The following is a 43,324-nucleotide window of genomic DNA, read 5'->3' as shown; positions in this document are numbered from 1 at the left end:
ACACCGCACCGATCCTCGAAATCCAAGACCCGGCCGCGGCGGGCCTCGATCCGGGCCCGGTCCTCGGTGATCTTGGGGGTGGTCTTGCGCTGGATCGCCTCCACTACGGCCCAGCGCACCAGCTTGCTGCCCTGTTTGGTGACGTGCCCGCGGCGGACGGTGGTGTCGGACTCGTAGTGCCGCGGGGTCAGCCCCGCCCACGAGCACAGCCGGTCCGCGGAGGCGAACCGGTGCACGTCACCGATCTCAGCCACAAGCACCGCCGCCAGGGTGGTGCCGATCCCGGGCAACTGCTGGATGGCCCGGTAGCCGGTGTGGTCACGAAGCCGTTCCGCGATGCGGCCGTTGAACAGGGCTTCCTCGGCATCGAGTCCGTCGATCAGCTTCAGTAACGACGCGACGCGCTGGGCATACGGGCCGGTCAGCGCGGTCTGCCCCAGTCGGGCTCGGCCGTCGATGCCGAACAGGTCGGACGCCGGGATGAGTGCGCGGCCTTGGCCACCACGGCGTGCACCTGGGCTTTCAGCCCGGACCGCAGCGCGACGAGCTTGGCCCCGTAGCGCACGAGTTCGCGCAGCTCACGAACCTCGGTGGCGCGATCCAGGCTTCCGGCAGTCGGCCCATCCGCAGCAGGTCCGCCAAGTCCGCAGCGTCCCGGATGTCGTTCTTCACGCGCCGGTAGGCCAAGCCTTTCATGCCCAGTGGGAGCGAAACAGAACCCGCCTGCACCACGCCTTCACGCACCGTCAGACATCTAGATACCCCACAACGTGACAACACCGCGATGCCGCCTACCACCAGCAGTTCCTCGCCGAGCTGCTCGACGCCACGGCGCGGGTCGGATCCCGATGCCGGACGAGTGGGAGGTCCGCGGACGCCATTGGGCCACCCGAGCCACCAACGATCGGGGCACTTCACCGGCATAGCCATTGCCCCACCAGCCACGAGCGACCTGGACGCCGATCTCGAAGTCGATGTTGTCGGGAGGCAAAGGCAGCAATGAGACCGCGCCGACGGTGTGGCCGATGGCGAGATCAGTGACCTTCCAACGGCCGAGTGGCGGCTCGATGGTTGCGCTGTCTGCGCCCCACCTGGAAACCAGATGCTGCATGGCAGCCATGTCCGGAATGGGGTTCATGGCCGGCGCCAACCATCGAGCAACCTCTCCGTCACCGAAGATGCTCAGGGCCGCTTCAACATCGGACATCGTCCACGGAGCAAGTTGCAGGCGTGCGGTCTGAACTAGCCGTCGATGTCGACCGAATGCGAGCTCTGAGTCATCTCTGTATTCCTCTACGTCGCCGATTGCACAGGTTTCGGTGCGATCCAGACGTTCGTCAGTTGGCGTGTTCGCGCGGTGCGCGGTCGGGTACCGTCGCGCGGCCCGGGAAGCGACTGTCGACGAGTTCCTTGTATTCAGGGTGGTCGGCAATGTAGTCCGCCACGAAGGGGCAGTAGTTGGTGAGCTTCAGATCTTGCGCTCGTAGATCGTCCAGGGCGTGTTTGACAAGCCGGGTTGCGATCCCTCGGCCCCGGTACTCAGGCTCAACGAGTGTGTGGCTGAGCGTCACGCGTTGATTGCCATGCGGTGTGTGGTAGACGATCATGCCGACAACCTGTCCGTCGACCACGGCTTCGTATGATCCGCTGTCGCCGTTCTTCTGCACATTCATCTCGGGGTTCACTGGGTTCCTCTTGATATTTCCTTGAGTAGCGTGGTCTTCGCTGCTTGGGGTGAGGTCGTCGTTTCCGGTGGCGTCTGTGCGAACGTGTTCCAACGCAACGTCGAGAGCGACGGCGATGGGTTCACAGTTGTGCGCGGCACGAGCGAGCGTAAGGCTGCTGCCCGGCCAGGGCTTGATGGGACCACTCGTCTTGATGGACAGCTGAACGGGCATCGCGCCTAACCCAGCTGGTGTCACGGGGTGTGAGGAGGGAGGGCTGCCGGCGCGAGTGACTGAAGGGCGCGGTCAGGTGCCATCTTGAGTCGACGAGTAGTGAGCATGGAACTTCGAACGTCGTGCTCCAAAACTTTGCGGTAGCGCTCCCATCGGAGAAGGTCAGCGTCAGCGTGTACGCTTCGGTGGTCCGCGAGCGACATCGCGCAGGCCGTGACGACCGGCGGCGCCTGCCGCCGGTCTGGCCGTCCGGAGTGTGCCGACATCGAGGACCGAGGTGTCCGAGGCCGACGTACTTCAGCCACGGTCCTTCCCGATGCCGTGGTTGTTTAGAGGAAAGTGAACAGCTCGTCGGATTCGAAGCGCGAAATCGGGTTGCTGTACTGCTTCTTGGGGTCGGGGTAGCCGAGGAGCATCAGCACTGTCGCGGTGTGTCCGGTTTCGCGGATCTTGAACGCCTCGTCGACGCAGGCCGGGTCGAACCCTTCGAGTGGCATGGCCTCGACGCCGAGCTCAGCGGCCGCCATCATGGTCATACCCAGCGCCATGTAGGTCTGCTTTTCCATCCAGTGTTTCATGTTCTTGTCGCCGTACATGCGCGGCAGGCTGAGGAACTTGAGGAAGTCGCGGTTCATTGACTCCCGCAGCTCCTGCTGTGCCAGGTCTGGGAACCGGCCATCGGCCCTCTCCTTCGAGAACACCGTCTCGACGTGGCTCTCGGGCAGATCTGTCCGGGTGGTGAGAATGATGGCGTGCGACGCGTTCAGGATCTTCTCGCCGTTGTCGAATTCGCCCAGGTTGTTGGCAAGCTGCTCTTTGCCTTCGGGTGTGGCGAGGACGTAGAAATGGTTGGGCTGGATGTTCGTCGACGTAGGCGTCGAGCGCAGGAACCTCAGCAGCTGCTGAAGGGTTTCCTCAGGAATGGTCTTGCTGGGGTCGAGATACCTACTGAGGTGCTTGCTCATGAGCTTATCGAGATTCACGTCAATCTGCCTTCTTCTTGTAATCAGCAGGTAAGGAGAGGTGGTTCGTCGAGTTTGGGCTAGTTCTTGCCGCGGGAAAGTAGTTCGCTGATGCGCTCGAAACTGATGCCTGCCGTCGCCGAGGCGAGGTCGCCCCTGGATGAAGTTGTCGGTGCGGCCGGTAACGACGATCCGCCCCTTGGCCGCGTCGACGGCGCTACGTACGCGATTGACTGCCTCGTCGAAGCCGCGGATCGGTTGATCGGGATTGCCCGAGGTGTCCTCGCCCCCGATACCGGCCGGACCAAACTCCACGGCGTCCTCAACGGTCGCGGCGACGTCTTCAGGCGTGTCGCCGTAACCGTCCTCGACGCCATCTCACCTCGCTGCGGGACATGACCTAAGAGTCGCCTAACGCCAATGGGCGCACAATGCGGAATAATTTGAGCCAGCCTATGTGTGAGACGAAGGCACAATGATGGAGACCACCTCAGACACGGCAGTTGTAGTTCCGACCATGGCTGGTCCTGGAGTTCGTGTCGGCGCTGGTGGCAAGCTTGCGCGACTGCCTGATGGTGGCGGCGCCAGGCCATCCAGTGCAGGACGTGTTCTGCCTCCCGGACGGGTGGTGTGAGGACGAACGCCCTCAGGAGTCGGACGAGTTCGGGGCAGGTCAGCGGGACGAGTTGGGTTGTTCGGGCAGGGCGGGCTGTGGTTGTGGCAGCGGCGGTGAGTGTGAGGACGGCGGCGGCGATCAGGGAGAACAAGGACCAGCGCATCCAGGAGTTCCAGCAGGTCACCTGACCTTCGTCCAGGCCGGTGAATGTCTTGCCAAGCTGGAAGGTCTCCTCGATCCGCCATCTGTGGCAGATCACGTCCACGAGCTGGGCGAGGGTGATGTCGCCCGGCGTCCAGCAGCGGAAGAAGGAGAGTTCGCCGGTGTATCGGCGCCGGCGGGCGACCAGGATGCTGGTGCCGTTCTCGTGATGTCCGTCCGGGCTGTCGTCCGCTCGGACGTCGAGCCAGGCACAGTGGTACTCGCGGATGCCCTTCGTGCCGTGTCCGGCCCGCATGCGCATCCACTAGTGGGGCAGCACCTTGTTGATTATCTGGCGGATCTGCCACCTGCGGCCCGCTCCGTCGGTCACCACGTGTGTGTGGGACACGCCGACTGCATAGCCGAGCCCGAACGCCCGTATTTGCGTGCGGAGTTCACGGCCGGAATAGACCTCGTCGTCGGCGAACCAGCGTGCGTCGATGCCCAGCTGGAGCGCGCCTGCGACCATGGCGGCGGCCTGCTGCGGCTGGGTGGCGAGCATGATCTCCTCCGGGACACCGGCCGCGTCGCGGCGTTTCTCGTCCGCGGCCCAGTCCTTCGGGAGATACAGGGCCCGGTCGATCACCACCCTCGCCGTCTCGGTGACGGCGGCGAGGTGGACGGCGACCTGGCACAGGCCGACACCCTTGAGTGCGCCGGAGTACTGGCGTCCGGCTCCCACACAGTCGGTGGAGGACTTGGCGTCGCCGGTCTCATCCGCGACCAGCACCACATCCTGACCTGCGAGTTCACGCATGACGAGACGGGCGATCTCCTCCCTGGCCCGGCCGTGGTCGAACTTCGCGTGTGACAGCAGGTGCTGCAGTCGGTGCGAACCTGGAGGCCCAGCGCCTGGGCCAACGTCCAGCAGTTGCACGTGTCTACCTCTGCCAGCAGTCCGCTGATCATCTCCGCCGCCGTCGCGCGCGTCTCAGGCCGCGCGAAGCAGTCCGCGATCACCTCCAGCGCTGCCCCGAACACTCGGCCCCAGACTGCCTGGGCTATCGTGACCTCCACGGCCACCACTTCTTGAAACGTCGTCACAAACGTTCATGATCTCGGTGGCCGTACCCGTACCCCCATCCGGCCCCGCGAGCTGCTGACCAGCGCAGACGCCGGAACTACAGCTGCCGTGTCTATTGCTGACACACGGCCACTTGCTCGCTCGCGATACTTGGACGATGGACAGCTACCAGGACAGCGCTACGCTGAACGGTCAGGCGATTCCGGGGAGATCAGGAAGCTGCGACAGCGCCGCACAGTTCGTGGAGCAGAGCCCGGGCCGCGAAGCGTTCACCCTCGCCTCTGTGTAGCGAGCATGGGATCTGATGGGTGACCGCCCCGTAGCGGCAGCTCGGCGGCAGCGGCGAATCTCTGCGCTCAGAGCAGTGAAGCGTGCAACCTCTCGAACATGCCGCGAAGTTCCGTAGCGTCGATCGGGTTGATCTCCATCTGCATGTGACACACGTCATCGTCCCCGTTGGGGGTCAGGCGCGCGAAGAAGGCGAAATCGTCCCTTACGGGCTCGGCTCTCAGCGTCAGCGGGTCGTTGCGGCTGGGAGTCACTGCCACGGAGAACCGGCTGCCCGATGGAACGCGGAGGTGGGAGAGCATCGTGGCCGCGAAGTCCGCGACCTCCGCCATGCTGAGACAGGCGGTGAAGTCGGCCCTCAGCGACGAGCACCAGTCGGCCGTGACCCGCCAGTCGTCCCCGCCGCTATGGGCTAGTTCCACCCACGCGTTATCGCCGCCGAGGCGTATCCACGGCCTTTCCATCGTCATGTCCTCGCCCTCCGACGTCCTGGAGCCGTGATCTTATAAAGCAGTGGCGGGACATGAGGGGGCAGTGGCATCTCAGTCGTCGAGGCCACCACCCCGGTCAGCAGCGATCACCTCGACGGCGGTGCCTCGTCGCTGTAGTGCAAACGGAGCCGTTCGACCATCGCTGCGGCCTTGCTGTGCCCACCGCGAGGTGCGTCCGGCCATTCGTCGACTCGTTGCCACCAGTACTCGTGGGGAGTTCCGGGATACCGAGGCAGGAGGTGGACGTGTAGATGCGGCACGTTGTCCCCGATGACGGCGGCGTACACGTGCTCGGCCCCTCCGGCTTCGCGGAGGGCGCCGGCGGCTCGGGTACACCACACACCCACCCGCTGAGCTTCCGCCTCGGTGAGATCAGCAAGGCCAGGAGCATGTCGGCGGGGTTCCACCAGAAGGTGACCGAGATAAACCGCGCCTGCTCCACCGGGAGCTTGCGGTGACAGATGTGAGACCACCACCAGGTCGTCCATCCACACAGCACCTCCGGGCATCAGCGAGTCGTCTCGGTGCTTGCGGCAAACGAAACAGCCTCTTGCCGCGCCGTCATCCGCCACGAGAGCTTCCCCCATCTCCTCCGTAATGGCTGAGGCCCACCATCAGAGCAGTGCGGTTCACGCCTGACAATGGCTGACCCATGAGGGGGATCGGCGGGTGGCCGAGTGCGTACAGCTCCGGACTGCGCGTTGCAGTCGTCCTTCCGTTGCCGGTACTACGCCTGCGCCGCCGACAGGCGGATTCGTCGTCGGTCAGACTTCGTCTTCCATGCGGATGGCCTTGCGAAGGTTGTCCTGCGCCTTGCGTGCCTTGCCCTCGTCCTGCTCCAGCAGTGCCCCGGCGATAGCGTCCAACTTCCGTTGGATCGCATGCTCGGCCCGCCGTTCTGCATTCTTGAGCAGGGCAAGCAGCAGCAGGGTGACGGACGTCATCAGGTCCCCGGCCAGCAACTGCCAGGTGACTTCCAGTCCCGCCGCGTGTGCGGCGATGAACAGGGCGACCAGCACCAGGCAGACCACGTAGAACGCTGGCGAGCTGGTGAAGTTCGACGCGGCTTCGGAGAACCGCTCGAACCGTCCCCTTTTCCCCGCTGCGGGATGTCGAACGAGCATGGGCCTTGACCTTCGGCAGGAGGGGCTCGGGAGTGATCGAGTACCCGCAAGTTCAGGCGCCAACGCGTCCCAAAGCGCCCTGGACAACGGCCCGTCGGTGAAACGCCATGGTGTTACGTGATCGTGGCGGGCGCGCTGAGCGGCCTGGCGGCCGTGTTGACCACCGCGGGTCTGCCCGCCTCGTTCCACTCGACTGCCGCACTTCCGACCAGCATTGCGGCGGCCATATACAAGCGTCTTGCTGGAGCCACCACGGCAGCGTTCAGGCCGCCCTCCCGTGGTTCTGAAAGGAGCCGGAGGCTGCGTCACCAGGCGCTGGCACCGCCGTCGACTGCGTAGTTGGCCCCGGTGATGTAGGAGGCACGGTCTGACGCGAGGAAAGCACCGAGTTCGACGATCTCCTCGGGTCGGGCGAAGCGCCTGAGGAGGGTCTTCCCGGTGATCGCCTCGCGGGCGGCCTGGTCGTCGCCGAGGTCGCGGTCACTGGCCGGGGTCAGCACGGGGCCGGGGCTGATGGCCACCGCGCGGATCCCATGGGGTGCGCCCTCAAGAGCCATCTGCCGTGTCATGCCGATGACGCCGGCGTTGGCCGCGGTGTGCCCGACCATCGGGGGATTTTGTCCGGCGATCATGCCGGCCATGGACGCGATGTTGATGATGACGCCGCCGCCGCGGCGCACCAGGTGGGGCCAGGCGAACTCCGAGACGAAGAAGGGGATGTCGAGCTCGCCGGTGATGGTGGCGTGCCAGTCCTCGACGGAGAAGTCGGGCATCGGGCCGAAGCGCAGCGAGGCGGCATTGTTGTAGATGACGTCGAGACCGCCGTAGGCGGCCACGGCACCGTCGACGAGGCGCCGCGCTTGCTCGGGGTCGGTGAGGTCGACCGGTGCGATGCCGGTCATCTCGCCGCCTGCCTGGCGGACGAGTTCTGCTGTTTCCTCGTTGGCGTCGGGGTGGATGTCGGCTCCGACGACCTTCGCGCCTTCTCTGGCGAAGACCTGGGCCGCGACGCGCCCCATGCCTGCGCCGGTGCCGGTGATCAGCACGATCTTGCCGTCAAGAAGAGATGTCATGGGAATGCTCCTGGTCACAGTGGTGTGCGGGGTAGGTTGGGTGGTGCCGCGGCCCCCCGGGCACACGCTGGAGGTCGCGCGCCCGGGGGCCCGGTGTCCGGGGGTCTGTGCTGCGGCCCGGTGGTGTGGGCCGTTCGAGCGGCTACTTGGTGCTGGGGTGAACGGTGCCGGGAGGCGTCTGACCGCGCAGCTCGTCCAGGAACACCCCGAAGTTGCCTTCCGACCAGTGCTCGACGGACTGACCGCGGATGACGCGGTCGATGGAGATGCCGCTGAGCTGGACGTCGCGGCCGGAGGCGGGGATGCCGAAGACCGTGCCGGTGTGGCGGCCCGCGAAACTCCAGCGCGTGACGACCTTGTCGCCCTCCACGATCTGGTCCAGGACGGTCATCTTGAAGCCGGTGAGCCCGGCCTTGATGTTCAGGTCGCCGTTGATCCAGTCGTCCCGGTTCTCGGGGCCGTTGAAGCCGTGGAGCACCAGGTCCTTGGATATGTAGCGGTCGAAGCCGGCGGCCAGGTCGCCGTTGTAGCTGGCGTAGTACGCCGAGGCGACCTGCAGCGGCGCCAGGTAGTGGTGGTGGGCCGAGTGACCGGACGAGGCGGCGTGCGGTGCCGGGCTCTGAGCCGCGGCAGGGACGGCCACGGCGGTCAGCGCACCGGCGACGGTCAGACCGGCCACGACGCCGAGCACGTTCTTGCGTCCCGCGGACGCGGTAGCGGTGACGGCGGGGGCGGCCACGGCCTCACGGGTCTTGGTGAAGATCACAAGGCACTCCTCAGCTGAGCATCGGCGCCCGACGGCAACCGATGTGATTGACGCGTCAAGCATCTGCCTGAGCTTGACAGGCGTCAAGCAGTTGCCCGGATCAAACCTCCCGCGACCTACCGGCCAGTGACCGGCATGGAAGACTCAGAACACCAGTGATTGCCTTGCCGCCCTGCCGGGGCTGCGGACCCGCACGCCGCTCACCAGGCACGACGGGTCATCCCGGACCGCGTGAGCGGGGCAGGAGCGATCGGTATCGGGCGGACCAGGGCTGAACGGAGCGAGGCCAGAGTGACCGACGGAACACCGCGAGAGGCGCCGGCGGCGAGGGCGCGCGGCAAATACGCCCCCGTCCGGCTGCCCGAAAGCGAAATCCTCCGGCGGGGCCTGGACACCTTCGCCGAGCTCGGCTACGCAGCGACCACCATGAGGGAGCTGGCCCGGCGGCTCGGCGTGAGCCACAACTTCATCCACGAACGCTACGGGTCGAAGGACGACTTCTGGCGTGCGGTGGTGGACTTCGGACTTCAAGACGGCCAGCCCGCGCTCGACCGGCTTCTTACCGACTGCCGCGACGCGGAGGAACGCCTGCGAGCCGTCATCGTCCACCTGTACCGGCTTGCCGCGAACGACTCCGCCATGAACCGGTTGCTCACCGACGAGTCGACCCGGGACTCCAGCCGCCTGGACTATCTCCACCAGCAGTTCATCAAGCCGTTCTGGGACAGCATCGAGCCGACCGTCAGCAGCCTCATGGCAGCCGGCCGCATTCCCCGCGTCCCGGCGCACATCCTGTACTTCGCCGTCACGGGCCCTGCGCTCGCTCTGGCCCAGGACCCGATAGCCGACCGGCTCAGCCCCGATGTCCGGCCGACGGCGGAGCATGACAGGATCGCCATGGCAGACGCGCTCTCCGCTGTCGTCCTGCACGGCCTGCTCCCACCGCATGCATAAGGCAGTCCCTCCCGCCCGGGCTTGACCCTTAGCGTTCGGTGTCGAATGGTGTGTCGAGCGTGATCACTCGTTCGGCAACCGGCGTACACGGAGGTGGTCTTCGGCTGAGCATGTGTTCCGACCTCGCAGCGAGCCGGTTCCCTCGACCCCACCTCGGCCGGCTCCACGGTCGGCAACCGCTGACCTCGTCACCGTTTCGGTAGCAATGGGGGGACCGGAACTCGGAGTTGGCGTGGCTTTCTCCCCCCTCTTGCGGCCACGTCCTTCACATAGCGCGGCACTACAGGGCGAACGCTGGTTGATGCGGCACCAATTGGTCGGCAATGCCTGCCCTCGTTGGGACCGTCGCCTGCCAGCTGACGGCCCGCACGTGAGTCCCTGTGATGGGCTATCTTGGCCGCTTGCGTAAAGCCCGTCGTTCTATGGAAGTTGATTCGGGGGACAGATGAATCTCCAAGGCGCGTACCTGGGCATGGCGGCTCAGGCGGTCACCTTGCTGGGGGAACCTGAAGTTGCCGCGTCATGGGAGAAGCCCAGCGCGTTGGCGGAGATGACGGTTGGTGGTCTAGCCGGCCACCTCATGTACCAGATTTTCTCTGTCAGTCCCGTGCCCCAGGCGCCGGCGTCCGCGGAGGCACCGATCCCCCTACTGGAGCACTACGCACATGCCGTGTGGGTTGATGAGCCGCTCGACGGCGAACTCAACACGGGCATCCGGGCGAGAGGGGAGCAGATCGCCTCCGAGGGCGTGCAGCCGCTGCTGGAGCAAGCTCGCGCTGCTCTCGCCGAGCTGCAGGCCGAACTCCCGGCGATGCCGGGTGACGCGGCGGTGTTCATCCCCTGGGGCGGGTGGGCATTGACCCTCAACGACTTCCTCGTGACAAAGATGATGGAACTCGCCGTGCACATGGATGATCTTGCCGTGAGCGTGAGAATCACCACCCCCGAGATCCCCGGCGCCGCGTTCGAACCCGTGCTCACCCTGCTGACGCATCTGGCCGTCCGTCGGCATGGTCAAGCAGCATTGCTGCGCGCCTTGTCCCGGGTGGAGCGAGCGCCATCAGCGATCAATGCGCTCTGAGCCACACGGCGTGACTCGAGGTGGGTCGTGGCGCAGATTTCGCGAGGCCGAGACGCTACGGCTGGGTGCTTGAACGATCGGCCGACTGCTGGCGTGGGTTGCGCAGCAGTTGACTCAGCGATGAGAAAGGGACGGTTGGTCGTTCAACCCGAGGCGCGCGACGGTACCCGGCGTCGGTGTGCCTGTATCCGTGTCGGCGGCTGCAGGCACACCCAGACTGCACGCAGACGACGCCGGGGCATCTGCGGTGCTCCCCGCGATGTCTTCAGTTGAGAGTGCCCATGCGCGCCGGCCTGGTCGTGCCGTGGACCCGCCGTGCGTGGGTGGCGTAGCGGCGACGCCCGATGACCGGTACCAGCAGGCGCACGGGCAGGGGCGCGTGGCCAAGTACCGCCTTGATGACCGCAGGGTCACCCTCATACATGGCCATGCCGAAAGCCAGCGGCAAGTCTCTTTTAGGGGTCGCGGCCATGCCGTGCTCGCCGAGTTCCCTCCACTCCGCGGCAGTGACATGCTTCTCCGCCAGCGGCAGGACCCACTTCTCCTCGGTCGTCATGTGTGCCAGGAGCACAGCCAGCAGCACCTCGAAGACACCGGCGAGCTCCTCACCGCCCTGCCCGGTGGAGCGCCAGGCGGGCAGGAGCCCGGTTGCCTCGGCATGCGCCTTGTCGATGGCGTGATGCTGTTCCTCCATCATGGGCACGATGGACGCGGCCTCATCGCCTCCCCGTTGGAGGAGCTTGGGCCACAGCAGGAGGTCCTCACCTTCGTGATGCGTGTGCAGGATGCGGCATATGAGCTCCGCATGCGCGCCTACGACTTCGGCGCGTGCGGTGTCGCCCGGTGCGACGTCCCGGATCAGCTGAGGAAGCAGCCGAAATTCGCGGCGCAATGCGGCATGGGCCATGTACATGTCCCGGACATCAGCCATGGGTGCGTCGACGGTCGAAGTCACTGCCATTCCTCGGATTCATAGGGCTACCTCACCGGGCACGCTAAGAACCACCTCCGGAGGTGAGGTGGTTGTCGCATTTCCCGACCGGGCCGCTGTGCCGACGGTTCAGGTGAGCGACCGCTTTCCGGTCTTTCTTGGGGAAGAGGTCTGCTCATGCCGGTGGATCATCGACACTGATGCCGGGTTCTTCAGAGCCCAGGACCAACTGCCCCCCTGGGGGCCCATTGCATCAGGCCGTCTGGCAGGGAGGTGAGAACGATCCTGCTCCCGGTGTGCACGATACTGCCGACTTTTGGTCTTCCCGCTTCCCGGGAGATGGTTTCGACCGGTCCCGCTCGCCAGGTGCGGCCTCGCTCGGTGGATCGGATCCTGCCTCCTTGTCCGCGAACCGTCACGTCCGGCGCCTGCGCAGCCGCCGGAGTACCTCGAGATCGGTGAAGGCGTGTCAGTTGTGCCTGGTGGAACGTGGGCGTGCCGCACCGAGCGGCCCGCAGGACGAGGATCCGCCTGGACGCTGGGATGGAGTCTCTCAAGCCTGCCCAGGGAAGCGATGTCCCGACGAGTCGCGCCCCGGAGAGGTTCCGAACTTTTTTCGGTATTCACGGTTGAACTGGGACGTGCTTTCGTAGCCGACGCGGTGAGCGATGTCTGCGACGTTTCCCGATCGGGTCCACAGAAGCGTTCGGGCGGTCTGCAGGCGGATGGTCTTTTGGAACTGCAGCGGTGTCGCGGACGTTGCTGCGCGGAAGTGCCGGTGGAAGGAGGAAGGGCTCATACCGCAGAGCCGAGCGAGAGCGGCGACGCTGAGCGGCTCGTGGTAGTGCTCGCGGATCCAGCCGATGGCCCTGCTGATGTGCGCGAGGCCGTTGTCGGCCCGGCCGATCTGCCGCGTGAGCGCGCCTTGGTCCCCGGTGAGCAGCCGCCACAGGATCTCCCGCTGGTACGACGGGCCGAGGATGCGCAGATCGTCCGGGCAGCGGGCGGCTCGTAGCAGTCGCACGACAGGATCGAGCAGCTTCGGCGTTGCGTCGCTGACGGCCAGTTCGCGGTGGGCGGGGGACGCGGGGGCGTCGGTCGTCTCCAGCAGAAGCGATGCGATGGCCTGTGGTCGGAGGCCCATGATGAAGATCGCGAGAGGCTTGTCGGGATCTGCCTGGAGGACCTGGCTCGTCGACGGCCAGTCATGTGAGGCGATCACGTACTTGCCGGCGCCGTACTCGTACGGCTCGCCGTTGAGTACGGTGCGCATGGTGCCCTGGGCGACGATCGCCAGAGTCGGGCCGGGCATGGCAGCGACGATCGGAGGCGTCGGCTCGTCCACGACCGCAACGCTCACGCCGTCCGCGATGGTGGCTCTGCGGCTGTCGTCCCCGACGTGTTCGAGGATCAGCGTCCGCAGCTCCTGCAGAGGCTCCATCCTCAAGCCCCGTCGGCCGGTGCCCTCGGGGGCACGATGTTGAGGATGGTCAGCCCGCCCTTCGGACAAAGACCCAGGTGAACTCGTGGCGTCGAAGTCGACCTGATCGGTGAGGGTGGAAGGAAAGGCGGGGGAGACATGGCCACTTCATACGGGGCGAACAACGGGGGAGGCCTGGCAGTACGCAGCCGTAAGGCGCTTTGGGGCACTGCCGGTTGGTGGGTGACGGGTACCGTGCGGGGGCTGTGGCACATGGCTAAAAGCCCGAGTGTGCCGCCATGGTGTGACCGTCGGTATGGGCGTCCTCTGATGGTTGAAGTTGCTCTTCCGCCCAGATGATCTTGCCGTGCCCATTGTAGCGCGTGCCCCAGCGCCGGGTGAGCTGAGCAACGATGAACAGGCCCCGACCGCTTTCGTCGAAGGTACGGGCTCGCTTGAGATGCGGGGAGACGCTGCTGCCGTCGGAGACTTCGCAGGTCAATCCTGTGCCGTGGAGGATCAGAGACAACCGGACCGGTGGGCAGGCATGGCGGAGGGCGTTGGTGACGAGCTCGCTGGCGATGAGTTCCGTGGTGGGTGCGGTGTCCTCAAGGCCCCACTCGGCGAGCGTCTGCGAGACGTGCTTGCGGGCCTGGGAGACGGAGGCAAGGTCGGCTGCGAGGTCCCAGCAGGCGACATTGCTGCTGCCGAACATGCGTGTGCGGGCGGCAAGTACACCGGCGTGGGCGTAACGCCTTTCGGACAGCAGAACATCGAGGGCGGACTGGCACATCGTGTTCAGGCCGGACTGGGATCCCAGGTCCGCCTTGACCAGCACAGTCCCATCGGTTCCGGTCGGCGGGTCGGGTGTTGCCGTGGTGTATCCGTGCAGGAGGAGGACACTGCCTTCCGCGAGATCGAGCTCGGTGGTCTCTGCGTGCGGTTGCATCTGCCCGAGCGGCGGGCTGGTGGGAACTTCGACCGCAGTGACCACGCCCTCGGGCAGGACAACAGTCGGAGCGGGATACCCGGCGCTGGCGAGGGTGCAGCGGGCGGTGACAGGGTCGTAGACCGCATACAGGCACGTCGCGGTGAGCTCGGACACGTCAGCGTGCCGGCTCCCGTTGGTGGGCCGTAGCCGGGCCAGAACATGCTCCAGGTGGGTGAGCAGTTCCTCCGGTTGTAGGTCCATGTCAGCCAGTGCGCGCACTGCGGCGCGAAGTTCGGCGACGATTGCGGGCGCGGCATCCCCGCCGTAGGGGACGGATCCCGCAACGAGCGCAACGCGGGCGGCTGGCAGGGGTATGACATCGAGCCAGTGGGCTTCAGGCCTTGTTGTGTCGTCGGCAGCCGTGCACCAAGCGGCGTGTTCCACCGCCGCAGGCTGCGGGAGCAGATCCGGTGGCATGTACGTCACCCAAGGCGAAGGCGTGTCGCGGGAGGGCATGTCTGGCATCTGCTGTACATCCGAGTTGAGTGGTGTGCTGTCGGCGTGTTGTCCGGGCCCCTCCGCAGGGGGAGAGGATTGTAGGCGCAGGCGTGCCCGGCAGATGACGATGCTCATGCCGAAGGACAACACAGCCGCGGCGATGACGACCGTACGGCCCCCTTCCGATACGCCGCGGATGGCGAAGCCGTAGACCGCCACGCTGGTTACCAGCGTCGCAACCCCGATGGTGAGAGTGCGCCGTACGGAAAACAGGGCGGCGGCCACGAGGGGCGCCAGTACCGAGTAGTCGGACCAGCGGACCAATCCGCCTGCGGAGGCACGCAGTTGTACCGCACAGGTCGCTCCTAGGTAGAGGGCGAGCAATGACCCCGGCTGCCACGGTAGGCGTCGTACAGTGCTCATCCTGGTCACTGTCCCTTTGTGGTTGGCGTGTGGTACAGCGTGTCCGTCTGCTTGGGCCGCCACTGGCTCTTCGAGGAACGACAGTGGTATCGGCTGCGTTGCGTGTATGTCACCCGGGCCGGGCGAGCGGGTAGGACCGGCATGCACGCGCACGGGGTGGGGCTGTTGTCTTCCACGGGTCTTCGAAGTGGGCAGGGATGGCTGCAGTGCGGGAGGTTGTCGGGTGTCGGCCGTTTCCGCAGTCAGGCGGTGGCCTCTGGCGTAGGGCATGCGAGGGCCTCCGGGGGGTGGGGGGAGTGGGCAGGGCAGTGGACGGCCACCATGGCGAGGTCGTCGTTCAGGTGCCCACCTGCATAGCTCTTGAGGTCTTGGCTGATGTGTCGCAGAAGGATGTGCGGGCACTGCCAGGCCCACGTGGAAGCGCGTTCAAGGAAGGGATAGAAGTTCCCGGTGGCGTCGCGGGCCTCAACGAGCCCGTCGGTGTACAGCAGCAACGTGTCGCCGGGACCAAACGCGAAGGTGTCGAGGGGGAATGAGTCCGCCGTGCTTCCGGCCAGACCAAGTGGTGGAGCGGGCCGACTGCCGCACAGGAGGGTCGTTTGGTCGCGTTGCTTCAGCAGAGGCGGGGGATGCCCGCAGTTGACGACCCTGACCGTCTCTTCCCCATCGGGAAGTTCGACCAGCGCAGCGGTGATAAAGCGCTCGGCGCTGTCGGGATCCCTCTCGGCCATCTCGGCCAGGTGCCTGCGGACGCTGCGCTCCAGAGCGGCCGCCAAGTCCGGGAGTTTCTCGTGCTCATGGACGGCTTCGCGGAAGGCACCAAGGAGTGCGGAGGCGTCTTCGATGGCCGGCAAACCCTTGCCGCGGACGTCGCCTATGAGGATGCGGTTCGTGCAGCCGGCGCGGGCGACGGCGTACAAGTCGCCGCCCACCAGAGCGTGCGCGGTGGCAGCCCGGTACATCGACGCGATACGCAAAGAGCCCAATGTGCGAGGGAGGGGCCGCAGCAGAACTCGCTGGGCCGCCTCGGACACGGCTCGCACCTGTGTGAGTTCTCTCAGATCGCGGTCGTGCAAAGCGCGAGCAGCGATGGCAAAACCGGAGACTGCCAGCACAGCGCCGATGTGGATGGGCAGCAGAGCCGTGTGCACCAGATCGTCGTGCCAGTCGACGAGGACCACTGCAGCACTGGCGGCCAGAGCCATGGCGACCGTGAGCCGGGTCCGTGCGATTGCCGCGGTGCAGGTGGGGGCCGCCACGAGGAGCGGCGAGAGGTGAATGGCCAGAGGGGCCACGGATGCCACAAGGGTGATCACCGCGATCAGCAGGACGGGGAGCGCCACCTGCGCTCGGGTGCCATCGGCCGGTACCCGACTGCCGCCTGGGAAGCCAGGCCGAAAGTGCCTTGTCCGTTGCTGTGTCGGACAGACCTCGCGGCCGTCGGGAGCCGGCGCTGAGACACCGCTGGCAAGGAAGTTCATGGGTGGTCCTGCGAGGGGTGAAGCCGGGAGTGCGCTCTCTGCTCCTGAGAAGCAGCGCGCTGTGGCGGAGATCATCCAGCCTGTTGGGATCCAATAAAGCGGTTATGTTGCTCTTACCGAATCCTTGGCGCATTCTTGCCGTATCGCGAGAGATTGTTTCCGCTATGCGGACTCCAATATGCGACGTGGGGAGGACCTGGTCAAGGCGTAACGCGTTAAGAAATCCGAACGCGAGGTGCTGACAATGGCTGACCCAATGGTGGATCGCCGCTGATGCCCGGACTGGGGGCGCAATTTGAGCCTCGATCTCTCGGAGCGCAGAGTTCTTCGCATCGTGTCGGATCACCTGTGGGACACGCTGCTTCCGCAGTGTCTATATCCGTGGCGGAAGCTACCCCTGTCCGCGACGCTGCACCGGGGGACCGAACAGGCTTTAAGGCTCGAGAATCCAGAGCACCTGCCCGTATTGCCGGTCTACCGGTGCGAGGCGATGTGCGGAGTACAGCTAGCAGGCATGCTCACGGGCAGATCCCCCTGAGAGGCTGGGTCACATGCTCCGCTGCATGATTGTCGATGACAGCCCTCGCTTCCTCGAGGCTGCCCGCTGCCTGCTTGAGTGCCAGGGCATTGCCGTGGTGGCAGTGGCCTCCGACAGCGCGCAGGCGTTGCGGCAGGTTGAGCACCTCATGCCGGAGGTGGTGCTGGTGGATATCGATCTAGGTGCCGAAAGCGGCCTGGACCTGGCCCGTCGGCTGCAGTGCGAGACCGGCCCGTCCCCTCCGTGGGTCATCTTGGTCTCCAACCACGCCGAGGACGAATATGCCGACTTGATCGAGGAGATCACCGTAGCGGGCTTCATAGCGAAAGATGGTTTGTCGGGCGACGCCATTCGAGCCCTGCTCGCCGGGGAAGACGAGGATCACCAGGGCGGCTCGGTCATCGGGACTCCAGAAACGTGACGACCGCGCGGACGCGACGGTGATCGTCGTCGGTCTCCGGTAGGTTCAGTTTCGCCAGGATATTGCGCACGTGCTTCTCCACCGTTCCTTCGGAGACCCACAGCCGACGGGCGATGCCGGCATTGGAACGGCCCTCGGCCATGAGCTCCAGCACCTCGCGTTCCCGTGTGCTGAGCACTGCCAGAGGCTCCTCTTTGTGATGGGCGGACACCAGCTCGTGCACCAGTGAGGGATCGACCACCGCACCGCCCCTGGCGATCTGCTGCAGCGCCTCCAGGAAGTCCTGCACGTCATTTACACGGCTCTTAAGCAGGTAACCAATGCTGTGGCCACTGTCCAGCAGTTCCAACACGCACTCCACCTCGGCATACGCCGACAGGACCAAAATGCCCATGTCAGGGAACTCCTGCCGGATGGTGCGAGCTGCGTCCAGCCCTTCAGTGGCCTGTCCGGGCGGCATCCGGATGTCGAGTACGACCAGATCCGGCGTCGCTCTCCGCACCATGTCCAGCAGCTGGACTGCATCGCCGGCTTGCCCCACAACCGCGCAGCCCGCACGCTCCAGCAGGCTGGCCAGTCCTTCGCGAAGCAGGACGTCGTCCTCGGCGAGGACGATCCGCAGACCCGCCATGATCGGTCCGCTGTCGCTCGGTCCAGCCCCAGCGCCGAACGTCGAGCTTACTGGCGTCATGCCTACCATTGTCCTTGAGCCTCGTCGGGCGAGCACCCCGTAAAGCCCGCATAACCTGTCGCTCCGACAGGGAGGAACCAGTGCACGAGCTCACTTCCCCCACTCAGAGAGCTGGCGCCAGGAATGGACTCACGTGCCGCATGATCGTCGTGAGTAGCCTCCTGATACTCCTCATCGGCTCGGCCTTCGTCATCCTGTTCCGCTCGGTTGCAGACCTGCGTACCACCCAGCAGCATGCCCAGCAGTCCGAAGAACTGCTCATGGCGGTCGACCAGGTACAGCGCCAGTTCTTCAACCTTGAGGCAGATGCGCGCGGCTACGCGCTGACCGGGCAGCAGCAGTACCACACGGGCTGGAAGGCCGCCCAGGCCGCCTTCCCCAAAGAGGCCAGCGCACTGACGCACCTGGCCGGCATCAACCCTGAACAGCGGTCCACAGCGGAACGGATACGGCAAACGGGCATCGCCTATATCAAGGAACACCCCATACCTTCGGGAAGCGCCGCAAAGCATGCCCCTCCAATGAGACAACGCATCACCACAATGGAGCGGGACGACTGGCGCGCGGAGCCGATCCGAGACGAGTTCTATCGCATCGTGGCCACCAGGCAGAGTCTTGTGACGGCCCGTGAGGAACGTGCCGTGGCCACCGCCGACCGGGCAGTCGCCGCATCCGTCGGAGGCCTGACGGGATCGGTGTTGCTCATCACAGCATTCGCGGCCTACATCATTCGAGCCATCGTGCTCCCCGTGCGCCGAACTGCCGCCATGGCCGACCGACTCGCCAACGGGGATCTGAGCGCACGTACGCCGGAAACAGGCGTCAGCGAGATCGGGGGGCTGGAGCGCAGTTTCAACCGCATGGCCGACTCACTGCAGGAAAGCCACGCCGAACTGTCCACCTCACGGTCCAGAATCCTCGCCGCCGCCGACCGAGCCCGGCAACGCATCGAACATGACCTGCACGACGGCGCCCAGCAACAACTGGTGGCGGTCATACTGGAACTGAAGACAGTCCACAGCGCCATACCTGAGGCCCAACCGGAGCTCCAGGCCAAGACGGCCCGGGCTGCCGATGAGCTCGTGGGGGTATTGGACGGTCTGCGCGAGCTCTCCCACGGTATCCATCCGGCCGTCCTTTCCAAGGGCGGCCTGCCCCCCGCGCTCAGAGCCATGGCTCGTCGCTCACCGGTTCCAGTCGAACTCGACGTGGATGTCCCCCAACGGCTGTCCGAGCCGATCGAGGTGGCCGCCTACTACGTCGTCTCGGAGGCACTGACCAACACCGCTAAGCACGCCCATGCGTCCTACGTCCACGTCTCTGCGCGGGCCCGCGACGACGTCCTGTACCTGTCCGTTCACGATGACGGTGTCGGAGGCGCCACATTGGGGCACGGCTCGGGCCTGGTCGGTCTCACCGACCGGATAAGAGCTTTGGGCGGCATCCTCACGCTCCACAGCCCCGATGGGCAAGGAAGCACCTTGCAGGCACGCCTTCCCCTGACGGAGCCATGACCGGCGCAATCGCTTCCGTCCCACTGCTGCGAGGTAAGCGAAGGTGCTCTTCCGCCGCCGGGCTCGGCTGCGGTAAGACCGGTGCCGGGCAGGACCATCGGCGCCTTCACGCACGGATCCGTCGTGGTCTCTGGTCGGCGTGATGTCGAGAGGATCGACGACCTGCTGCAGTGCATCGATGGTCGCCCGGTACGCCGTCCAGGGCATCGCCCGGCAGGTCTCGCCCTCGCCATACCGCACACGCCACTTCGACTCCTGTCAGCAGCGGCCTCGTCAACTAGCGCTCCGACCGCAGGCCACAGCGGTGGTTGCAGCGGAGCACTACGGGCGGATACGCAGGAGGGTGCTGAGCTGGGACGGCACCCTCCGCCGACGACGCTCTGTCAGGGGTCAAATGGTGAAGGCGCAGCACTTTGAGAACCATGGGGTGCTCGGCAAGCAGGGTCAGCGAGCCCCCGGCCTCGCGGATTCGGCGCGCGGCAGTGGCCACAGGACGTGCCCCCGCACAGTCCAGGAAGGTGACTTGCCTCAGATCTATGACGACATCGGGCTGAGCGCCACTACTGGCGGCGGTAAAGATGGCGTCAGTGTGGACGGCGGTGGCGATGTCCAATTCACCGGCAGCAGTCACCACGGTGGGACGAGGTCCGACAAAGACGGTGCAGATGGCTGGCACTTCGATTCCTCTCTTAAGGCACTGCTATCTATGGGGTTCCGGGCTTCGAATGCGCCCGGGGGGAGACACGGACAGGTCACGGGCCATGGCAGAAATATCGACGTCTCCGGGGGACAGAGCGCCGACGGGCTGCAAAACAACGCTCGGGCAGAGCAGATGACCGAAGCTGCCCAGAGACGACCTGACAGCGGCGACCACCACAAGTCGAGCACCGCTGGGGGAGCATCAGGCCGTTCCTGACTGCCCCCACATGCAGGCAATCAAGACGTCAGCAGGACCCCACGACGAAGCCACTTGACGCCGTCCTCGATCAAAGACTCACACACCACCTCACTGGTTGCTTGTCCACTAAGTACGCAGCGCGAACGGCCATGCCGGCAGTCCTCGGCAGCACGCGCACCCACGTCCCGACAAGCAGGACGCCGTACGGTTGCCGGATCAACGAACACGTCCACACTAGAAACACGGCTACGCCACGGTCATCCCAGCCAGCCCCCATCTCTCCCCCCAGCCAGCGCCACCAGCCATGTGTTACCGACAGAAGCCGCTCCTTGCCGCTCGTCACCATCTGTGGATGGGGACGAGCCTGGAGTACCTCCTGATCTTGATCTTGCTCTCGCCGTGATGAGTGACTATGTGCAGGCCTAGTCGCCGGGCAGGCTGCTTGGTGACGAGGACGTTGCTCGATGTGGAGTCGGCGACGATGATCTGCCATCCCCCGGGCTGAACACGACGGTGTGGAAGTCGCATTGGTGACCCTCGGCGCCCGCACTGGCGACCATGGTCACTCAAGTGGTCGGGCGTGCTTCTCACGTTGGACACTTTCTGGAGTGTCAGAGGGGCAGGGGCCGCGACTTCACGGTCAGGCGGTCGGCGGTGGTGAAAACCGTCTCCCGCAAGGTAGTAGCGTGGAGGATGGTGCCATTGTCCCGTCTGAGATCAGTGGAAGCGTAAAGCGAGAGTCCTACGATGCAGCCCGTGAGCGAGACGTGCCACGCCGCCGATGCCATCGGGATTACTGTTCAGCAGCAGGGGCGCCATCGATGACCGTTCCATTGACTCCGCCTCGCCCCATCGACGTCCTCTCGGTCTTCCCGGAGCTTGCTGACCACGCGAGGACAGCGGTCCGGTTGCACCCCGAGCCGGCGCGCCCGGGACCGTATGACAGCTCGGTCGGTGGACCACTGGCTTGGCCGGCTGACGAGGCGTGGCCGACCTGCATGGGCGGCAGGCACCTTAAACACCGGCCACCGCATCGACCCGACCACGTCCGTACTGAACGGTCAGGGACGCAGTCCGTCTCCCGCGGCGAGATCACCTGGGATCAGATCCCCGCGGACACCACCTGGCCCATGCTGCCGGTGATGCAGGTGTACGCGCGCGACGTCCCCGGGTTCGACGGCTTTCCGAAGGACGCGGATGTGCTGCAGATCCTGTGGTGTCCGTTCCAGCACTACTACGAAGACGCGACGGTGCCCTACAACGGCATCGCCGGCCCCTTCGTTCACGTCCGTTACCGTGGCAGCCGCGACCTTTCCGGCAGCCTTTCGACGCCACCGGAGCCTCTTGCCGTCGGGGAGCCCGGCTACCTGCCGTCACCGTGTCTGATTCGTCCGGAGCCGGTCACCGAGTACCCACACCCCGGCGTCCTGGGTGAGGAGTTCGAGGCACGGGTTGAGGCGTGGGAGATGTCTGCCTTCGACGACATGGACTCCGAAGACCATGAACCTCGATTTCGCTGGGAGCTGTCCACTGCTCCGGGCTGGAAGCTCGGCGGCCACGAGCCCTGGAACTACCAGGGCTATTGCGGACCGGTGCGGTGCTACTCGTGCGGCAGCGAGATGCGGTTCGTCGCGGCAGTGGCCAGCATTGAATGGGACGGCGGCACTGCGGGCTGGGCCCCAACCGAATTCCTCGACGGGCCGATGCACGTCCGCCGGCGGCGTCAGGGACCCACAGACGTGCAGCTCGGCAGCAGTGAGACCATGCGCATCTTCACCTGCCCTGTCTCACTGGAGCACCCGGTGATCAGCGACTTGAAGTAGCGCCTCGCAGGCGCCCATGGCCGCGTGAGCACTCGAGCGGCCATGGCGGCCCGCGCGACGAAGGCCCGTTTTCGGAAACCGGGCTCCGACGTGGACCCGTTGCTCTCATGCTGTGCCGCGGGAACGGAAATAGCGACGCGTCAACCGTAGGACGAAGCACAAGACCGTGAGGGCCAACGCGAAGTCGAGGGCGTCAGCCATGGCCGAGCCGCGTGCACGCACACCCTCAGACGTCTCCGCGCTTGTGTGGGCCGGGCATCTCGCCACAAGTGCGCCGACTGGTTCCGCCGACACCTTCATGACGGAGCAGGGTTAGGCGTGGGTTAGGCGTCCCCTATCGCCGGCGAGGTCAGTTGCCGACGGAGTACCGGCTGGTGATCGCGACACGGTTGAAGGCGTTCATCACGGTTGCCAGCCAGGCGATTGCCGAGACCTGGTCTGCGGTGAGTACGGCCGCGGCGGCGTTGAAGTCCTCGTCGCTGACGTGTCCGTCCGGCACACGTGTGATCGCCTCGGTCAGCCGGAGGGCGGCGCGGTCGGTCTCGGAGAAGTAGCCGGTCTCTTCCCAGCCGGGCAGCACAGCGATCCGGTCGGGGTTTTCGCCCTTCTTGAGGGCGTCGCGGGTGTGCATGCGCAGGCAAAACGCGCAGCCGTTGATCTGGGAGGTGCGGATCTTCAGCAGCTCGACCAGGAGCGGGTTGACGCCCGCTGCGACGGTGGCCTTCTCCACCTCTGAGGACAGGGCGATGAGGGCCTTGTAGGCAGCCGGATGCTGTTCGCCGATGTTGATGCGCTGTGGGTCGGTCATGGTTCTTCGATCCGTTCGTGTGCCTGGGCCGCGTTCTTCGGCACGTCTTGGTAGCGGGTGTTGTGTGTTCTGGCAGGGGCAGAGTCGTGAAGAGGGTTGCCGCCCGCTGCGTGCACCGGGCTATGACTTCGGGTCGTCCACCTTGAGCTTGTCTCCGGTGTTGGAGACGAAGACGACCAGGAGCTTGGCTGGCTTGGTCCGGCTGGTGTTCTCGGTGAGGACGTGGTGGGCGCTCGGCTGCTCGATCCAGTTCTCGCCCTGGTGGTAGGTCGTCACAGGCTTGTCGTCGACCTTGCTGCGCACGGTGCCTTCGAGAACGTAGGCGTACACGAATGCCTGGCCGTGCCGGTGAGGCAGTGCGCTTACGTTGGGCGGGAACGCGACGACTGCTGAGGTGAACGTCTTGCCTTTCACATTCGGAAGAGCCTGCTGGAGCAGCGGTTTGAGGCTTTCGGAGGGCTTCGATGCCGCCGCCGCGGGTGACTTGGCGGGGGCGGGCTGAGCGGAGGTCGAGCAGGCCGTGGCCGCGGTCAGCGCAGCGACGGCCATGAGGCCGGCGGCGAATCGCATTCCGATCACGATGGGTCTCCTGACTCAGTCTTCCGTGACGCGGATGATCGTCTTGCCCGGGGCGTGTTTGCCAGGGGCGAATGCGTCGGGTGCCTCGGTGAGAGGACGCACCGCACCGACGACCGGCTTGAGCCGGCCGTCCCTCAGCCGAGTGGCGAGATCGGCGAGCCGGGCGCGGTCGGGTTCGACAACGAAGAAGACCGCGCGTCCGTCCTTGGGCTGGACCTTGGGCGGCATGACGATGGTGACCAGCGTGCCGCCGGCCCGGACCAGAGCGGTCGAGCGGTCGAGGATGTCGCCGCCGATCACGTCGAACACGACGTCGGCTTCGCCGGCGTCCTCCAGCTTCTCAGTCTCCAGGTCGATGAAGGCATCCACACCGAGCGCGAGCGCCCTGTCCCGGCCGGAGGCCCGGCCCGTGCCGATGACCCGGGCGCCGGCCTCGCGGGCGAGCTGTACCGCGATCGAGCCGACGCCGCCCGCGGCACCATGGATCAGGACGGTCTGGCCTGAGGAGAGGCGGCCATGATCGAACAAACCCTGCCAGGCGGTCAGCCCGGAGATCGGCAGCGCGGCGGCCACGGTGTGGTCGATGCCCGCCGGCAGCGGGGCCAGGTTGCGGGCCTCTACCGCGGTGTACTGGGCGAGCGTGCCGTCACGCGTCCAGTCGGCCAGGCCGAACACCCGCTGTCCGACGCTCAGGCCCGTGGTGCCGTACCCCAGCTCTGTCACGACACCGGACAGCTCGTGCCCGGGCACGCTCGGTGTCCGGTCGCGGCCGGCGCGATCGGTCCACGTGGCGGGCCAGTCCAGCTCGCCAGGGGTGAAGCCGGCGGCGTGCACCCGCACGATGACGTCGTTCTCAGCCGCATGGGGGTAGGGGATGTCCGTCAGGGACATCCCGGCAAGACCGGCGTCACGATCTTGCACAGTGATGGCTTGCATACAGGTCCTTATTGCGGAGGGGCGACCCGAGCGCGCAGCCCGCTCGCGTATTTTTTCGTCGCCCGTTTGGCGTTCTCATCAGGCAGACGAGGTAGCCCCTCCGGGTGTGACAGCTCAGACGCGCACGAGCTTGTCGGGATTGATGACCCTGCGGTACGCGGTGATCAGACCATCTGTGATCTGCACCGTGTCGACGGAGTAGATCCGGCCTTCCCGGTGGAACACGAGGGCGAGCTCACCGCCGACCTCGGCAAAGTCGATGCGGTCCGGATGCCACTGGCGCCCCACACGCACCATGACCTCGGCGACGCGTTCGCCGCCGTGGATGGGCTTGCGTGCCGCGGAGATCTTGCCGCCGCCGTCGGTGACGTAGACGGCGTTCGGATGCAGGAGCCTGACCAGGCCGGCCAGATCCCCGGCCTCGTACGCGGCGCGGAAGACCGTGAGGATGCGTTCGCGCTCCGCCTTCGACGCCTGCGGCGTGGACTGCTTCGCTTTGGCCACCCGCCGACGTGCTCGCGAGGCGAGCTGCCGGGCATTCGGCACGGAGACGTCCAGCACTTCGGCGATCCATCCGAACTCAAGGTCGAAGACATCGTGCAGGACAAAAGCCACCCGCTCCGGCGGGCTCAACTCTTCCATGATCAGGAGCATCGCCGAACTGACCGACTCATCAACCAGTACCGGCTGCGATGCGTCCGGCCCTGTCAACAACGGCTCCGGCAGCCACGGCCCGACGTAGGTCTCCCGGCGGAAACGGGCACTCTTGAGCACGTCGTACGACCGTCGCGCGGCCACCGTCACAAGCCAGGCACGCAGATCACCGATGTCCTGCAGATCCGCTCCGGCCGCCCGCAGCCACACGTCCTGGGCCACATCCTCGGCATCGGCCACACTCCCCAGCAGTCGGTAGGCCACACCGAAAACCGCGGGCCGGTGCCTCTCCCATTCGACTGCGAGCGGGTCCTCTTGTTCAGACCGTCCGGGTCCGTGCCCGTCACCCATACAGATCCAGCCTCCTCCAGCTTGCGGATCCAGCGTAGCTATTCGAACTCAGCATCTTCGAAGACAGCTCCGCGGAAGCGGGCCAGCCCGCTCTGAGGATTGCCGCAGGGCGCCGAGCAGACCAACGACACACACCGCGAAGGCGACTGTCGGATACCGTAACCCGGCAGGCCAGTGCGTCCGCCTTCCGCACTGCCAACCGCCCGGTTCCGGCGCCGCCCCTGTCCGGCCGCGGGTCACCCGAATCCGGCCAGGCGGGCAGTGAGGGTATTGGCTCTGCGATGCATCGGTCCGTCAGACCGCCGTCGGCAGCGATCTGCCGCCGCGCTCGGCTGAGACCAGTTGTGGGATGCCGCCGGTGCTGATCCATGACGACGCCCGCACTGTTTTCCGAACTCGGCACCCGGGAAAGGCCGCTGGTACAGGCTCTCCGCCTTGGGCCCCTTTCGGCTCAGCCGTTGCTGCCGTCCGAGTAATAACTCTACCGGCCCAAACGGCATGTCGATCACAAGCGGGGCGGCAGACGCAGTTTCACCTGGACCGACTGCCGCGACCTGCTCATCGCCGCCCACCAGCAGCTTGGCGCCCCGATCGTGCTCGTGTGGGACAACCTGAACGTCCACAAAGACCGCCGGCTGCGGGAGTTCATCGCGTAGGGGCCTAGGCGCAGGCTAGGTTGGCGAGGCGTCATTGCGGGCGTCGTATGTGCTGCGGGCAGCGTCGATGTGTGCCAGGTGCGTGATGCTCCATTCCAGCAGGGGTGCGGTGGCTTGGCGGAGGGTTTTGCCCATGGGGGTGAGTTCGTAGCTGACGTGCGGCGGCATGACGTTGCGGACGGTCCGTGTGAGGATTCCGTCGCGTTCCAGGCTGCGCAGGGTGACAGTGAGCATGCGCTGGCTGATTCCGTCGATGGCTCGTTTGAGTTCGGTGAAGCGGAGCGGTCCCTGGCTGAGATTGCGCACGACGAGCAGTGACCATTTGTCCCCGACGATGTCGAGCACTTCGCGGGTCCGGCACGGGTCCTGCTGCTGTGTCGACCGCGATTTGCTGCCGGCTGTGGTCATGGTTACCTCCAGAGAACCGGGGCACCGAAATGTGCCTTATTGCCGAGACGTGGCAGGTGTACCACGATGATTATGGTTCTCAAAGAGTACCGAGGCACGAATAGGAACTGTCACATTTTCGCGCCTCCGCACCCCGAAGAGGAAGACCTCAGTCATGTCAACGTTCCTGCTGGTCCACGGCGCTTGGCACAACGGCCAGTGCTGGGAGCGGGTGGTCCCGCTGCTGGAGTCGGCCGGACACCGCGTGTTCGCGCCGTCGCTGACCGGCTTCGGCGACAAAAAGCACCTGCTCAGCCCCGAAGTGGGGCTCGACACGCACGTCAAGGACATCGTCAAGCTGATCCACGAGGAGGACCTGACCGAGGTGGTCCTCGTGGGCCACAGCTACGCAGGACTGGTGATCTCGTCCGTGGCCAATGAGGTCCCGGAACGGATCGCACACCTGGGGTACCTGGATGCGATGGTCCCCGAACACGGCGAGACCGCCATCGACATCCAGCCCATGACGCAGAACCTGATTGACCTGGCCGCGAAGTCCGACAGCGCCTGGCGCGTTCCACCGCTGCCTGAAATGCCTGCGCCTTTCGGCCTGTTCGGGGTCACCGACCCGGCAGACGTCGCGTGGTTGCGCGCAATGCTCTCTGACCAGCCGGTGCGCTGCCTGCAGCAACCGGTCCGGCTGGACAACGCGGCGGTGGACACGATTCCGCGTACGCACATCCACTGCGTCGGCGTGCAGCCGGACGGCATCACCCGGCGGCCCGTCCCCGCAATACAGCCCAATGGTTCTCCGGCACGGGTGTGGGAACTGCCAACCGGGCACGACTGCATGATCACCATGCCAACGGAGCTGAGTGAACTGCTGCTCAAGCTCGGCCTCTAGCCCAAGGTGAAGCGCTCTGGAACCGGAGGAGAGCCTCCAAGGTCACGCACCCCCAAGTGCGGGCGGCGCCGCAGCGTCTGCGAAGGGCCTGCCACCGAGCCAGTGGGTCACGGTCTCCGTCGGCCGGAACCTCCAAGCCGACGGCGATGGGGGCGTCGGGCCAGGGAGTGAGAGGCCCCGCCGCCCCGCATCCGCGGACACGTTCCACTGGGACCGTAAGCGGTGTGGACGCGGGGGAACAGGACAAACATCGCTCCCGGCGCCGGGCTGAGCCTGTGCATCTTGGGCTCAGCCCGGAAGAGTGGTTACTTCTGCCAGCCGACGGTTTCCGGCAGGGGAGTGGCGAAGATGGTGGCGCCGACGTTGGCCAGGCCCTTCTTGACGGCGTAGATGGACGGGCCGCTGAACAGCGGCAGGAATGCGTACTGCGACAGTTCCTTGCGCTCGATGTCGTTTGCCTGGGCGGTCTGCTTGCCGGCGTCGGAGATCTGGGATGCGGCGTGTATCTCCTTGTCCAGGTCCGGGGTTCCGGTGCCGGTCAGGTTGGAGTCGCTGTCCGTGCCGTAGAACTGGTACAGGTAGCGGGCGCCGAAGGGGTCCGTGGAACGGTTGCCGGACAGGAAGAGGTCGAAGTCGCGGTCGCTGAGGATCTTGGAGAAGTCCGCCTCGTCGGCCTTCTTGATGTCGACCTGGATGCCTACCGGCTTCAGCATCGCAGCGAACGCGTTGGCCGTGGCCTTGTCCAGCGGGTCGTCGCCGAGCAAGGTGTAGCCCACGGTGAGCTTGGCCCCGTTCTTCTGCCGGATACCGTCGCTGCCGGCTTGCCAGCCGGCAGCGTCCAGGATCTTCTTCGCATCGTCGGGCGCATACTTGATCACCGACGAGACGTTGTCCGAGTAGCCCTTCTGGAAGCTGTAGAGCAGTGCCGAGCCGGGAAGCGGCTCGGAGTAGTCCAGGCCCTGGAACTGGATCTTGGCGATCTGGGCCCGGTCGATGCTTTCCAGCAGCGCCTTGCGCACCTGGACGTCCTTGAGTGCCGTGGACTTGGCGTTGACGTAGAGCGAGTACTCGAAGGGGCTGCCGCCACGGCGGATCTCGGTGCCGTTGACGCCGCTGATCTGCTTCAGGTCCTCGGCGCTACCCGTGGAGGCGTAGTCGACCTGGCCGTTCTTGAACGCGTTGATCGCGGCGGCCGAGTCCAGGTTGACGTAGATCCGCTTGTCGAGCTTGCCCTTCTTGCCCCACCACTTCGGGTTGCGGACGAAGGTGAGGTTGCCGCTCTTGGTGTCGAAGGTGCCCACGGTGTACGGGCCGGCGCCCCACTCGGGGTGGGCCTTCTTCACGTAGGCGTCGTTGAAGTGGGCGACGGTGGCGGCCTTGGGGTGCAGGAAGGTCGTGAAGAGGCTGGACCACCAGGGGTCGACGCCCTTGAAGTCGATGACGGCCTGCTCGTCGTCGGTGCCGCGCGTGACCGAGGTGATGTTGCGGTAGCCCTCGGTGTTGCTGGCGTTGTAGTCCTTGTTCGTGCCGTTGTTGGCCTGCCAGGTCGCCTTGACGGCCGTCCAGTCGATCGGGGTGCCGTCGTTGTAGGTGGCCTTGGGGTTGAGGGTGAGGACCACGCGCTGGTTGCCGCCGTTGACGGTGACCTTGACGTCGCTGAGGTAGTCCGGGTTGTACTGCACCTCACCGGTGGGGGAGTAGGTGATGACGTCGGGGTTGTACCAGAACCACACGCGGGTGGCGGTGAGGGTGGCGTTGGCGTTGAACGGGTTGCCCTGGTCGTCGAAGGTTCCGGGGGTGGTGTAGGTGCCGCCGCTCTTGACGTTGTTGTACGGCTGGGGGTTGTAGTCGACCTTTGCCGAGGCCACAGCGGGCGTCGCATCCGTGCCGTGCTTCCCGGCGTCCGGCGCGCTGGATCCGGAAGAGCTGCAGGCGGTGACAGTGAGGGCGAGGGCCGCGGTGAGCGCGGCAGCAGAAGCGACGGTCGATCGCATGGGGAAGCGGATCCGTTTCTTCGGGGGGTGGCCGACGCCGCACGGCGCGGCGTCGGTGCGGGGGAAAAGGAGCTTCGATCAGCGGGCGTGGCAGGCGTGGCGGTGGCCGGAGCCGGGCCCTGCTGAGCCCAGCAGCGGGCGTTCAGTGCGACAGCGCTGTCGCAGCCCGTCGTCGAGCAGCCGGTACAGCGGACAGCGGTCGACGAAGACGCAGCCTGATGGCAGGCGCGACGCACTGGGCTGCTCGCCCTCCAGCACGATGTGCTCCCGGGAGCGCTCGAGCTGCGGGTCGGGAACCGGGATTGCCGAGAGCAGGGCTTCGGTGTACGGGTGCCGGGGGTTGGTGAAGAGGTCTTCGGTGTCGCCGGTTTCGATGATGTGCCCGAGGTACATGACCGCGATGCGGTCGGACACGTGCCGCATCACGGCGAGGTCGTGCGCGACGATCAGATACGCCAGGCCCAGTTCGCGTTGGAGCTTGGTGAGCAGGTTGACGATGCTGGCCTGCACGGACACATCCAGTGCACGGGTTCGTCCAGGACCACGATCCGCGGCTCGGTTGCCAGCGCGCGGGCGATACCTACCCGCTGACGCTGACCGCCGGAGAGGGCCGCGGGGAAGCGGTCCGTCACCGATGCGTCCAGTTGGACCAGGTGGAGGAGTTCGCTCACCCGGGCTCGGATCGTCTCCCGGTCTGCGCCCACGGCCTGCAGCGGCTCGGCGAGCAGTTGGAAGACCGAAAGCCGCGGGTCGAGGGAGCCCGTGGGGTCCTGCATGACGATCTGCACGGCGCGGCGCAGCTCTCGCGCCCGCTCGGGGGAGCCCTGAGTGGCGACGTCCGTGCCCGCGATCTCGATCCGACCGCCCTCGGGCTGCCGGAGCCGCATGATCTCCAGCAGTGTGGTGGTCTTTCCGCTGCCGGACTCGCCTACCAGGCCGAGGGTCTGGCCGGCCCGCAGTTCGAAGCCGACGTCGCTGACGGCGTGCAGCGTGCCGACACGGCGCTTGAGGAGAGCGCCTTTGGTGATGGGAAATGTCTTGGCCAGGCCGGCGACCCGCAGCACCACCTCGCCGCCGGATCCGGCGCCGCCGTGCTCTTCGGAGTCCGCTACGGCCGGGAACAGCGAGTCTGCCGCCAGATGGCCGTCGGCTATGTCGCCGGCGCGCAGGCAGGCGACCTGCCCGTACCCGGGGACCGCGGCCAGTGCCGGCTCCTGCGTGCGGCATGCGTCGACCGCTGCCGGGCAGCGGTCCGCGAACGAGCACCCTGGCGGAAGCTCGACCAGTGACGGCGGTTCACCTGTGATAGGCACCAGCGGCCGATCCGCCCGCGCCTGGGGCCGTGGCACCGCGCCCAGCAGCCCGATCGTGTAAGGCATCGTCGGACGCCCGAACAGCTCCTTGGCGCCCGCCCGCTCCACGATCCGCCCGGCGTACATCACGGCGACCTCGTCGGCGTACCCGGCGACCACCCCCAGATCGTGGGTGATCAGGACCATGCCTGCACCGGTCTCGGCCTGCGCGGTCCGCAGCACGCCGAGAATCTGAGCCTGCACGGTCACATCGAGGGCGGTGGTGGGCTCATCGGCGACGATGACCGACGGCGAGTTCGCCATCGCCAGTGCGATCACAACGCGCTGGCGCATGCCACCGGAGAACTCGTGCGGGAACGATCGGGCGCTGCGCTGTGGGTCGGGGATCCCGACCAGGTCCAGCAGTTCCACTGCACGGTTCCATGCGACCTGCTTCGTCAGGGACTGGTGCACGCGCAGCGCGTCGGACAGCTGCCTGCCGACCGAGAAGATGGGGGTCAGCGCGGACAGCGGGTCCTGGAAGACCATGCCGATGCCCTTGCCGCGCACCGCGGACAGTTGCCGGTCGTTCAGTCCGACCAAGTCGCGGCCGCCCAGCAGCACCCTGCCCGACACGTGGGCGGTCTCCGGGAGCAGCCCCATGATGCCCATGGCCGACGCGGACTTGCCCGACCCCGATTCGCCGACGATGCCGAGCGTCTGACCGGGCAGGACGTCGAAGCTCACTTGGCGTACAGCCTGGACTGGGCCGGCTTCGGAGGGGAAGGAGATGCTCAGGTCCCGCACGGACAGCACCGGCGCCGGTGCCGCCGATTCTGCCGCCGGGTGCATCCCCGCGGTAGTCAACGTCATCGTCGGCCCCCCAACGCCGCGGTGGTCGACGTCGGGTCGAACGCGTCGCGCAGTCCGTCCCCGACCAGCGTCATCGACACCGTCAACAGCACCACCAGGGCGGCCGGGTAGCCGAACAGCCACGGCGCGCTGGTGATGGTGCCGGAGCCGTCGGCGAGCATCGTGCCCAGCGACACGTCTGGTGTCTGCACCCCGAAACCAAGGAAGGACAAAGCGGTTTCACTGAGCACGGTGGCGACGACTCCAAGGGTCAGGTTGACGATGAGCAGGGAGCCAAGGTTGGGAATGATGTGCCGCATGACGATCCGCCACGGCCTCACCCCCATGAACTCGGCGGCCAGCACGTAGTCCCGCTCACGCAGGGAGGTGGACAGGGACCAGACCACTCGCGCGGTCGACATCCACCCGAACACGGTCAGCACCAGGATGAGCACGCGCCAGTCCCCGGCGAGGTGGTGAGAGATGAGGGCGAGGATCAAAAACGACGGCACGACGAGCAGGAAGTGGATGACCATCAAGGTCAGCTTCTCGACCCGTCCGCCGAAATATGCCGCACCCGCACCGATGACGGCGGCGAGCACGATCGTCAGCACCGACACGCTGACCGCGATCACCAAAGAGCGCTGAAGGCCGTGCACGGCCTCGGCGTAGACATCGTTGCCACCCTGGTTGGTGCCGAAGTAGTGCGTCGCACTCGGGGGTTGGGTGAGTGCCGCGAAGTCCGCATCGGTGTAGGCGAAGCGCGTGAACAAGCCGCCGAACACGCTGAAGAGCACCAGCAGCACGAAAAGCGCCACTCCCAGCAGGGCTCCGCGGTTACGGGCGAACCGCCGCAAGTACAGTCGGCCGCTGCCGAGCCGGGGGGTCAGAACACGGTTGGCCGCGCCGGGATCGAGCGGCTCGGGCAATGGGGGCACCGTGGTCGCCACGTCAGCTCACCCGCACCTGGGGGTCGAGGAGGACGACCGCGACATCGGCCAGGACCGCCCCGATGGCCGTCATGGCCGCCCCGAACGCTGCCACGGCCACGGCGCCATGCACGTCGTTCTTGGCGATGGTCTGGACGAAGTACTGGCCCATCCCGTTCCAACCGAAGACGGTCTCGGTGATCACCGCGCCGGTGAAGATAGCCGGGATGCTGAATGCCACCGACGTCGCCGTCGGAATCAGCGAGGCACGCAGCGCATGCCGGCGGATCGCCTGGGCGCGTGTCAGCCCGGTGGCACGGGCGGTGCGCACGAAGTCCGAATTGATACTGTCCAGCAGCAGCGAACGCTGTGTCAGGTGGTAACCGACGTAGCCCAGCAGGGTCAGGCTCAGCGTCGGCAAGATCAGGTGCTGGAACCGGTCGGCGACCGTCGGCCACAGCCCGCTGACGGTCGGCGACGCCTCCCCGGCGACATACAGGAAACGCCACCCGAGGTGCTGGTTCAGCCAGATTCCGGCGAAGACAACCGCCAGCGCAGCGACGGCCGCCGGGACATTGAACAGGAACACAGAGACGAGCTGAGTGATCCGGTCCCACCAGCCGTACTGCCGGGATGCGGTGAACACGCTGAGCGCCACACCCGCCACCACGGACAGCAGCGTGGCCGCGGTGACCAACTGGCCGCTGACCAGGACCCGGAAGCCGATTTCCGAATTGACCGACGCCCCGACCGGGGACTTCCCCCAGTCGAAGTGCAGGACCACATCGCTGAACCAGTGCCACCACCGGTCCGCCAGCGGAACCCGCGGATCCAGGTTGTACGGCGTCAGGGCGTGGTCGATCTGCTGCTCTGTGCGGACCGGCCGCAGACCCCGATAGTTCGACCTCGGATCGAGGAACCACGCCGCCAGCACATACGTCACGTTCGTGGCGACGACGATCAACGCCAGCCACCCTGCAGCCTTGCGTATCACATGGCGAACCATGGGGCCGCCTTCGTGCAGGAGCGGTATGCGGCAGCGGTGGCCGCACACAGGACCGGCGGGGATGTGCCGGGTCTGGGCATGGTCGTGGTGCTTTCTGACAGGCAGGAACGCGCGCTCGGTTGAGGCGGCGGCGGACTTGTGTACCAAGGCCCCTGTCTCGGTATCGGAGGATCAAGGGCCAGGAGAGATTCTTCGGCCGTGATCGCGTTCTGCGCCAGCCTTCCCCAAGGCCTGCCACATGATCGCAATGCCGGTTTCACAAATGCCGGGCCCGGCGGAGCACGGCGGGCGCATTCGTCCGTTGAGTGGCCCTTTTTCCGGTCGCGTGATCTCGCCTTATGCTCCGGTGACTCCGTCGATGCGCTCCCGGATGAGATCGGCATGACCGTTGTGACGTGCGTATTCCTCGATCATGTGCACCATGATCCAGCGCAGGGAGACGCCCTGGTCGCCTACATGATGAGCTTCTTGCTCGGGCAACGAGCCGGAATCGTCCAGCAGCGCGTCGGCGACGAGCTCGCGGCCGTGAGCAATCTCTGCCTGCCAGGCCGCCGTGGCCTCGGCGAGTCCTCGGTCCGGCTGCACGGAGAACCCGTCGCCGTTGCCTTCCCCGAAGACCGGGGGCACTTGGAGGCCTGCGAACACGCGCTGGAACCAGTTGCGCTCCACCTCGGCCATGTGCTGGACAAGGCCCAACAGCGTCATCGACGACGGCGCGGCTGAAGCCAGCCGTAACTGACTGTCCGTGAGGCCTGAACATTTGAGGGTGAGAGTGGCACGGTGGAAGTCGAGCCACGCTTCCAACATGGCGCGCTCGTCGGCATGCGCGGGCGGGATGGGTCGTCCATCCGGTGTTGTAGGCATGGCGCACACCCTGGCAGGAGCGGTCGGGGCCTACGACCGGCTTCGCCAGCGACGAACAGGGGTATGCGGCGAGCCACCCCGGCAGCTCACTCATCGTTTCCATACGAACGGGTGAGGGGCTTGATGCCGGGACCTGCCGATCCGCCGAGTGGTCACCGACCGGCGGACCACCGTCCCACCGTGGTCTGCGCATCGGCTGCCGCGAGCACGGTGTCAGCCAGTTCTGCAGCGGACTGTCCGCCACTCGCGTCGATGCGATCCAGGCCCAGCCTGGCGATGGCATCGATCATGAGTATCTGGTAGCGCTCAGTGCGGGCCAGGAACTTGTCCATCAGGTGCTGTTCCTCGTTTGTGGCTGCTTCATAGCGGCCCGCTGCATGAACGCGGGCGCGTACCTGGGCGTCGTCGGTGGTGAGCCACACGGCGGCCGTGCGCGAGACCTGCAGCCGCGCGACGCGGACGGGCCAGAGCGCCGACCCCTCCAAGACCAGGCCCGTCCTGCCACTGCCCTCGGCTGCATGGGCCGTGATCAGCTCTTCGATGCGGGGCCACAGCCGCTCGTAGTGGCCGAGAACAGACGTGATCAGTTCGCCGACCGTGAGTGATCCGTAGTGCTCGGCGACGTGCGCCGGCACCTCCCGCTCCGGGGTTCTCCAGGGTCGCCCAGGGTGCCGGGCCAGCCCGTCAGTGCTCAGGCACTCGAACCCGAGCTTCTCCGCCACCACTTGGGCAACAGTCGACTTTCCGACGTTCGACGTCCCGCCGATCAATACCACCCGCACATCACGCACGCCGACGACCCTACTGATCCTTCCACGTCCTCGCCGATGCAGTGGGCCGGGCACAGGCGGCCGGTCTGGGCCGGAGGTGCGTGATGGTAGGGGGTGAGGGCCTTGAGTCCGGGTCGGTGTCGCAATCTGCGGCTGTCCAGAAGACGACGAGGCGGGGGCGCGGGTTCAGGCCGCCGTCCCCGTTTGGCTGGCCCTGAGTGGCTGCCGTCGTGCTGCCGATCAAGGCTGGTCGTGGCGCCGCGACCTGGTGTTCCCTCACGCTCAGGTTGCCGGAAGTCCACGCAGGGCCCGCCTCTCATCCGTTGTTGCCACGCGATCGGGTGGGAGGCGCGCTCACCTGATCGAGATGCGGCGGAACGCAAGCCGCGCAATCCTGATGGGTGACTGGGGTGCGCGGACCCCCCCTTCACGGACCCGCGCCGACAGCGACATGTTGCGCCCCCTGCATAGCCCTCGGGCTCTGCAGGGGGCTTCGCCATGTGCGCGGTGGCCTGTCCTCCCGCGTGCCGGCATCGAGTTGCCGGCCGAGGTGTTGGCCGACGACCTGATCGAGTCGTTGCCGCAGACGTGTTTTGGGGGCGCACCGACGGGCCACAACCTCGCGGCCAACGAGCCGGACGTGCAGACGCCCGTCTCGCGCAGCGTGACGGCCGCCCATCAAATGGATGGGGAGATCCACACCCCTGAACCGCGGATATGCCGACCTCTTATAGCCTTTTTAGGCTCTTTTGATGGTTCCTTCTCGCTGATGGCTGACCGATCGGTGAAGCCTTCGTTGCTTCCGGCAGGAGGTCACCATGGTTCACTGGGTCTGCACGTTCTCGGGGTGCTCCGATACAGGGGGCCACCAGCAGATCACGAACGAGTTGGAACCCGGCGAGGTCATGGTGCTCGAACGTGCGGGCAGCCCGGGCATCGTGGACGGGTTCGTGCGAGACAGCGTCGACGACGTGATGATGGTGACCCACTACCGGTGGGTGGCCAGCGGGCACCCCTCGGCGGTCATGCCGCAGGTCATGCGAGCCCTTGGACTTTCGCTCCCTGAGGAGCGAGGTTTTTGACGTGCTGCAGGCAGTTCCGGTACGGGGCGAGCCTCAACATACGTCGGCGGAACAGGCACTGCTTCGTAGGGCGGCCCGGACTACCGCGCGGGGCGTCCTGTCGTGTGTTCCAGGCGCCGCGGTGGTCGACCGTGTCGCGGGGTGTGTAGTCGCCTCAACCAGTTCCCGCTCGTCACCCCATTCCTGAGCGGACCACGCGTGGATGAGCCGCGCTCCCGGCACCTGCCAACATGCACGGCAGCGGCGACACGGTTAGCGACAGGGCCTGCCCGGCCAGTGGTTCGCTTGAAGGCATCGCTGATTTTGCGGGCTGCAGCACTCGGCGGTGGCTGTCCTTGCCTGAACGGGTCGGCTTCCACTGCGTAGGCACCGCACCGGGCCGGAAGGTCGCGTTTGCAGCGACGGTCCAGGGTGACCCGGGCAGCGGTGTCTAGGAAAGGGAACGATCATGACCGCGCGGTATCCCGGGATGGACGACGATCCCCGGCATGGCAGGGCGCCGCAGCTGGCTGACGATGACGTGTTGAGCATTCTTCTTCAACAGCATGTCCGCATCAGGGCGCTCTTCGGTGTGGTGAAAGGCGCCGAAGGTGACCGCCGCAAGGACGCCTTCGACGAACTGAGGGGTTTGCTGGCGGTTCACGAGACGGCCGAGGAGATGATTGTCCGGCCGGCGGCCAAGAAGACCGCCGGCGAAGAGGAGGCCGAGGCGCGCAACGCTGAGGAGAAGGACGCCAACAAGGTGCTGGTCCAGCTGGAGAAGATGGATCTTTCCAGCTCCGAATTCGAGACACAGTTCGCCCAGTTCGAGCAGGACGTCCTTGCGCACGCAGACCATGAGGAAATGGAGGAGTTCACGGCTCTGGCAGTCGGATGCACCCCCGAGCAGCGGCGGGCCATGGGCCGCCGTTTGGTGAGTGCCGAGCGGATCGCTCCGACTCACCCTCACCCCACTGCGGCCGGCTCGCCGCCCATGCAATGGACGCTGGGTCCCTTCGCCTCCTTGCTGGATCGAGCCCGTGACGCTTTCGCCGCGGCGGGCAAGTGAGGTACAGCGATCCGTGACACCCGTGTGAGTCCGCAACGGACCCGACGCGGCCGCAGCGGCATCGCTCAATAGCCGGATGGCCGCAGCCGATTGCGGGGGCGGATTCCGTGTCATGGCACGCACGCCAAGCCCTGGGCCAGAAGTGCCACTGCTGTTCCCGGGCCCGTGCGACAGGTCCGGGAACAGTCCACTCGGTGCAATGGCTGAACACCGCATTCCGCTCTGTGCGGGACGCGGCAGCATCAGTAGCAGCGCACGTTCGAAGACGTGGACGGGGTGCTAATGGCCGCCATTTCCGGTCCAAACGGGTGAGGCGGTGTGCGGCTTCAGCCCACCGCGGACAGCGGGGCTGTGCCGCCCGTTTGAGATGCGCCGGAAGGCTGACGGCGTCACGATAGAGCCAGCCGAAGCTGCCCCAGGGGGCCCGGATTCCAGGCTGCCGGTTGCGGGCTCAATGACCCGCGCCGACAGACAAGTACACGTTGCGCTGAGGAGCCTGCCGCAGGTCGCCGGTGTCCATGTTGTTCTGCCTGCCGGCTACGGCCCTCGCTGCCCGCGCACCGGCTCACGCCCTCCGTACGACTTCGGGGTGCGGAGGGCGTGAGCATCCGCATCTGCCCTGCCCGAGGGGCGAACGCCGAACCTGTCTTCCCACTGGACCATCCCGCGAATCGCCGGTAGGGCACGGCATCCGCAACGTGCTCGCCCCTCCTGTTACGGTCGCCACGCGGACCGGGTGCTCCACCCCCCCCGGGTGCCCGGCCCGCGCATCCATTTTGTGACGTCCCCGGCTGAGACGGGAGGCGAAGGCGTCGCGTGATGCTTGCAAAGCAAGCCATAGCATCGCTTGGTGGTGCTGCGGTGGAATGCGGATGGTCGAGCAGCCACCGGCATGTGTGGAGTCTCTGCCACTGCAGTGGCAGAGACTCCACATGCCGGTGACGGGCCATCCACTGAGGCCTGGATCGATGAGTCAGCTGTCCTTCTGGCAGAAGGCCTTGCGGGCTACGGCATTCGAACGAGCGCCTCTGACTCCTGATTGAGCGAAGCGCCCGAGCATGGCTCAGCCTGAGGACGCGGGCCTGCGCAGCTGCCACTGCCCGAACGTCCGACACGGGGGCCGCACTACCACCTTGCCGTGGGTTTTCTGGCCGGCCAGCTCCACGCGCAGCGTGGTCGGTGTGTCCGTGGGTGTCTGCGTGCGGCGGTGTCTGAGCTTGCAGGGGCCAGGGTCAGGCCGTCGACATCGATCTCGACGCCCGGCCTTGTGATCAGCGTCAGGCTCTTCCCCGCCATGGCCACGTCGATCCGCAGGGTGTCCTGTGTGATCACGGCCCCGGTGAAGTCCAGCGTCACGTCGCACCAGGTCACCGCGAGTTCCAGCCGCCGCGGCAGCACCCACCGGCCCGTCCGCTCGACCGCGCGCTGAACACCTGCTCGATCCGGACGACGTCCTTGACCTCTGCCGCGGTACCGTTCGCGGCGGTGGTCACGGCCGGCAGGTCGGCGGTGAGCACGGCCAGTTCGCTCAGAGTCCGCGCCGACAGGGCAGCTTCCAGGCGCTCGTCCAACTCGTCTGCGGTCAAAGGGTCGTCCCCGCCGCGATACGCAGTACATCGACCACCCGGTCCCGGTCCGCATGGGAGGCCCGCAGTTGGGGCGACGAGCCGGGGCTGGAGTACTTCCCAGTGGGCGATATCTCTCCCGACATGCTTCCGTCCTGGTCCGGTGGAACGTCTCCGCGCGACGCAGGCAGCGGCGCGCTGTATCGCGACATGGATCCCGGCCGGGCTCCATCACGGAGAGGTGATGGGTGAGCGCCGATTCACGGAATGCGGCATTCGCCATGCCGAGGCCCGCTCGGGACAACAACCGCATCTTTGGGGCCAGTTCACACGGTTCCCGGGGCCGCTGGCGTCGCGTCCGGAGTGTGCAGGACTTTCATCAAACGGAGCCGCCGCAGACCAGAACCTGGGTGCTGGCGAACAACGTCGGGGACAGTGACGGCGCGCATCGGCGTCTGGCCCCGGGACGTCGCGTTGGGGCGCTCATGCTGTGTGGTCCCGTGCGGCGATGCGGGTGACCGTGACGGTGACGGTGACGGTGACCGCTACTGGGGCGCCGTGGGCGGCGAGGTAGGACAGGACAGTGGCCCGTACCTGGTTGTGGACGTTCCGGGCTGCGTCTACCGCTCTGTGGCCTTCGACCAGGACGCAGCGCACCTCGATGTGCCATCCCGAGCCGTCAGGGAGCGGGTCGGTGCGCACGCCTGCTTCTGGCGGCATGTGTCCCGCTGTCTCCGGGCGGGTGGGCAAGGCGGCTGCTGCCAAGCGGCGGGCCAGGCGGGGCTGCAGGCCGGCCACCCCGGGAACCGCGAGGGCCGCCTCGGCTGCGACGGTAGGGGGAGGGGACGTAGCGGTGGCGGCCATCACGCTTCACCTTCTGGGGCTTCTGCGGAGCCTGTTGCCGGGGGAGGGAAGGGCTCGAGTGTGTCGACCACAATGATGTCGACGGTGGTCACGGCCAGTCCCAGGGCTTGTTCGGCGGCATGGATGATCGATCGACGGACCTGATTGACCGTGTCGGGCAGTGGGCGCTCGAGGGCGGCGGCCAGGGTCATGGTCACCTGCACGCCGGTTCCCTCCCCTTCGGGTGCGAGCCGGCAGGTTGCGGCCCTGGCGCCCGGTACCGCGTCTGCGGCCCGCCGCAGGACTTTCGCCGCGGCGCTCTCGGCGATCCGCAGGTCCAGGGCCGTGTCGGCGAGGGGCAGGAGCCGTCCGAGCCGGACCTCGGCCCGGACGATGTCCATGACACGGCGGGCGAGCGCCTGCAGGCCGGGAGGGTCCTTGGCGCGCAGCGCCCGCGTGGCCGCGTTCAACGTGGCCAGCCCCTCGACGGCCTCGCGGCAGTGGGGGCATGAGGCGGCGTGCGGGTCGGTGGTCGGTGTCGCGTCCTGTGCCTGTTCCCAAGCCTTGCTGAGCAGGCGGCCGCAGGGCAGTGCCTGGTCGCCTGCGAACGGGGCTGCGTCGCGGGTGGCGGGGTCGTCGTGAGGCCCGTCGTTTGCTGGTGGTTCGGAAGGCTGTGCGTGCGGATCGTCTAGCGCCATGGGGCCATCGCCTCCTTCAGCAGCCGACGTGCCCTGAACAGTCTGCCCCGCACCGTCTGCTCGCTGGTCTGCGTCACCTGGGCGATCTCCCTGTAGGACAGGCCTTGCAGTTCCCGCAGGATCCAGCAGACACGCAGTCCGGCATCCATCTCACCGAGCGCGCACATCAAGGCGGCCGCTTCTGCGTCGTCCTCCGCGGCTCGAGCGGGCGAGCTCGCCTCGTCGCCCGCCGCGGGTTCGGCGACGGTGTCCAGAGGGAGGGGCGGCGTCCGGCGGTGCAGCATGGTCAGGCAGCGATTGACGGTGATGCGGTATATCCAGGTGCGGAACTCCGCTGTGTGGCGGTATTCCGGCAGGCAACGCCAGGCGCTGACGAAGGCGTCCTGAACAGCCTCCTCGGCGTCCTGGGAGTTGCCGAGCATGTAACAGGCGAGGCCGAGCAGGCCACGGCTGTGGCGCCGGACGAGAACAGCGAATGCGTCGTCGTCTCCCTCGGCAGCCCGCACGGCCAGCAGCCCGTCCGGCAGGTCGTTTTCCAGTTGCGGGAACCCGGTCCGTTCCATCATGCGGCTCCTGTGCGCCGGTCCCACGACGGTCAGGTACCCGATCCGATGAATGTGATGTGCGTCACATCGAATGGGTGTGAGGAGTACGCCTTGCGAGGTGTCCAACCTTGTGACGGGCATCACATGATGCCCGGTCCGACCGACCGATCGAGGCGACCGCCATGACCGACAACAGCACCAGCATCGGCTTGGACAGGCGGCCGGAAGCGGGCGTGAGCGCGCTGAAGGGCCATCCCGGGGCCGAGGCTCCGGCGGAGACCCGAGGGAAGACGACCATCGCAGACGGCGTGGTCGCCAAGATCGCGGGCATGGCCGCCCGCGAGGTACCGGGCATCCACAACCTCGGGGCGGGCATGGCCCGTGCCATCGGCGCGGTGCGCGAACGCGTCCCCGGCCCGGGCGGCAGTGTCGCGCAAGGGGTGAAGGTCGAGGTCGGGGAGAGCCAGGCCGCCCTGGACCTGGACGTCGTCGTCGAGTACGGCGTCTGCATCGTCGACGTCGCCCGTGACGTGCGCACCAACGTGATCAGCGCCGTGGAGCGGATGACCGGACTGGAGGTCGTCGAGGTCAACATCACCGTCGACGACGTCCACCTGCCCGACGAGGAGGACGAGTCCGAATCGGACGAGGGGCGCGTGAGGTGACCGCCGGGCGTCCGTGGCGCCGACGGGACGTGAGGGTGCTCGCGAGAGGGTGAGTGCGAGATGAACACAGCGATTACGGGGCTGGCAGCAGGCATGGCGCTGGGCTTCGCAGGCTACTTCGGCGGCTTCTGGGCGTTCCTGCTGGTCCTGGTTCTGGGCGTGGCCGGTTTGACGGCCGGCCTCGCCGTGCAAGGAGACCTGGATCTTGCCCTCCGCTCACGGAGGCGTCAGTGAATGCCCGCCCCGGCTCCGCCGTATCCACCGGCAGCGGACCGCCGCCATCGCCGCGAACCGCTGGCCTGCCACCCCCGGCCGAGCGCGGTGCCACGGTCATACCCGACAAGGTGGTCGCCCGGATCGCCGCTCGGGCCGCACGTGCGGCCCAATCCCGGCGCGCCGCTCTACCACCCGAGCGGGGCAGATCGTCAGTGCCCAGCGCCTCCGCGGCCTCCCACACGGGACGGGTGCGCCTGCACCTGGCGCTTGACCTGCCCTATCCCGCAGACCTCCCCTCCCTCTGCGAGCGGATACAGCACGACGTCGCCGAGCGAGTGACTCAGCTGACCGGCCTGCACGTCGGAGAGGTCACCCTGACCGTCCGGCGCCTGGTGACGGCCGCGAACCGGGGACGGGTCCGGTGAGCCTGCCAGATTGCGTCGTACAGCAAGCCGCGCACTCACACGAAGGAGGACCGGCAATGACACCCCACCCGGGCCCTCCCGCTCCAAGCCCCCTGCCGATGGCGCGTCGCAACACCGTGTCGCCGGAGCAGAAGCCGATCGGGCCTGCACCGCCCGAACGCGACGCACCCCGGCCGGATACGGCAGCGCACGACCACAGCAGGCGGCACACCACACACCGTCCGTGGTCCGCGCGCCGCATTCCGGCCGCGGTGGTAGCCGCGGCGATCGTTGTCGCGGCAGGCGCAACACTGATCGACGTCCTGGCTGTACGAGCAGGACGCCAGGCGGCCAATTGGCGCAAGCATCTGGCCGACGAGCTGGCCACCCGCCCGGTGGACGACGTGTGGATGCTCACCGGAGCCGCCGTGGCCGCCGCCATCGGCATCTGGCTGATCGCCCTGGCACTCAGCCCGGGCCTACGCCACTGGCTCCCCCTGCGCTCGCCTGCCGAGTGTCCCGCCCGACTACGGGCTTCACTGAACCGAGACGGTGCCGCTGCATTGCTGCGCGACGCCGCCATGCGGGTCCCCGGCGTCAGCGCAGCCCACGTTCGAGTGCGGCGCCACCGCATCAAAACCCGCGCGGACGTCCGTTTCCGCGATCCGAAGCACGTCAAGGCCGACCTCACCGCCGTCCTGAACGAGGAACGCGAGCAACTCGCCCTCACCCATACCCCCCGCCTCGTCGTACGTGTGCGGCAACGCAACGCTTGAGCGACAACCAGTATCCGGAGCTGCCACCATGACGCCGCGACCCGTACTCAACCGGACGTTGCTGGCCCTCATCGGGCTGGTACTGCTCGGCGGCGGACTGCTGATCATCACCGCCGGGCTCGACCTCTACTCAAGCCACAACCTGGCACCGCCGGCCGGCTGGCCCCTCACCACCCCGGATGACATCCTGCTCAGCTCCGCCGACCGAGTCCGCTGGAGCAGCCAGGGCTGGTGGTGGTGGCCTGCAGTCATTGCCGCCCTCGTCCTCATCACCGCGCTCGCCCTGTGGTGGCTACTGGCCCAACTGTCCCGGCGTCACCAGGGCGGGATACCCGTCGGCAGCCCCCCGCAAGAAGGCGTCGAACTGCGCGCCCGCACGCTCAGCGATGCCATCGCCGCCGAAGCCGGCGCACTCCCCGGAGTCCAGCACGCGAATGTCCGCATCACAGGCCG

43 protein-coding genes and 5 pseudogenes (1 of these 48 only partly in view) are annotated in these 43,324 nt (G+C 66.7%); 15 read left to right on the top strand and 33 right to left on the bottom strand.

From position 1 onward, the window contains the following. The 6 genes and pseudogenes from ACSHXN_RS48045 to ACSHXN_RS48020 all read right to left on the bottom strand — a co-directional run. Window positions 1-705: pseudogene (locus tag ACSHXN_RS48045) on the bottom strand (transposase); the annotation flags it as partial. A gap of 49 nt (window positions 706-754) precedes the next feature. Beyond that, on the bottom strand, window positions 755-1,432 hold the full coding sequence (locus tag ACSHXN_RS48040) for a GNAT family N-acetyltransferase (RefSeq protein WP_356296645.1): 678 nt from the start codon (window positions 1,430-1,432) through the stop codon (window positions 755-757). After that, window positions 1,338-1,898, bottom strand: coding sequence for a GNAT family N-acetyltransferase (locus ACSHXN_RS48035; RefSeq protein ID WP_438307164.1), 561 nt, complete (start codon window positions 1,896-1,898; stop codon window positions 1,338-1,340). The genes ACSHXN_RS48040 and ACSHXN_RS48035 overlap by 95 nt, the downstream gene beginning before the upstream one ends. Before the next feature lie 329 nt (window positions 1,899-2,227). Continuing rightward, window positions 2,228-2,881, bottom strand: coding sequence for a nitroreductase family protein (locus ACSHXN_RS48030; RefSeq protein WP_438307163.1), 654 nt, complete (start codon window positions 2,879-2,881; stop codon window positions 2,228-2,230). A 138-nt stretch (window positions 2,882-3,019) separates the two neighbouring features. Continuing rightward, a pseudogene (locus tag ACSHXN_RS48025) lies at window positions 3,020-3,220 on the bottom strand (isocitrate lyase/phosphoenolpyruvate mutase family protein); the annotation flags it as partial. 158 nt (window positions 3,221-3,378) lie between these two features. Next, window positions 3,379-4,721: pseudogene (locus ACSHXN_RS48020) on the bottom strand (IS701 family transposase); the annotation flags it as partial. A 137-nt stretch (window positions 4,722-4,858) separates the two neighbouring features. Here ACSHXN_RS48020 and ACSHXN_RS48015 point away from each other — a divergent pair. Continuing rightward, entirely contained in the window at window positions 4,859-4,990 is a 132-nt protein-coding gene (locus tag ACSHXN_RS48015) for a hypothetical protein (protein ID WP_355140586.1), read from the top strand. 67 nt (window positions 4,991-5,057) lie between these two features. Here ACSHXN_RS48015 and ACSHXN_RS48010 read toward each other — a convergent pair whose 3' ends face one another. The 5 genes from ACSHXN_RS48010 to ACSHXN_RS47990 all read right to left on the bottom strand — a co-directional run bounded on the left by ACSHXN_RS48010 (window position 5,058) and on the right by ACSHXN_RS47990 (window position 8,443). Beyond that, window positions 5,058-5,459 carry a hypothetical protein gene (locus tag ACSHXN_RS48010; RefSeq protein WP_438307162.1) on the bottom strand — a complete coding sequence of 134 codons (402 nt, stop codon included), beginning with the start codon at window positions 5,457-5,459 and terminating at the stop codon, window positions 5,058-5,060. 107 nt (window positions 5,460-5,566) lie between these two features. Then, on the bottom strand, window positions 5,567-5,968 hold the full coding sequence (locus tag ACSHXN_RS48005; RefSeq protein ID WP_356296631.1) for an HIT family protein: 402 nt from the start codon (window positions 5,966-5,968) through the stop codon (window positions 5,567-5,569). Window positions 5,969-6,244: 276 nt separating this feature from the next. Next, entirely contained in the window at window positions 6,245-6,604 is a 360-nt protein-coding gene (locus ACSHXN_RS48000) for a low affinity iron permease family protein (RefSeq protein WP_438307161.1), read from the bottom strand. Window positions 6,605-6,909: 305 nt separating this feature from the next. After that, on the bottom strand, window positions 6,910-7,677 hold the full coding sequence (locus tag ACSHXN_RS47995; protein WP_356296625.1) for an SDR family NAD(P)-dependent oxidoreductase: 768 nt from the start codon (window positions 7,675-7,677) through the stop codon (window positions 6,910-6,912). Window positions 7,678-7,819: 142 nt separating this feature from the next. After that, window positions 7,820-8,443: an ester cyclase gene (locus ACSHXN_RS47990; RefSeq protein ID WP_438307160.1), complete on the bottom strand. Its 624-nt coding sequence runs from the start codon at window positions 8,441-8,443 to the stop codon at window positions 7,820-7,822. A gap of 291 nt (window positions 8,444-8,734) precedes the next feature. Between ACSHXN_RS47990 and ACSHXN_RS47985 the strand changes: the two genes are divergently transcribed. Together ACSHXN_RS47985 and ACSHXN_RS47980 are read left to right on the top strand one after the other, a co-directional pair. Beyond that, window positions 8,735-9,397, top strand: coding sequence for a TetR/AcrR family transcriptional regulator (locus tag ACSHXN_RS47985; RefSeq protein WP_356296619.1), 663 nt, complete (start codon window positions 8,735-8,737; stop codon window positions 9,395-9,397). 445 nt (window positions 9,398-9,842) lie between these two features. Beyond that, window positions 9,843-10,478 (top strand): maleylpyruvate isomerase N-terminal domain-containing protein, encoded by a 636-nt coding sequence (locus tag ACSHXN_RS47980; protein WP_438307159.1) that lies wholly within the window; start codon window positions 9,843-9,845, stop codon window positions 10,476-10,478. Between the two features lie 265 nt (window positions 10,479-10,743). On the opposite strand, the gene ACSHXN_RS47975 is transcribed toward ACSHXN_RS47980, so the two are convergent. The 4 genes from ACSHXN_RS47975 to ACSHXN_RS47960 all read right to left on the bottom strand — a co-directional run bounded on the left by ACSHXN_RS47975 (window position 10,744) and on the right by ACSHXN_RS47960 (window position 16,162). Beyond that, a complete protein-coding gene (locus tag ACSHXN_RS47975; RefSeq protein ID WP_356296614.1) occupies window positions 10,744-11,433 on the bottom strand; it encodes a hemerythrin domain-containing protein in 690 nt (229 codons plus the stop codon). Window positions 11,434-11,962: 529 nt separating this feature from the next. After that, window positions 11,963-12,850: an AraC family transcriptional regulator N-terminal domain-containing protein gene (locus ACSHXN_RS47970; protein WP_438307158.1), complete on the bottom strand. Its 888-nt coding sequence runs from the start codon at window positions 12,848-12,850 to the stop codon at window positions 11,963-11,965. A gap of 256 nt (window positions 12,851-13,106) precedes the next feature. After that, entirely contained in the window at window positions 13,107-14,681 is a 1,575-nt protein-coding gene (locus ACSHXN_RS47965) for a SpoIIE family protein phosphatase (protein WP_438307157.1), read from the bottom strand. 242 nt (window positions 14,682-14,923) lie between these two features. Continuing rightward, window positions 14,924-16,162 (bottom strand): PP2C family protein-serine/threonine phosphatase, encoded by a 1,239-nt coding sequence (locus tag ACSHXN_RS47960; protein ID WP_438307156.1) that lies wholly within the window; start codon window positions 16,160-16,162, stop codon window positions 14,924-14,926. A gap of 563 nt (window positions 16,163-16,725) precedes the next feature. Between ACSHXN_RS47960 and ACSHXN_RS47955 the strand changes: the two genes are divergently transcribed. Further along, entirely contained in the window at window positions 16,726-17,121 is a 396-nt protein-coding gene (locus ACSHXN_RS47955) for a response regulator transcription factor (RefSeq protein WP_438307155.1), read from the top strand. On the opposite strand, the gene ACSHXN_RS47950 is transcribed toward ACSHXN_RS47955, so the two are convergent. Beyond that, on the bottom strand, window positions 17,099-17,752 hold the full coding sequence (locus tag ACSHXN_RS47950) for a response regulator (protein ID WP_438307170.1): 654 nt from the start codon (window positions 17,750-17,752) through the stop codon (window positions 17,099-17,101). The genes ACSHXN_RS47955 and ACSHXN_RS47950 overlap by 23 nt on opposite strands. A 200-nt stretch (window positions 17,753-17,952) precedes the next feature. On the opposite strand from ACSHXN_RS47950, the gene ACSHXN_RS47945 reads away from it, so the two are divergent. Then, window positions 17,953-19,326: a sensor histidine kinase gene (locus ACSHXN_RS47945; RefSeq protein WP_355140601.1), complete on the top strand. Its 1,374-nt coding sequence runs from the start codon at window positions 17,953-17,955 to the stop codon at window positions 19,324-19,326. Between the two features lie 277 nt (window positions 19,327-19,603). Here ACSHXN_RS47945 and ACSHXN_RS47940 read toward each other — a convergent pair whose 3' ends face one another. Further along, the gene (locus tag ACSHXN_RS47940) at window positions 19,604-19,960 is read right to left on the bottom strand and encodes an STAS domain-containing protein (RefSeq protein WP_438307169.1); all 357 of its coding nucleotides are present in this window, start codon (window positions 19,958-19,960) and stop codon (window positions 19,604-19,606) included. Between the two features lie 1,394 nt (window positions 19,961-21,354). On the opposite strand from ACSHXN_RS47940, the gene ACSHXN_RS47935 reads away from it, so the two are divergent. Further along, a complete protein-coding gene (locus tag ACSHXN_RS47935; RefSeq protein ID WP_438307154.1) occupies window positions 21,355-22,047 on the top strand; it encodes a hypothetical protein in 693 nt (230 codons plus the stop codon). Window positions 22,048-22,396: 349 nt separating this feature from the next. Here ACSHXN_RS47935 and ACSHXN_RS47930 read toward each other — a convergent pair whose 3' ends face one another. The 4 genes from ACSHXN_RS47930 to sigJ form a co-directional block, all read right to left on the bottom strand. After that, window positions 22,397-22,855: a carboxymuconolactone decarboxylase family protein gene (locus tag ACSHXN_RS47930; RefSeq protein ID WP_356296602.1), complete on the bottom strand. Its 459-nt coding sequence runs from the start codon at window positions 22,853-22,855 to the stop codon at window positions 22,397-22,399. Between the two features lie 120 nt (window positions 22,856-22,975). Continuing rightward, window positions 22,976-23,425 carry a cupin domain-containing protein gene (locus tag ACSHXN_RS47925; protein WP_438307168.1) on the bottom strand — a complete coding sequence of 150 codons (450 nt, stop codon included), beginning with the start codon at window positions 23,423-23,425 and terminating at the stop codon, window positions 22,976-22,978. Window positions 23,426-23,449: 24 nt separating this feature from the next. After that, window positions 23,450-24,370, bottom strand: a complete 921-nt coding sequence (locus ACSHXN_RS47920) for an NADP-dependent oxidoreductase (protein WP_438307153.1) — start codon at window positions 24,368-24,370, stop codon at window positions 23,450-23,452. 114 nt (window positions 24,371-24,484) lie between these two features. Continuing rightward, window positions 24,485-25,375 (bottom strand): RNA polymerase sigma factor SigJ, encoded by an 891-nt coding sequence (gene sigJ, locus ACSHXN_RS47915; protein WP_438307152.1) that lies wholly within the window; start codon window positions 25,373-25,375, stop codon window positions 24,485-24,487. A gap of 479 nt (window positions 25,376-25,854) precedes the next feature. Between sigJ and ACSHXN_RS47910 the strand changes: the two are divergent. After that, a pseudogene (locus tag ACSHXN_RS47910) lies at window positions 25,855-26,025 on the top strand (IS630 family transposase); the annotation flags it as partial. Window positions 26,026-26,046: 21 nt separating this feature from the next. On the opposite strand, the gene ACSHXN_RS47905 reads toward ACSHXN_RS47910, so the two are convergent. Continuing rightward, window positions 26,047-26,439, bottom strand: coding sequence for a winged helix-turn-helix transcriptional regulator (locus ACSHXN_RS47905; RefSeq protein WP_355140607.1), 393 nt, complete (start codon window positions 26,437-26,439; stop codon window positions 26,047-26,049). A 154-nt stretch (window positions 26,440-26,593) separates the two neighbouring features. Here ACSHXN_RS47905 and ACSHXN_RS47900 point away from each other — a divergent pair, with 154 nt between their 5' ends. Then, a complete protein-coding gene (locus ACSHXN_RS47900; protein WP_355140608.1) occupies window positions 26,594-27,322 on the top strand; it encodes an alpha/beta fold hydrolase in 729 nt (242 codons plus the stop codon). Window positions 27,323-27,627: 305 nt separating this feature from the next. Here ACSHXN_RS47900 and ACSHXN_RS47895 read toward each other — a convergent pair whose 3' ends face one another. From ACSHXN_RS47895 to ACSHXN_RS47870, 6 genes and pseudogenes are all read right to left on the bottom strand, one after another. Further along, window positions 27,628-29,316: an ABC transporter family substrate-binding protein gene (locus ACSHXN_RS47895; protein WP_438307151.1), complete on the bottom strand. Its 1,689-nt coding sequence runs from the start codon at window positions 29,314-29,316 to the stop codon at window positions 27,628-27,630. Window positions 29,317-29,394: 78 nt separating this feature from the next. After that, window positions 29,395-31,481 (bottom strand): annotated as a pseudogene (locus ACSHXN_RS47890) (dipeptide ABC transporter ATP-binding protein). Next, window positions 31,478-32,398 carry an ABC transporter permease gene (locus tag ACSHXN_RS47885; protein ID WP_438307167.1) on the bottom strand — a complete coding sequence of 307 codons (921 nt, stop codon included), beginning with the start codon at window positions 32,396-32,398 and terminating at the stop codon, window positions 31,478-31,480. Before ACSHXN_RS47885 ends, ACSHXN_RS47890 begins: the two are co-directional and overlap by 4 nt. A 13-nt stretch (window positions 32,399-32,411) precedes the next feature. Then, entirely contained in the window at window positions 32,412-33,395 is a 984-nt protein-coding gene (locus tag ACSHXN_RS47880; RefSeq protein ID WP_438307150.1) for an ABC transporter permease, read from the bottom strand. Window positions 33,396-33,731: 336 nt separating this feature from the next. Then, entirely contained in the window at window positions 33,732-34,259 is a 528-nt protein-coding gene (locus tag ACSHXN_RS47875) for a DinB family protein (protein WP_438307149.1), read from the bottom strand. Window positions 34,260-34,411: 152 nt separating this feature from the next. Then, window positions 34,412-35,041 carry a hypothetical protein gene (locus ACSHXN_RS47870; RefSeq protein WP_438307166.1) on the bottom strand — a complete coding sequence of 210 codons (630 nt, stop codon included), beginning with the start codon at window positions 35,039-35,041 and terminating at the stop codon, window positions 34,412-34,414. A gap of 806 nt (window positions 35,042-35,847) precedes the next feature. On the opposite strand from ACSHXN_RS47870, the gene ACSHXN_RS47865 reads away from it, so the two are divergent. Next, window positions 35,848-36,111 carry a hypothetical protein gene (locus ACSHXN_RS47865; protein ID WP_438307148.1) on the top strand — a complete coding sequence of 88 codons (264 nt, stop codon included), beginning with the start codon at window positions 35,848-35,850 and terminating at the stop codon, window positions 36,109-36,111. Between the two features lie 448 nt (window positions 36,112-36,559). After that, a complete protein-coding gene (locus ACSHXN_RS47860) occupies window positions 36,560-37,159 on the top strand; it encodes a hemerythrin domain-containing protein (RefSeq protein ID WP_438307147.1) in 600 nt (199 codons plus the stop codon). A 1,367-nt stretch (window positions 37,160-38,526) separates the two neighbouring features. Here ACSHXN_RS47860 and ACSHXN_RS47855 read toward each other — a convergent pair. The 5 genes from ACSHXN_RS47855 to ACSHXN_RS47835 all read right to left on the bottom strand — a co-directional run bounded on the left by ACSHXN_RS47855 (window position 38,527) and on the right by ACSHXN_RS47835 (window position 40,831). Next, entirely contained in the window at window positions 38,527-38,745 is a 219-nt protein-coding gene (locus ACSHXN_RS47855; RefSeq protein WP_438307146.1) for a DUF1707 SHOCT-like domain-containing protein, read from the bottom strand. After that, window positions 38,742-38,870, bottom strand: coding sequence for a hypothetical protein (locus tag ACSHXN_RS47850; protein ID WP_438307145.1), 129 nt, complete (start codon window positions 38,868-38,870; stop codon window positions 38,742-38,744). The genes ACSHXN_RS47855 and ACSHXN_RS47850 overlap by 4 nt, the downstream gene beginning before the upstream one ends. A gap of 337 nt (window positions 38,871-39,207) precedes the next feature. After that, the gene (locus tag ACSHXN_RS47845; RefSeq protein WP_438307144.1) at window positions 39,208-39,588 is read right to left on the bottom strand and encodes a hypothetical protein; all 381 of its coding nucleotides are present in this window, start codon (window positions 39,586-39,588) and stop codon (window positions 39,208-39,210) included. Beyond that, window positions 39,588-40,265: a hypothetical protein gene (locus tag ACSHXN_RS47840; protein ID WP_438307143.1), complete on the bottom strand. Its 678-nt coding sequence runs from the start codon at window positions 40,263-40,265 to the stop codon at window positions 39,588-39,590. The genes ACSHXN_RS47845 and ACSHXN_RS47840 overlap by 1 nt, the downstream gene beginning before the upstream one ends. Then, complete coding sequence (locus ACSHXN_RS47835) at window positions 40,256-40,831, bottom strand: RNA polymerase sigma factor (protein WP_438307142.1); 576 nt, start codon at window positions 40,829-40,831, stop codon at window positions 40,256-40,258. The genes ACSHXN_RS47840 and ACSHXN_RS47835 overlap by 10 nt, the downstream gene beginning before the upstream one ends. 161 nt (window positions 40,832-40,992) lie before the next feature. Between ACSHXN_RS47835 and ACSHXN_RS47830 the strand changes: the two genes are divergently transcribed. From ACSHXN_RS47830 to ACSHXN_RS47810, 5 genes are all read left to right on the top strand, one after another. Next, window positions 40,993-41,475, top strand: a complete 483-nt coding sequence (locus ACSHXN_RS47830) for an Asp23/Gls24 family envelope stress response protein (protein WP_438307141.1) — start codon at window positions 40,993-40,995, stop codon at window positions 41,473-41,475. Between the two features lie 60 nt (window positions 41,476-41,535). Beyond that, window positions 41,536-41,709: a hypothetical protein gene (locus tag ACSHXN_RS47825; RefSeq protein ID WP_331263117.1), complete on the top strand. Its 174-nt coding sequence runs from the start codon at window positions 41,536-41,538 to the stop codon at window positions 41,707-41,709. A 194-nt stretch (window positions 41,710-41,903) separates the two neighbouring features. Next, complete coding sequence (locus tag ACSHXN_RS47820; protein ID WP_438307140.1) at window positions 41,904-42,116, top strand: hypothetical protein; 213 nt, start codon at window positions 41,904-41,906, stop codon at window positions 42,114-42,116. A 56-nt stretch (window positions 42,117-42,172) separates the two neighbouring features. Continuing rightward, the gene (locus tag ACSHXN_RS47815) at window positions 42,173-42,871 is read left to right on the top strand and encodes a DUF6286 domain-containing protein (RefSeq protein ID WP_438307139.1); all 699 of its coding nucleotides are present in this window, start codon (window positions 42,173-42,175) and stop codon (window positions 42,869-42,871) included. 28 nt (window positions 42,872-42,899) lie between these two features. After that, window positions 42,900-43,324, top strand: the 5' portion of a protein-coding gene (locus tag ACSHXN_RS47810) for an alkaline shock response membrane anchor protein AmaP (protein WP_438307138.1). Its footprint extends 181 nt past the window's final position; the window shows 425 of its 606 coding nt (coding positions 1-425); its start codon is at window positions 42,900-42,902; its stop codon lies off the right edge, out of view.

The organism is Streptomyces sp. HUAS TT11 (assembly GCF_051553595.1).
Lineage (GTDB): Bacteria > Actinomycetota > Actinomycetes > Streptomycetales > Streptomycetaceae > Streptomyces.
Note: the sequence above shows the minus strand (reverse complement) of the source record. Positions and strands in the feature narration are given on the sequence as shown.

Coding starts and splice junctions, on each gene's coding strand:
- ACSHXN_RS48035 (WP_438307164.1), bottom strand. CDS start 1,898: ATGCCCGTTCAGCTGTCCATCAAGACGAGTGGTCCCATCAAGCCCTGG.
- ACSHXN_RS48015 (WP_355140586.1), top strand. CDS start 4,859: ATGGACAGCTACCAGGACAGCGCTACGCTGAACGGTCAGGCGATTCCG.
- ACSHXN_RS48010 (WP_438307162.1), bottom strand. CDS start 5,459: ATGACGATGGAAAGGCCGTGGATACGCCTCGGCGGCGATAACGCGTGG.
- ACSHXN_RS48005 (WP_356296631.1), bottom strand. CDS start 5,968: ATGGACGACCTGGTGGTGGTCTCACATCTGTCACCGCAAGCTCCCGGT.
- ACSHXN_RS48000 (WP_438307161.1), bottom strand. CDS start 6,604: ATGCTCGTTCGACATCCCGCAGCGGGGAAAAGGGGACGGTTCGAGCGG.
- ACSHXN_RS47995 (WP_356296625.1), bottom strand. CDS start 7,677: ATGACATCTCTTCTTGACGGCAAGATCGTGCTGATCACCGGCACCGGC.
- ACSHXN_RS47980 (WP_438307159.1), top strand. CDS start 9,843: ATGAATCTCCAAGGCGCGTACCTGGGCATGGCGGCTCAGGCGGTCACC.
- ACSHXN_RS47970 (WP_438307158.1), bottom strand. CDS start 12,850: ATGGAGCCTCTGCAGGAGCTGCGGACGCTGATCCTCGAACACGTCGGG.
- ACSHXN_RS47965 (WP_438307157.1), bottom strand. CDS start 14,681: ATGAGCACTGTACGACGCCTACCGTGGCAGCCGGGGTCATTGCTCGCC.
- ACSHXN_RS47960 (WP_438307156.1), bottom strand. CDS start 16,162: ATGAACTTCCTTGCCAGCGGTGTCTCAGCGCCGGCTCCCGACGGCCGC.
- ACSHXN_RS47955 (WP_438307155.1), top strand. CDS start 16,726: ATGATTGTCGATGACAGCCCTCGCTTCCTCGAGGCTGCCCGCTGCCTG.
- ACSHXN_RS47950 (WP_438307170.1), bottom strand. CDS start 17,752: ATGGCGGGTCTGCGGATCGTCCTCGCCGAGGACGACGTCCTGCTTCGC.
- ACSHXN_RS47945 (WP_355140601.1), top strand. CDS start 17,953: ATGATCGTCGTGAGTAGCCTCCTGATACTCCTCATCGGCTCGGCCTTC.
- ACSHXN_RS47935 (WP_438307154.1), top strand. CDS start 21,355: ATGCTGCCGGTGATGCAGGTGTACGCGCGCGACGTCCCCGGGTTCGAC.
- ACSHXN_RS47930 (WP_356296602.1), bottom strand. CDS start 22,855: ATGACCGACCCACAGCGCATCAACATCGGCGAACAGCATCCGGCTGCC.
- ACSHXN_RS47925 (WP_438307168.1), bottom strand. CDS start 23,425: ATGCGATTCGCCGCCGGCCTCATGGCCGTCGCTGCGCTGACCGCGGCC.
- ACSHXN_RS47920 (WP_438307153.1), bottom strand. CDS start 24,370: ATGCAAGCCATCACTGTGCAAGATCGTGACGCCGGTCTTGCCGGGATG.
- sigJ (WP_438307152.1), bottom strand. CDS start 25,375: ATGGGTGACGGGCACGGACCCGGACGGTCTGAACAAGAGGACCCGCTC.
- ACSHXN_RS47905 (WP_355140607.1), bottom strand. CDS start 26,439: ATGACCACAGCCGGCAGCAAATCGCGGTCGACACAGCAGCAGGACCCG.
- ACSHXN_RS47900 (WP_355140608.1), top strand. CDS start 26,594: ATGTCAACGTTCCTGCTGGTCCACGGCGCTTGGCACAACGGCCAGTGC.
- ACSHXN_RS47895 (WP_438307151.1), bottom strand. CDS start 29,316: ATGCGATCGACCGTCGCTTCTGCTGCCGCGCTCACCGCGGCCCTCGCC.
- ACSHXN_RS47880 (WP_438307150.1), bottom strand. CDS start 33,395: ATGGTTCGCCATGTGATACGCAAGGCTGCAGGGTGGCTGGCGTTGATC.
- ACSHXN_RS47875 (WP_438307149.1), bottom strand. CDS start 34,259: ATGCCTACAACACCGGATGGACGACCCATCCCGCCCGCGCATGCCGAC.
- ACSHXN_RS47865 (WP_438307148.1), top strand. CDS start 35,848: ATGGTTCACTGGGTCTGCACGTTCTCGGGGTGCTCCGATACAGGGGGC.
- ACSHXN_RS47860 (WP_438307147.1), top strand. CDS start 36,560: ATGACCGCGCGGTATCCCGGGATGGACGACGATCCCCGGCATGGCAGG.
- ACSHXN_RS47850 (WP_438307145.1), bottom strand. CDS start 38,870: ATGTCGGGAGAGATATCGCCCACTGGGAAGTACTCCAGCCCCGGCTCG.
- ACSHXN_RS47845 (WP_438307144.1), bottom strand. CDS start 39,588: ATGGCCGCCACCGCTACGTCCCCTCCCCCTACCGTCGCAGCCGAGGCG.
- ACSHXN_RS47840 (WP_438307143.1), bottom strand. CDS start 40,265: ATGGCGCTAGACGATCCGCACGCACAGCCTTCCGAACCACCAGCAAAC.
- ACSHXN_RS47835 (WP_438307142.1), bottom strand. CDS start 40,831: ATGATGGAACGGACCGGGTTCCCGCAACTGGAAAACGACCTGCCGGAC.
- ACSHXN_RS47830 (WP_438307141.1), top strand. CDS start 40,993: ATGACCGACAACAGCACCAGCATCGGCTTGGACAGGCGGCCGGAAGCG.
- ACSHXN_RS47825 (WP_331263117.1), top strand. CDS start 41,536: ATGAACACAGCGATTACGGGGCTGGCAGCAGGCATGGCGCTGGGCTTC.
- ACSHXN_RS47815 (WP_438307139.1), top strand. CDS start 42,173: ATGACACCCCACCCGGGCCCTCCCGCTCCAAGCCCCCTGCCGATGGCG.